Origin of the sequence: Vibrio sp. CAU 1672 (genome assembly GCF_029223195.1) — a bacterium.
In the GTDB taxonomy this organism is placed as follows: domain Bacteria; phylum Pseudomonadota; class Gammaproteobacteria; order Enterobacterales; family Vibrionaceae; genus Vibrio.
In genome coordinates, this window is sequence record NZ_JARHUF010000006.1 from 166,866 (window position 1) to 213,013 (window position 46,148).

Sequence of the window (46,148 nt, forward strand, 5' to 3'; positions counted from 1 at the left end):
GCAGCAAGTAGCGGGTCGTGACAAGAAAGTAGACATCAAACCGTTTGTTATCCAGGGCCTTCCAAGCCATGTGAAACCAACGGACATTCTGGTTGAAAGCGTATCAGCGACGCAGGCCCGGGTACGTCAAATCAACGAAGTGAAAGAGTCGATCGCTGAGTTTGAAGGCGTGCAGTTCAAAGCCTTCTCTTCGATCGTCGATTACCACGCGCAAATGTTCGAATTCGGTGTGATTCCGAAGAAACTGCGTAACTCCGGTGACCGTTCTAAATTCTACCGCCTGATCGAAGCATCACTTTACGGTGGTATCTCAAGTGCGATTACCCGCTCACTACGTGATTACCTTCTGCCACAAAACGGTGGGGTGAAGAAAGCCTTCCAGGATATGGAATCGGCACTGCGCGAAAACCGCATGACGCTAGAGGCGATCAAAACCACGCAAGCCGACCGTGACCTGTTTAAACACTTGATCACAGAGTCGACCAACTACGTGGCAGCGGACTACATGCGCCATGCCAACGATCGTCGTAACAAGCTGGATAAAACGTTGTCATTGCGTTCCGAGCTGTTCGGCTCTCGTGAAACCTTAGTTGAGCAAAACAAGCTGCTTAACCGCGTTCAAGAAGAGCTAGAACTGTTAGTCGAGTCGGAAGCGGCATTAGAGCAAGACTACCAAGCGGCATCTGACCACTTGCAACTGGTGCAAAACGCACTGCGTCAGCAAGAGAAGATCGAACGCTACCAAGAAGATCTTGAAGAGCTGAGCGAGCGCCTTGAAGAGCAGCTGATGGTAGTGGAAGAAGCGCAAGAACGCGTGATGATGGTTGAAGAGCAGGCAACCGTTGCGGAAGAGGAGGTGGATAGCCTTAAGACGCAGCTGGCGGACTACCAACAAGCTCTCGACGTTCAGCAGACCCGCGCACTTCAATACCAACAAGCGGTTCAAGCGCTTGAGAAAGCAAAACAGCTGCTTGGTGATGACAGCTTAACGGCAGAATCAGCACAAGCACTGGTTGCTGAACTTAAGAACAAAGAATCAGAAAGCACCAACGCGTTGCTATCGGTTAAGCATAAGCTGGACATGTCTTCTGCCGCGGCAGAGCAGTTCGAAACGGCGCTGAAACTGGTACAAAACATTGTTGGTCAAGTTGAGCGTAAAGACGCATCTGCACATGCGAAAACCGCAATTGCGAAAGCGCGTGAATCTCAGCAAGTGGCGCAAAACGAACAACAGTGGCGGGCCCAGCATCGTGACCTAGAGCGTGGCCTTAACCAGCAGCGTCAAGCGCGTGAGCTAGTCACTGAATACCAAAAGCAGTTCCATGTTGAACTGACGGACGAAATCGCGTTTGAACAAGAACGTGAACGTCACGCGATGCAAATCGACTCGCTGGAAATGACGCAGGAAGACGTGCGTGAACAACGCAGCGAACAGCGTCGTCTGGAGCAAGATGCAGCGGCGGAAATCAACAAGCTTGAAGCGATCGCGCCAACGTGGATTGCCGCCAACGATGCGCTGGAAAAACTGCGTGAGCAAAGTGGTGCTCCGCTGGAAGACAGCCAATCGGTCATGAGCCAAATGCAAGTGGTGCTTGAGCAAGAGAAAACCCTTTCTCTGGCAAAAGACAAACTGGCAGAGCGTCGTAGTCAGCTTGAAACTGAAATTGAGCGTCTGGCGTCTCCGGGCGGTTCAAACGACCCTCGCCTGAAGGGGCTGGCAGATACACTCGGCGGCGTATTGCTGTCAGAGATCTACGATGACATTACGATTGATGACGCGCCGTACTTCAGTGCGATGTACGGCCCGGCTCGTCACGCTATCGTGGTTTCTGACCTATCTGGTATCGAAGAGAAACTGGTAGAGCTAGACGACTGTCCAGAAGATTTGTACATCATTGAAGGTGACATCGATGCCTTTGATGACAGCTCATTTGATGCAGAAGAGCTAGAAGGCGCGGTGTGCGTTCGCATGAACGATCGCCAAATGCGTTACTCTCGCTTGCCTGAAATCCCACTATTTGGTCGTGCGGCACGTGAGCAGCGTTTAGAGCTACTGCGTAACGAACGTGAAGAAGTGGTCGAGCAGCACGCCAAAGCGGCGTTCGATTCGCAGAAAAAGCAGCGTCTGTACCAGGCCTTCAACCAGTTTGTCGCCAGCCACATTCAAGTGGCGTTTGAAGCAGATCCAGAGCAAGCGCTGGCCACCATTCGCGATAAGCGTAACCAAATTGCTCGCGTATTGGCTGATCTGGATGCAAAAGAGCAGCAGCAACGTTCTCAGCTGCAAACCAGCAAGCAGGCACTGGCGTCGCTGGATAAGCTGGCACCGAACATGGCGCTGATTGAAGATGACACACTGCAAGCTCGCTTTGATGAGCTGGAAGAGAAAATCGCCCAGCTTGCAGAAGCCAAAGCATTTCTCAACAACCACGCAAAAGCGGTGGCGGAACTGGAAAAAGTCGCGGTAGCCCTGGACTCTGACCCAGAGCAATTCGACGCGCTAGAAGCCGAATACACAGCGGCAGACGCACAGCTGCAAGATCTTAAGAAGCAAATCTTTGCGCTGGCCGATCTGGTTGAACGTCGTCACTACTTCGCTTACTCAGATTCAGTGGATCTACTGAATAAGAGCAGCGAACTGAGCGAGCAGTTAAAAGCGAAACTGGTTCAAGCGGAGCAGATGCGCAGCCGCTCTCGCGAAGAGTTGAAACAGTCGCAAGGTCAGATGAACCAATACAACCAGGTATTGGCGTCTCTGAAGAGCTCGCACCAGGCGAAACTGGAAACGGTTCAAGAGTTCAAACAAGAGCTGCAAGAGTTTGGCGTTAACGCGGACGAAGGTGCAGAAGAGCGTGCAATGCGTCGTCGTGATGAACTGCATGAGCGTCTGCACACCTCTCGCAGCCGCAAGAGTGAATACGAGCGTACCATCACCTCTACCGAACTAGAGATGAAAGGCTTGGCGAAACGTCTGAAGAAAGTTCAGAAAGAATACGTTGAGCTGCGTACGTTCGTGGTTGCCGCGAAAGCCGGCTGGTGTTCAGTACTTCGTCTGGCGCGCGAGAACGATGTTGAGCGTCGTCTACACAAGCGTGAACTGGCTTACCTGTCAGCGGATGAACTGCGTTCAATGTCGGATAAATCATTGGGTGCACTGCGTCTAGCGGTTGCGAACAACGATGATCTGCGTGATGCGCTGCGTCTGTCAGAAGACAACGCACGTCCAGAGCGTAAAGTGCTGTTCTACATCGCGGTTTACCAGCATCTTCGCGAGCGTATTCGTCAGGACATCATCCGTACGGATGATCCGGTTGAAGCCATCGAAGAGATGGAAGTGGAACTGGCGCGTCTGACTGAAGAGCTCACCCAACGTGAAAACCGTCTGGCGATCAGCTCTGAGTCAGTAGCCAGTATCATCAAGAAGACGATTCAGCGTGAGCAAAACCGCATTCGTATGCTCAACCAAGGCTTGTCGAACATCTCGTTCGGTCAGGTGAGAGGCGTGCGCCTGAACGTGAAGATCCGCGAAAGCCACGAAGTACTGCTGAACGGTCTGGCGACGCAGCAAGAGCAGCATAAAGACCTGTTTGAATCGACTCGCTTTACCTTCTCAGAAGCGATGGCGAAACTGTTCCAACGCGTGAACCCACACATCGATATGGGTCAACGTTCTCCTCAGGTTCTGGGTGAAGAGCTACTGGATTACCGTAACTACCTGGAGCTGAGCGTGGAAGTGAACCGTGGCTCTGACGGTTGGCTACAAGCTGAATCGGGCGCGCTGTCTACGGGTGAGGCGATCGGTACTGGTCAGTCAATCCTGCTGATGGTTGTTCAGAGCTGGGAAGAAGAATCACGCCGTCTGCGCAGTAAAGACATCGTGCCATGTCGTCTGTTGTTCCTTGATGAGGCCGCGCGTCTGGATGCGAAGTCTATCTCAACGCTATTCGAACTGTGTGACCGTCTGGACATGCAGCTGCTTATCGCGGCGCCGGAAAACATCAGCCCAGAGAAAGGCACGACCTACAAACTGGTGCGTAAGGTGTTTAAAGACCACGAGCACGTACACGTAGTGGGGCTGCGAGGTTTTGGCCAGAAAGAGAAGCCTGTGACTGAAGCGCAGGAACTGCTGGCAGAGCTTGAGTCTTAGCCTTGCTGATAAACACAAAAAGCCCGCTGAATCAGCGGGCTTTTTCATTGTGAAAAGCAAAACCAAGAAAGCAGGATAACAGTCTTGGCTGGTTTAGGTTTTACCTGTCTTCTGAAATATCTTGATAGTCATCAATCATTTCAGCAAGCTCTTCAAGTGCCTGGAGAGATAAATCTGACAAACGTTGCAGCTGTTGGTCTAACTCATCATTTTCCGGTCGGGGGTTATTATTGTTTTCGTTTGTTAGCATCGCTCAACCTCTCTGTCGAGTCGAGTTGGGGGAGCCAATATCATACGCAGAATGATGAGAGAGTTAGAAACAATAGCTGGTGGAAATGTTAGCTGGATCAATTTATTTTGATATGTAAAAGAAATCAGTAGGCAAATAAGGCCGGCAGGATGATCCGGCAACAGAGGTGAAAACACCAGCAATCTTTGGCTTAGGATTGCTGGTGGATGATTTAAAATTGTGGCTTCATACCAAATTGTTTTGCTGCATACGCCACGCGCTCTAGCGGCTTAGGATATTCAGCCGGGGTGCCCAGGTTTTCTATGTGGTGCAGACGCGGGAGCAGACCCGCACCATTCGCAATTTGAATGGCCAAACCGGGCCGGGCATTCAGCTCCAGCACCATTGGCCCTTCTTCCTTGTCCAGCACCATATCTGTGCCCATATAGCCCAGTCCGGTCATTTCCCAGGCGCTGGAGGCCAGTTCAAGCAGGCGTTCCCAGTGGGGGACCTGTAATGTGGACAGATCTTTACCGGTATCCGGATGGTGGGTGATCGGTTGGTCAAACTGCACCGCACGAATTGCTTTGCCGGTCGCAATATCGATGCCGACGCCAACGGCTCCCTGGTGAAGGTTGGCTTTACCATCGGATGCGGCCGTTGAGCAGCGCATCATCGCCATGACCGGGTAGCCTTTGAAGACGATAATTCGTACATCGGGCACCCCTTCATAACTGAAGCCATCAAAGCAGTCATCAAATTTGATCAGGTTTTCTACCACGGCGACGTCATTCTTGCCGCCAAGCGAGAACAAACCAGCCAGTGCATTACTGATATGGCGCTCAACATCTTGCTTGTTGATGGTGGCTCCGGACGGTTTGGTGTATACCCCGTCTTTGTGAGATATCACTACCAGAATCCCTTTACCACCACTGCCCTGGGCCGGTTTGATCACAAAGCCCGGCCAGTCCTTGACCATGTTGTGAATGGTCTTTACTTCTGCCTGGCTGTGAATGACGCCAATCAGTTTAGGCACGGTGGCCCCCGCAGCCTGGGCGATAATTTTGGTTTTTAGCTTGTCGTCCACCAGTGGATATTTAGAACGATCATTATAGCGACCAATATAACTGTGGTTGCGTTTGTTCATTCCCATAATGCCTTTATGGCGAAGCTTTGCTGGCGAAGTAAAACGTTCAAACATCGCTTAATCCTCCGCTAACGGTTTAAAGCGGCGTAATTCGGTCAGACGGTAACCAGTGTAAGTACCAAGCAGCAGGATTCCCGCTAATACAATTAATTGCAGCCCGATAAAGTTAAACGTGAGGTGCTGAATAAAGGTGCTGGTCATTGCCAGATAAACCAGTACCGCGGTAAGCAGTGAACCGCCCCCCTGGAGAACAACCTCTTTTGCCCCTTCTTCTTCCCATAAAATTGACATCCGCTCGATGGTCCATGACAGGATGATCATCGGGAAGAAGGTAATAGATAGCCCTTCAGTCAGGCCAATCTTGAATGCGACGACTGTAAACACCGAAATGATCATAATTACGGTGATGATCACGGCCGAGATCCGGGCCACCAAAAGTAAGTTCAAACGCGATAAATAGCTGCGGATGATCAGCCCGGTACCGACAATCAGCAGGAAGCCGACAATACCGGTGACTAATTGGGTCTGGACAAAAGCGACAGCAATCAGTACCGGCATGAAGGTCCCTGAGGTTTTCAGGCCGATGATCACGCGCAGGAAAACCACAATCAGTGCGCCGATAGGGATCAGCATGATGGTTTTGAACATGGCTTGTTCTTCAAGGGGCAAGCTATGAATTGAGAAGTTCAGCAGGCCATCGGCTTCGACTTTATTGTTGGTCGCTTGTTGTGGGGTCACTTCTTGCTTGATCATAGAGAAGTGGACTTTACTGTTCTGACCGCCGATAAGGTCAAGCAATGACACGTTGGACTCGTCCCAAACCAGCAGATTAGGCTGTTCGGCGGTTTGCAGTGAGTTCGGTGTAAACAGCACCCACTCATCGCCGGACCAGACTTGTACCATCGGCTGAATGGATTGGCGGCGGCGGCCGTCTTCCAGCTCGATTACACCAACGATTTTGCTGTTTACCTTCGCGGTAAGCAGCATGGTGTGCAAAGCATCGGTCCGGTTAAAATCGTTAAGCAGCAGGGCGGAGTTCTGGCTGTCCGGATCGTTCAGCGCCTTGATTAACTCTCGTGTAAAGGTGAGATTGTCAGCGGAGCGGCTCATGGCGCGTTCAATCAGAGCATTGGCTGCGGCTTGTTGTGGTGCCGACAGCGTTGGTGCGGTGATCTCGCCGCTTGGTGTTTGGGGTTGGACTTTGGCCTGCGGGTCGACCAAAAACTGTGCTTTATAATAGATGGTCTGTGGGCCACTTGCCTGGCGAATTGACCACTCGGCGCGACGGCCGGCATCTGTATTGATGTACGACACACCATAGCCGGATGAGGATGCGGACTCACCAACCAAGGTATAACCGTTTTGGGTGTGCGGGGCCGCTAAAGAGGCCTTCACTTCATTCCCGCTGGCGTTAAACTCAATGCGAGCCTCTACATCCCAGATTTGGCGTGTTTCACCAGGAGTCCAGGGAACGCCGTAAGTCTGATGTCTGAACACACTTAAGGCGATGCCAGCAATCACCAAAAAGATGATTGAAATATAAAACGGTATTTTGGAGGTCATACGCTACCTTATAAATTATTTTTTATCATTTTGCGTTTGGACATATTTTTTGCTGACATCGACCACTGCAATGTCGCGCATAAACTCTCTGCCCAATAAAACAGGATGGTTCATTTGAGAGCGATCTGCCAAAGTAAACTGCGCTTTTTCATGAATTTTTCCGACCTTAACCCACAATTCAACCACTGCACGACGTTCGAGTTCTTCATTGGTTGCCTGGCGAATTTTTACGTAACGCACAATCGGTGCTTCAACCCAGGTTTGGCGCTCTTGTTCTGATTTGGTGTTGTCATCTAAATGAAAGCGAACCCAGTTTTTGCCGTTGCGCTCGAACTCTTCAATATCGATGGCATTTAACGAGGAAGTGGCGGCACCGGTATCGATACGCGCATCAAAGGTTTGTTGGATAGAATCTAAGGTTACCTTTTCGATCGAACCAAGCACGATACTGTGGGTCGGGGTGGGTGCCGTGGGGGCCGGAGCCTGAACGATAACTGGCTCGTTATTTTTCTGTATCTCGGCCATGGCGTCGTCACGAAAATCGCCTAGCTCGGTTTGCATTGCGACGATTTGTTCTTCCAGGCTTTCGATATAGTCAGATTGGTTACTGACCTGAGATTCCAGATTGATAAGGCGCGTATTCAGGTTGGATTCGGAGGCCTGTATCGCGGCTAATGTTTCTTGGTGGTATTGTTCGCTTTTGGTTAGAGTACAACCCGAGAGTAACGCGATCGCAACAACCGGGATCAGACGTGTAAACATTAAGAACCTTAGAATTGGATTAAATTTTTTATTTTTAAGAGTTTAGCTCATTCCAACACAGTCTCACAAGGAGCAATCTGCGCAACTTATACATAGAGCGTGGAACGGCCAGATTTAAGCAGTTTGATGCCTCCTGCTTTGATAGGTGAAGAGTAATCTCTTCACGCTATCTGCAAGTTAAAATTATGTCAGGAAATGCGGTGGTTTATGGCTTTTGTGCGACGAGAATTGCACGACGAGGAGCCGGGTAGCCTTCCACAGTTTTGCTTGGGTCGTTTGGATCTAAGTAATCCGGTAGTGAGTTATGGGTCATCCACTCGGTGGTACGCTGCTCTCCGGTCGAGGTAATATTTTCATCAACAATACGCACCTGTTCAAAGCCAACCAGTTCCAACCACACTTTCAGCGCTTTGGCGGATGGGAAGAAATAGACATTGCGCATTTGCGCGTAGCGGGAGGTCGGAACGAGTACTGCGTTTTCATCACCTTCAATGACCAAGGTTTCCAATACCAACTCACCACCAGAAACCAACTGATCCTTTAGCTGAATTAAATGGTCAAGTGGAGAACGACGGTGGTATAGCACGCCCATGCTGAACACCGTATCGAACGCTTCCAGTTTTGGTAGTTGCTCAATGCCCAGTGGCAACAGGTGGGCGCGTTGGTCATCACCCATTAGTTTGCGGATCGCTTCAAACTGGATCAGGAACAGATGGGACGGATCAATACCGACACAAAGGCGAGCACCTTCACCCAACATGCGCCACATGTGGTAGCCGTTACCGCAGCCGACATCCAGCACGCTGCGGTTTTTGAGCGGGGAAATGTGCGGCAACACGCGATCCCACTTCCAGTCACTGCGCCATTCGGTATCAATGTGAATGCCATGCACCGTATAAGGCCCTTTACGCCATGGGTGGAAAGTACGCAGCAGGTTTTCCAGTTTTTTCAGCTCGCCCGGGAGGAAAGGGGTATCGTTAGCAATGGTGACCGAATGGGTGATATCCACCTGGTCAGGTGCGCCTTGGGGGATTTTGTTCAGGGCTTTCAACCAGCGACCAAAGTCCCCGTGCTCTGCATTTTGCCAGTCGGTCAGTTGCTGCGGTAACACATTGAGCCAGGGTTGAAGACGTGTGTCCTGGGCAATCAGTTGGTAAAAATTCGCAAAGTTAAACATAGTTCGTTAGTCGCTGAGTTGATGTTATTAAGTGAATAAGGTAGCGATTTCAAAAGATTAACCGCTGTGTAATGGCAAGCTGTGACCGAAGCGCGAACACTTATTTGATCGCAAACATGGAACCAAAGTTAAAACACTGGAACCACACATCGTAGCTAGAGAAGCCGATTTGGGCGAAACGCTCTTTATGGTCTTTTTTCGAGTCCGGGCGCATGACGTTTTCGATCGCACTGCGTTTCTGGCTGATCTCCAGTTCGCTGTATCCGTTGGCGCGTTTGAAGTCGTGATGCAGATCGATCAGCAGCTCGTTGGATACCTCATCTTCAAACACAAATTTTTCTGACAGGATCAGGATGCCACCAGGGCGCAGGCCCGCGTAGATTTTTTCCAGCAACACGTAGCGATCTTCCGGAGAAAGGAATTGAAGTGTGAAGTTCAAAACCACCACTGATGCGTTTTCGATTTCGATATTACGGATATCCGCTTCTACTACATTGACTGGTGTGTCACTGCGGTAGGCGTTGACGTGTAGCTTACAGCGCTCAACCATCGCTGGAGAGTTGTCGACCGCAATGATTTGGCAACCTTCCTGTCTGATATGGCGACGCATAGAAAGCGTAGCGGCACCCAAAGAACAACCCAGGTCGTAGATATTTGAGTGAGGCTTAACAAAACGCTCTGCCAGCATACCAATTGCAGAAATGATATTGCTGTAACCCGGCACCGAGCGCTGAATCATGTCAGGGAAAACTTCCGCTACGCGTTCATCGAAGGTGAAATCCCCAATTTTATCGATTGGAGCCGAAAAAATAGTATCTGGATTGCTCTTAGGGTTCATAACCAAATCTCTGCATACAAGCCGCCTGAAACGCCAGGCATCAAAAAAGGCGCGTATTTTACGGGAAATTCGCGCCTCTGTCATTTTCTTAATTATACGCTTACCTAAAACATCGGTATTTGCGAGTTGCCATCGTTGGCAGGAAACGCAGACAAATTCGGCAGCGAGAGCTTAAGTTGTAGCTGCTTATACAGCTTTTCAGCAAGTTCTGGTGCTAGCATGTTATCCGGCGTGTGGATCATCAAGTAAGGTTGAATGCCTTGTTCAATCCAAACGGGTAACTTCTTCAACCAAGGTTCAAAAAAGCGCAAGTTGTCATCCATGTCTGGATGACCGATAAAGCGAATTATTGGATGCTTAGCAGTTGCAATTGCATGAACCGGAACACGAGGTTTTTTCTGCTGTGCATCAATCACCGCTTCGGTCGTTGGCTCTGCGGCAAACACAGGGCGACTGTCCATGATGATGCGATCGATGCTAGTTTCTGCTAGCCACTGATTTAACATGCGTTCTTCCTCGCCTTTCGAGAAAAACGCCATATGCCGTACTTCAACCCCAAGTGGAAAGTTCGGCGGGAAGCTGGCACAGAACTTCTTCAGTCTATCGAGGTGTTCGGGACCAAAAGCGGCAGGGAGCTGAATCGTCCATTGACCCACACGTTCGTGCAGCGGTTCCATGGCTTTCATGAAGTGACGTAACGGCTCGTCGCAACCTCTGAGCATTTGCTCGTGGGTAATGGCTTTTGGCAGTTTGAAGGTGAATTTGAAATCGTTGTGGGTCGCAGCTTTCCAGTTTTGCACCGTATTGCGCGTCGGGGTGGCATAAAACGTGGTGTTGCCTTCTACGGTGTGGAACACCTGCGCGTACTTTTCCAGCCGCTCAGTGGGTTTGGTGCCACTGCCGTAAAAGCTCTGTTGCCACTGGTTGTGTGACCACATGGTCAGGCCAAGCCTAAGGGGGAATTTATCCATCATGAATCTTTGTTCCTGCTTGCTGTGAGCACTTTACGAGAGTTTTGCTGAAATAGGTAATTTCACGCTATAATCAGCAGCAATTTTTTCGCTTTGGTGCGGTTTTGAACATTTGTTGTACTAAAAAGCACCAATGAATGATAAAACACACTTAATTGTATGTTGAGTAGTCGATTTTCATAGGCTTTCAGCGTATAAATGGATCTTTACTCTGCTTGGCAATGAGGCTGACAGAGCGTAGTTAACAATATTTGAGAGATTGGGAATTTCATTATGCGTACCCATTACTGTGGTCACCTGAACAAGTCCCTTGCAGGACAAACTGTAGAACTTTGCGGCTGGGTTAACCGTCGCCGTGATTTAGGCGGTCTTATTTTTATCGATATGCGAGATCGCGAAGGTATCGTTCAGGTAGTAGTTGATCCAGATATGGCAGATGCGTATGAAGTGGCTAACTCCCTTCGTAATGAATTCTGTATCAAACTGACCGGTGAAGTTCGCGTTCGTCCGGAAAGCCAGGTCAACAAAGATATGGCAACGGGTGAAGTTGAGATCCTGGCGAAAGGCCTGGAGATTATCAACCGTGCAGACGTACTACCGCTGGACTTTAACCAGAAGAACACCGAAGAGCAGCGCCTGAAGTACCGTTACCTGGATCTTCGTCGTCCGGAAATGAGCGACCGCATCAAGCTACGTGCTAAAGCGTCTAGCTTTGTTCGTCGTTTCCTGGATGATAATGGCTTCCTGGACATCGAAACCCCAGTACTGACTAAAGCGACGCCAGAAGGTGCACGTGATTACCTGGTACCAAGCCGTGTTCACAAAGGCAGCTTTTACGCACTTCCTCAGTCTCCACAGCTATTCAAACAGCTGCTAATGATGTCTGGTTTTGATCGTTACTACCAAATCGTTAAGTGTTTCCGTGATGAAGACTTACGTGCTGACCGTCAGCCAGAATTCACTCAGATCGATATCGAAACGTCATTCATGAGCGCTGAGCAAGTACGTGAAGTGACTGAGAAAATGGTTCGCGACATGTGGCAAGAGCTACTGAACGTAGACCTGGGTGATTTCCCGGTAATGCCATTTAGCGAAGCAATTCGTCGCTTCGGCAGCGACAAACCAGACCTGCGTAACCCACTAGAGCTGGTGGACGTTGCTGACCTGGTTAAAGACGTGGATTTCAAAGTATTCTCTGGTCCTGCTAACGACGAGAAAGGCCGCGTTGCGGTTATCCGTGTACCAGGTGGTGCTTCTCTGACTCGTAAGCAAATTGACGGTTACGCAGAATTCGTTGGTATTTATGGCGCGAAAGGTCTGGCGTGGATGAAGGTGAACGACCGTGCAGCAGGCATGGAAGGTATCCAGTCTCCAGTGGCTAAGTTCCTGAATGAAGACGTGATCAACGCTATTCTGGATCGTACTCACGCGGAATCAGGTGACATCATCCTGTTCGGCGCAGACAAGGCGGGCATCGTTGCTGAAGCAATGGGCGCACTACGTCTGAAACTGGGTAAAGACCTGGAACTGACCGACGAATCTGCATGGGCACCGCTATGGGTAGTTGACTTCCCAATGTTCGAAGAAGACGACGAAGGCAACCTGCACGCGATGCACCACCCATTCACATCGCCTCTGGGTGTGACTGCGGAAGAGCTAAAAGCGAACCCGGCAGCGGCGAACTCAAACGCATACGATATGGTTCTGAACGGCTACGAAGTGGGCGGTGGTTCGGTACGTATCCACAACGCAGAAATGCAGGCAGCGGTATTCGATATCCTGGGTATCAATGCAGACGAGCAACAACTGAAGTTCGGCTTCCTATTAGACGCACTGAAATTCGGTACGCCTCCACATGCGGGTCTTGCTTTCGGTCTGGATCGTCTGGTTATGCTGCTATGTGGTACTGAGAACATCCGTGATGTTATCGCGTTCCCGAAAACAACCGCTGCGGCGTGTCTGCTGACAGACGCACCAAGCGTTGCCAACCCGGCGGCCCTGGAAGAGCTGGCGGTTGCAGTGACAGTCGCGAAAGAAAAAGACGCAGAGTAAGCGCACCATATGATTTAAACAAAACTCCCGTACCTGCGGGAGTTTTTGCTTTAATAGACCCTAGAAACTTACCAAATAGCGTTCCGGGTACTGAACGTCAAAATACATTAAAAGGTGAATCATGGCTGGTCATAGTAAGTGGGCGAATATTCGTCACCGTAAAGCCGCGCAGGATGCCAAGCGTGGCAAAATTTTTACCAAATTAATCCGTGAAATTGTCGTCGCCGCCAAAGAAGGGGGCGGTGAGCCTGAGAACAATCCCCGTCTGCGAGCGGCAATTGATAAAGCGCTGTCGAACAACATGACGCGGGATACCGTAAACCGCGCCGTCAGTCGCGGCGCGGGTGGCGAAGGCGACGACAATATGGAGACCGTTATCTACGAGGGTTACGGTCCGGGCGGTACCGCGGTGATGGTTGAGTGTATGACTGACAACCGCAACCGTACGGTCTCAGGTGTGCGTCATGCGTTTTCTAAAGCGGGCGGTAACTTAGGTACCGATGGCAGTGTCAGCTACCTGTTTGAGAAGAAAGGGGTGATTTCTTACGCGCCGGGTCTGGACGAAGATGCCGTGATGGAAGTGGCACTGGAAAGTGGTGCAGATGATATTGAAACTTCTGAAGATGGTTCTATCGATGTTTATACTGCGCCGGCAGAGTTTGGCACAGTGAAAGATGCCCTGGATGCGGCTGGCTTCGTTGCGGAAAATGCCGAGGTGTCATTGATTCCGTCGACCAAGGCGGAGCTGGATGCTGATACCGCACCAAAACTGCTGCGTTTGATCGATGCGTTGGAAGATCTGGACGATGTTCAGGAGGTGTATCACAACGGGGATATCTCGGACGAAGTGGCGGCGCAGCTATAATTTCTGAGGTGTGGGTGCTCGCCTTTACCCGCATCGCATAAAAGGGAATTTAACGCAGAAGTTGAAGTCACGAACTGGTTATCGATTGAGCAAGCAGCGCTGAATGCGCAACGCTGATAAGCGTAAGTCGCAGGGGGTTAACGCCTGCGACTTTGCTGACAAAATGATCAATTAATGCCTATTTGTGGTGATTGGGCGAGAAATGAGTGTCTTATCTCGTTTTAAGTCAATAGAATGGCAGTACAGAGAAAACGCACAGTTTAATTACTATTACATGTCTATTATTCTTGGTATCGATCCAGGTTCCCGCATTACCGGTTATGGTGTGATCCGCCAGCAGGGCCGTCATTTACAATATCTCGGCAGCGGGTGTATCCGCACGTCAGAAAAAGAGCTGCCCGGCCGACTCAAACAGATCTATGCCGGCGTGACAGAAATCATCACCCAGTTCCAACCCGATGTCTTCGCCATTGAACAGGTGTTCATGGCCAAAAATGCCGACTCGGCGCTTAAACTCGGCCAGGCGCGCGGTAGCGCGATTGTCGCTGCTGTGAACGCGGAGCTCCCGGTTTACGAGTATGCCGCACGGCTGATCAAACAAGCTGTGGTCGGTACCGGTGCGGCTGATAAAGTACAGGTACAGCACATGGTGCAACATATGCTGAAACTGCCGGCCAAGCCTCAGGCCGACGCGGCCGATGCACTTGGGGTGGCGATTTGTCATGCCAACACCAACAAAACCCTGATTGCCCTGGCGGGAAAAGCCAGTGGTGCCAAAAAAGGTCGCTATCGTTAACTGATACCCTTACACCCATCCATATTTCAGAAAACTGAGACATCTTAAGCAGATTTTGCAACCTGAATTGTTATCAGAATGTTGCAATACTAAAGTGGTCTGATGTCTTATAAGAATTCAATCCAAGGAATTGAACATGAACCCAGCGACGCTCTGGCGCAGCGCTTTTATGCCGCGTAACCCGGAATGGAACAAAACCCAGCAACGTCAGGCAGATACCTTATCGCTTTTCACTTTTATTGCCTTTCTCGTTGGACTCTATAGCCTGATCAAATGGGCCAAACATGATCATGATAGTTTAGTCCTGACATCGATATTACTGATTGGGCTGGAACTTACCGCTGCATTTTGCCTTAAGTGGCTGCATCAGCCTGGCGTGGCATTGAATGTCGGTTTTGTCGGCATGGCGACCCATGCGCTGAATATCATTTATCAAAGTGGTGGCGTGGTAGATTCTACCCAGACTTACTGGGTGCCGTTACTGGTCGTGGCCTTCTTTCTTTCGGGGACGCGGATCATGGCGGTGGCCTGGAGCGGGTTGGTCATTACCGTAGCGGCATGGATGACCCACCTGCATGTTTCCGGCTACACCTTTCCGCAACTGCAGTTACCTGAATCCGCGCATGTGATTGAAGTGTGGTCCGGCAGTGTACTGCCTCTGGTGGTGATCTGTATCGCCCAGGTGTTTACAGCGAAACAGCGAGATACGGCAATCGATGCCGCTGAACAGGCGAAAGCCGACAGCGAGCAGGCGGCCGGTACGGCGAGGCAAGGTGAGCGGCATCTGACCGAGGTACTTAACCAGGCCAATCAGAACTCCGGCCAGCTCAAAGCCGTGTCAGAAGTGTTAGATACGCAATCAACGCAACTAGACCAGCAGGTGATGCAGCTTAATATTAACTGCGAATCTCAGGCGAGTGCCGCCGAGCAGATGAGCCAACAAGTCCACCAGATGGCGAAGGGAATCGAAACATCGGCGCAGTTTGTTGATGAACTCAGAAAGCGTAGTGAAGATGTTCATCGCCAGGCGGAAAAAAGCTCTGAGTTGCTGGAGGCTTCTGAACAGGCGATTGGTCAGATCATCACCAGCCATGAGGAGATCATGAAGGTCGCGGATCTGATTACCTCGGTGGCTGAGCAGACGAACTTGCTGGCGCTCAATGCTGCGATTGAAGCGGCGAGAGCCGGTGAGTATGGGCGTGGCTTTGCGGTGGTGGCCGATCAGGTACGAGAGCTGTCAGCCAAAAGCAGCCAGTCAGCGATTGAGATCCGCCATTTGCTTGACCGCAGTGAGCAGGAAGTCCGGCATGGCCAGGATGTGGTCAGCTCCAGTACTGAGCGAATGAACAGCATCATTGAGCAGGTAACCACAATTTCGTATGACGTGAATAGCCTGGCCAGTATCATGGCGACTCAGATGAATGCGTTGCAAGAACTCGATCAGGCCAGCAGTGAAGTGGCGAATGGGGTCGTGCAGACCCAGACGGTTTCTCACACAGTCGCCGAGAGCGGAACGGCATTAAGCAGTCAGGTTGACGCAGTGAGAAGCTTAACCCGCGAGCTTGATCAAGTGGTCTCAAAAATCTGATCGCCGCGCATAAAGAACTGGATGTCTATCCAGTTCTTTATTATCCTGTCGCAAATTCATTTCCAAAGAGTATTTATCGTGATTGGACGTCTTCGCGGCATTCTGCTTGAAAAGCAACCACCTGAAGTATTAATTGAAGTTAATGGACTAGGCTATGAAGTTCAGATGCCGATGAGCTGTTTCTATGAGCTGCCAAATACCGGTGAAGAGGCCATCATTTATACTCATTTTGTGGTGCGTGAAGACGCCCAGTTGCTGTACGGCTTCAATACTGTCAAAGAGCGCGCTCTGTTTCGTGAGGTGATCAAGGCAAATGGTGTGGGTCCTAAACTGGGGTTAGGTATTCTTTCTGGTATGACCGCAAGCCAGTTTGTCGCGTGTGTTGAACGTGAAGACATCTCGACCCTGGTCAAGTTGCCAGGAGTAGGCAAGAAGACGGCTGAACGTCTGGTTGTCGAAATGAAAGACCGCCTGAAAGGCTGGGGCGCGGGCGATCTGTTTACTCCATTTACCGATGCAGCTCCGTTGGATGCGGCTGACCAGGCCAATGGAGATAACGCGCAAGATGAAGCCATTAGCGCCTTACTGGCACTAGGTTACAAATCCGTACAGGCAACTAAAGTCGTCTCGCAAGTAGCGAAGCCGGAGATGACCAGTGAGCAGCTGATCCGCGAAGCCCTGAAATCCATGGTGTAAGGTTAAGTTTAAGGTAACAGTATGATTGAAGCCGATCGTTTAATCGCCCCGGAAAGCCCGGCTTTTCGGGAAGAAGATGTTATTGACCGCGCAATTCGGCCGAAAAAGCTGGTGGATTATCAGGGCCAGGATCATGTCCGCGATCAGATGGAAATCTTCATCAAAGCGGCACAGTTGCGTAGTGAAGCGTTGGATCACTTACTAATCTTTGGCCCGCCGGGGCTGGGTAAAACGACTTTGGCCAATATTGTGGCGAATGAGATGGGGGTGAACATCCGCACCACTTCCGGGCCGGTACTGGAAAAAGCCGGTGATTTGGCGGCGCTGCTGACCAACCTGGAAGAAAACGATGTGCTATTCATCGATGAGATCCACCGCTTGAGTCCGATGGTCGAGGAAGTCCTGTATCCGGCGATGGAAGATTACCAGCTCGATATTATGATCGGAGAAGGGCCGGCGGCGCGCTCAATCAAAATTGATTTGCCTCCGTTTACCCTGATTGGTGCCACCACGCGTGCCGGATCACTGACATCGCCTTTGCGTGACCGTTTCGGTATCACCCAACGACTGGAATACTATCAGGTCAACGATTTGCAAGATATCGTTCAGCGTAGTGCGGGTTGCCTTAATTTATCCATGGCACCGGAAGGGGCGCTGGAAGTTGCCCGCCGCGCCCGTGGTACCCCACGGATCGCAAACCGGCTGCTGCGCCGGGTGCGTGATTATGCCGAAGTAAAAGGCAACGGCCATATTTGTGCGGATGTGGCGGATAAAGCGCTCAACATGCTGGATGTCGATGCCCGCGGTTTTGATTATATGGACCGTAAACTGCTGTTGGCGATTATGGAAAAGTTTGGTGGCGGGCCTGTTGGCCTGGATAATATGGCGGCTGCGATCGGTGAGGAAAAGGATACCATTGAGGATGTGCTTGAGCCGTATCTGATACAGCAAGGTTATATTCAACGTACTCCGCGCGGGCGAATTGCTACAGATCGCGCCTATCTTCATTTCGGAATTGAAAAATAAGATTCCATTGCTGAGCGCCGGGCGCTCAGCCTTTCACCAATGTTGACCTGCTTCTCATTTATTGGATTTCTTCTCTCAGCCGTAGGGTTAAAAATAAACACTATTTGTTACCCGGGTGTTTTACTAAGGCGGTTTGCATTCTCCCCTGATTACCTTGCATTAACATTCTGCTGTGTTCTTGCTTGATTTGGATCAATGTGACGATTTTCTATTCAACTTCAGTGCGCAAAGTTTGATGTATGTCAAAGCGCTTTCTCGCCATAAACCTTTTGAAACAAGTTGTTTTTACAAGTAATATTAGCCCTAGCTATATTAGCTGATGCTTAACAATTAACTAACCAATAAAGCACATTTTTGCAACAACAAGCTGTTGTTGGTCAACATTTTCTAATGATGGTTAACAGTTGTTCGTAGATTGCAATATGTAGAGAGTGTCATTCAGCCGACACATAGGAGTTATCATGATTGATGTTGTTGATCTATCGCGGTTGCAGTTTGCACTGACTGCGATGTATCACTTCCTATTCGTACCATTGACCCTTGGTATGGCTTTCTTACTGGCCATTATGGAGTCAATGTATGTAATGACGAATAAGCAGATCTATAAGGACATGACCAAGTTCTGGGGTAAGCTGTTCGGTATTAACTTTGCACTTGGTGTGGCCACCGGCCTTACCATGGAGTTCCAGTTTGGTACAAACTGGTCTTACTATTCCCACTATGTAGGTGACATTTTTGGTGCCCCTCTTGCTATTGAAGCACTGGTAGCCTTCTTCCTTGAGTCAACCTTTGTAGGCCTGTTCTTCTTTGGCTGGGATCGCCTGTCAAAACGTCAACACTTAGCCGTAACCTGGTTGGTCGCACTGGGGTCGAACTTTTCTGCGCTGTGGATCCTGGTCGCGAACGGCTGGATGCAAAACCCAGTTGGTGCGGAGTTTAATTTCGAAACCATGCGAATGGAAATGGTCAGCTTTGCGGAAGTGGTGCTCAACCCGGTCGCTCAGGTTAAATTTGTCCATACAGTCGCATCTGGCTATACCACCGGCGCGATGTTTATTTTAGGCATCAGTTCTTACTACCTGTTAAAAGGTCGTGACATCGCATTCGCTCGTCGTTCATTTGCTATCGCCGCCTCTTTCGGTATGGCTTCAATTTTGTCAGTTATCGTTTTGGGTGATGAATCCGGCTATGAGTTGGGTGAAGTGCAGAAAGTCAAGCTGGCAGCAGTAGAAGCAGAATGGCACACCGAGCCGGCACCTGCTGCGTTCACACTGTTTGGCCTGCCAAACCAGGAAACCATGCATACCGACTACGCGATCAAGATCCCTTATGTCATGGGTATCATCGCGACTCGTTCATTTGACGAGGAGGTGACAGGCCTGCGCGATCTGCGTGATGAGCATGTTGAACGTATCCGCACCGGTATGTATGCCTACGAGCTGCTTGAAAAGCTTCGCGCCGGTGATAAATCGGCAGAAAACATTGCCGCCTTTGATGAGGTAAAAGGCGATTTGGGTTACGGCCTGCTGCTTAAGCGTTACACCGACAATGTTGTTGATGCCAGCGAAGAGCAAATTCAAGCCGCGGCGGATGATTCAATCCCGACGGTATGGCCGCTGTTCTGGTCATTCCGCATTATGGTTGCCTGTGGCTTCGCAATGCTGTTTGTCTTTGGTGCGGCATTTATCCAAACCTGTCGTCAGAAGATTGAACAGAAGCCATGGATCTTGAAAGCCGCATTGTTCAGCATTCCATTACCATGGATCGCGGTAGAAGCGGGCTGGTTTGTTGCCGAGTACGGACGTCAGCCGTGGGCGGTTGGTGAAATCCTACCGGTAAACGTGGCAGCATCGGCACTCTCTGCCGCTGAAATCTGGACTTCGCTATTTGCAATCCTGGCGCTCTACACGGTATTCCTGATCGCTGAAGTTTACCTGATGGTGAAATTCGCGCGTAAAGGCCCGAGCAGCCTGAAAACTGGCCGCTACCACTTTGAGCAAAACGCTGACACTGTTGCAGACAAAGTTAGCCGCCAAGTAGAAGCGTAAGACAAGGAGATAACAAAATGTTTGATTACGAAATCTTGCGATTCATCTGGTGGGTACTGATCGGTGTACTACTAGTTGGTTTTGCAATCACTGATGGTTTCGATATGGGTGTGGGCGCGCTTGTACCTGTTATCGGCAAAAACGATACGCAACGCCGCGTTATGATCAACTCCATTGCGCCGCACTGGGATGGTAACCAGGTTTGGTTAATCACTGCGGGTGGTGCACTGTTCGCGGCCTGGCCTTTGGTTTATGCGACATCGTTCTCGGGTTTCTATCTGGCGATGATCGTGACGCTGGCGGCACTTTGGTTACGTCCGATTGGTCTGGATTACCGTTCAAAGATCGAAGACCCGAAATGGCGTAATACCTGGGATATCTGCATCTCAATCAGCGGCTTTGTTCCACCAGTTATCTTTGGTGTGGCGTTTGGCAACCTGCTGCAAGGGGTACCATTCCAGTTGAATGATTTCCTGATGCCGACCTACCACGGTTCATTCTTCGGTCTGCTTAATCCGTTTGCACTGCTGTGTGGTCTGGTAAGCCTGTTCATGATCCTGATGCAGGGCGCGACCTGGCTACAAATGAAAACCACCGGCGATGTTCATACCCGAGCGCGTAACGTTGCGCAGCTAACGGGGCTGCTGACGGTGGCAGCATTTGTCGCGGCGGGCTTCTGGGTGCAGAGCATTGAAGGCTATGTGATCGTCGGTAGCATCGACACCGCGGCGGCTTCCAACCCTCTGAACAAAGAGGTGATTCGTGAAGCGGGCGCGTGGATGCAGAACTTCGAAACCTATCCACTGCTTTGGGCCGCTCCGGTACTGGGTGTTGCGATGCCGCTTCTTGCGGTACTGGCTTCTCGTCTGGAGAAAGGTGCGGTTGCATTCCTGGCCTCAAGTTTGGGCAATGCGGGCGTGATCTTTACCGCTGGCTTTGCGATGTTCCCGTTCATCATGCCGTCCGATTTGATGCCAAATCACAGCCTGACCATGTGGGATGCGACGTCGTCAGAACTGACCCTGAACCTGATGACGGCGGTGGCCTTTGTTATGGTGCCAATCATCCTGGGTTACACAACGTGGACTTACTACAAGATGTTTGGCCGCCTTGACGAGCAGTTCATTGAAGACAACAAAAACTCACTTTACTAAGGAGCATTTACTATGTGGTATTTCGCATGGATTCTAGGTGTACTACTTGCTTGTGCATTCGGTATCATCAACGCTCTTTGGCTAGAGCATTCAGAAATGATGGATAAAGACAGTGAGTGATCTCGCTGACAAGGTAGCCCGGCTACACGCACCAATGGACAAGACTCTGCTCAGAGTCCTGTCCCTTATCCTTGGCTTTATGCATGTGGGATTGGTGATGTGGGATCCCGAAGCTTACCACCAGGCGATTGGTGGCTTTAACGCGGTGATCGCTCCGGCACTGATTTGGGCGGTATGCTCAAGCATGGTGTATGGGGTGGGTTTCAAACCGAGAAAATGGATCTGGCAGTTGCTGTTCAGTCCCTATTTCGCGCTGACTATCTTGCTTTATTTATCGGTGCTTTATTTCTGATTGACTGCGGTTAGAAATAAACTCGATTAGGAAATAATCAAATACAAGCCAGGCCATCAAGCCTGGCTTTATTTTTTCCACAAAAATCAAAAAATTCTGCTTACTTCGGTACCAATTACGGTGACATAAGTTATAGTAATCGCTTTAAAGAATTGAAAGTATTGGTACTCCCGTGCACGGAACTACAGATCCCTTCCGCTGGCCGATCACTGTGTATTATGAAGACACAGATGCAGGCGGCGTTGTCTATCACTCAAATTATCTCAAATTCTTTGAACGAGCACGTACGGAAATGCTGCGCAGCAAAGGCGTTTCCCAACAAACATTGCTGGAACAAAATATTGGCTTCGTTGTCCGACATATGGATATCAATTTTAATCAAGGTGCAAAACTGGACGAGCATTTGACCGTACTGAGTCATGTGTCAGAAATTAAACGTGCTTCCTTGCAATTCTGTCAAAAGTTAGTCAATGATGATGGCAAGATATTGTGTGAGGCAAGGGTTAAGGTAGCATGTATTGATAACCACAAAATGAAGCCAATCGCCATTCCATCTTTTATTCATTCGGAGCTAACAAGTAGTGACTGCTGATATTTCCATTCTTGATCTTTTTCTTCAGGCCAGTCTGTTGGTAAAACTCGTGATGTTGACCTTGCTCGGCATGTCAATCGCGTCATGGGCCATGATCATCAAGCGCAGTAAAGTGCTGTCGCTGGCATCTAAAGATGCAGAAGTATTTGAAGATAAGTTTTGGTCGGGGACCGACTTGTCTCAGCTATACCAAAAAGTAAAAGTACGCAAAGATGAGATCGCCGGTACAGAAGAGATTTTCTATGCCGGGTTTACAGAATTTGCTCGTCTGCGCAAAAGTAACGCCAACTCGCCCGCTTACATTATGGAAGGCACGGGTCGCGCCATGCGGGTTGCGGTAGCCCGCGAGGTGGACGAGCTGGAGACCAGCCTGCCTTTCCTTGCCACGGTGGGGTCTATCAGCCCATATATTGGTCTGTTTGGTACCGTGTGGGGGATTATGCATGCCTTTATCGCCCTGGGTGAAGTGAAGCAGGCCACACTTTCAATGGTTGCGCCAGGCATTGCCGAGGCGTTGATCGCGACAGCAATGGGCCTGTTTGCTGCGATTCCGGCTGTCATGGCGTACAACCGCCTGAGTAATAAGGTGAGTAAGCTTGAGCATGGCTACGCGACGTTCTCAGAAGAATTCCACAGCATTTTGCACCGTCAGGCAATGGCTGGCCGAGACAGCGCGGATAAGGAATAAACCATGGCGGGTTACCAACCTAAAAAGCGCAAGATGACCGCAGAGATCAACGTTGTGCCTTACATCGACGTTATGCTGGTTTTGCTGATCATCTTTATGGCAACCGCACCGTTTGTTACCCAAGGGGTAGACGTTGAGTTGCCGAAAACATCGACAGCCCAGTCTATGCAAGATCTGGCCGGTGATACGCAGAGCAGCTTTATCATTATCGAAATCGATCGCGACGGGAATTTAGGCCTGAGCGTTAACGATGAAGAGGTACAGCGTGGTATTGCGTTACAAGATCTGATCGTACGCGTGAAAGCAGAGCTATCGGTTAACCCTGATTCACCCGTCGCCGTTGGTGGCGATGCTGCCACACCATATGCAGATGTGGTCCTATTACTTGATGAATTGAGTCGAGCCGGTATCCCGAAAGTCGGGCTGCTGACCGACCTCATATAGACGTCCAGCGTTTATGAAAGACAGAAAAAACAAATCCGGACAATATGCCAAACCGATAGCGATATCGGTTGGTTTGCATGCCTTGTTGATCGCGGCGCTATTGTGGGGGACAGACTTTAACATGTCTAAACCTGAGCCGATCGGGCAAATGGTGCAAGCGGTAGTGATTGATCCTAAGTTGGTGCAGCAGCAGGCCCGGGAGATCCGCCAGCAGCGGGAAAAGGCCGCCAAGAAAGAACAGGCTCGTCTGGACAAACTGCGCCGTGAAGCCGAGCAGTTGGAGAAAAACCGCAAAGCGGAAGAAGAGCAGATTCGCAAACTGAAAGCGCAGCAGGCAAAAGACGCACAGGCGGCGCGCGAAGCGGAAATCGCCCGCAAGAAGAAAGAGCAGGAACGCAAAGCGGAAGAAGAGCGGGCCCGTAAAGAAAGGCAGCGCGCAGTTAAACTTGAGCAAGAGCGTAAAGCCAAAGAAGAGGCGGTACGTAAAGCCGAGCAACAGCGTTTAGCTAAAGAAGCAGCAATTGCCAAAGCCGAGCAGGAGCGGGTCGAGCGGGAAAAAGCCGCTAAAGAAGCGGAAGAAAAAGCCCGCCGTCAACGTGAAGCGGCCGCAAAAGCAGAGCAGGAGCGGATTGCCAAAGAGAAGGCTGCCAAAGAAGCGGCAGAGAAAGCACGCAAAGAACAACAGCGTTTGCAACGTTTAGAGCGTGAACGCAAAGAGCAGGAAGCGGCACTGGACAACATCTTTTCCGGGCTTGAAAGCGAAGCGAGTCAAAACAGTGCCGCCCGTAACCGGTTTATCGATGACGAACTGTCGCGTATGTCATCCATCTATACTCAGAAAATCCAGCAAAGGCTGATTAAGGATGACTACCTGTTGGGAAAGGAGTGCCGGGTTAAAATCAAGCTGATCCCAACCGGGACAGATATGATGGTTGCCGGTGTCAGTGTGTTAGCTGGTGACAAGAGAGTTTGTGCTGCAGCGAAAAGTGCGATTGCCCAAGTCGGGACGTTCCCGCAATCTTCAGAGGCTGCGGTCAATGAAAGACTGAAAGATATCAACTTAACAGTTGCTTTGGACTAAAAAGGATTAAGACGTGATTAAACGCCTGTTACTAGGAATGTTTGTACTGCTCGGCAGTATAAACAATGTGGCCCATGCTGCATTAGAGCTGGTCATTACCGATGGTATTGATTCAGCACGTCCCATTGCTGTCGTTCCCTTTCAATGGAAAGGCAGTCAGCCGCTGCCGACAGATGTCTCTGCGGTAATCGCTTCAGATTTACAGCGCAGCGGTAAGTTCAGCCCGGTGCCGACCAGTAAAATGCCGCAGACCCCGTTTAGCGAATCAGAGATCGACTTTGATGCGTGGACGAACTTGGGGGTAGATTCTCTGTTAACCGGGTCGATTGCACAAAATGAACAAGGCAATTATGTAATTAACTACCAGTTGGTTGACGTTGTTCGTGGTCAGTTAACGGGTGGGCAGAGTAAAGCGTTAGGCAGTGATGGCGAGCTGGTGCTGTCGAAAGACCATGTACTGTTTAACAAAGTGGCCACCGTTACCCAGCCGCGTATGCGTGAATATGCCCACCGCATTTCGGATCTGGTCTATGAACAGCTGACCGGCGAGCGCGGAGCATTCATGACCCGCATTGCTTATGTGGTCGTCAACGACAAAGACCGCTACCCATACCAGTTGCGTGTGGCCGATTATGATGGCTATAACGAAAAACTGGTATTACAGTCGAAACAACCATTGATGTCTCCGGCGTGGTCACCGGATGGTGAAAAGCTGGCGTATGTCAGCTTCCAGAATGGCCAGGCTGAAATCTACATTATGAATATCTACACCGGGGAGCGCGAAAAAGTCACGTCATACCCCCGTCATAATGGTGCGCCAAGATTTTCACCGGACGGTAATACGCTCGCGTTAGTGCTGTCGAAAACCGGTTCGTTACACGTTTACACACTAGATTTGAAAACCCGCAAACTGACGCAGATTACGCGTGGCAGATCAAATAATACAGAACCGTTCTGGCATCCTGATGGAAAATCAATGATTTTCACTTCGGATCGGGGTGGTAAACCACAGATTTATAGAGTAAATTTGGGCGACGGTTCGATTAACCGCCTTACATGGCAGGGCAGACAGAACTTGGGCGGGCAAATCACGCCGGATGGTCGATTCCTGGTGATGGTGAACCGTACAGGCTCGGGTTTTAATCTGGCCAAACAAGATCTGGAAACAGGGGCGTTGCAGGTGTTGACTAAGACACTGCTGGATGAATCCCCGAGTATTGCCCCAAATGGTGGCATGGTTATATATAGTTCGATTTACAACAAGAAAAACGTCCTGTCGATGGTGTCAATTGACGGTCGATTTAAAGCTAGATTACCGGCAACAAATGGGCGCGTTCGTGCTCCCGCATGGTCACCGTTTTTGTAGCAATAAGTTTGATAAACAAAGGAAAATAAAATGCAACTTAACAAGGTTCTAAAAGGGCTACTGATCGCGCTTCCTGTGATGGCTGTGACAGCATGTAGTTCAAGCGATGACGCCGCTTCAAACACTGGTAGCGAAACAACAAACCAAGCTGCTGAAACGACAGTTGTTACACCAATCGATCAAAGTGGTCAGCTAACAGAGCAAGAGCTTAAAGAACAAGCGCTGCGTGAAACGCAAACTATCTACTTTGCTTTCGATAACTCAACAATTGCGGGTGACTACGAAGACATGCTGGCAGCTCACGCGGCATACCTGAGTAAAAATCCGGCGCTGAAAGTAACGATCGAAGGCCACGCAGACGAGCGCGGTACGCCTGAGTACAACATCGCTCTGGGCGAGCGTCGTGCTGAAGCGGTTTCTAAATACCTGCAAGCGCTGGGTGTTCAGGCAGACCAAATTGCTATCGTGAGCTACGGTGAAGAGAAGCCTCTTCTGCTGGGTCAGTCAGAAGACGTTTACGCGAAGAACCGCCGTGCGGTTTTGGTATACTAATTCGAGGTAATCCTCATGTTCAGTAACACTAAGCGCGCTGTTACGCTTACGTTGCTGGCAAGTGCGGCGAACATTGCGTTCGCTGCACCAGCCCCAGTATCTGATCTCAACAGCAGTACTTCTTCTGTTTCGCAAACGCGAACCTCGCCAGAAACCGACATTGAGCGCCTGGAACGTATGTTGCAGAACCGCAATCGCGTTCAGCTGCAAATGCAGCAGCAGATCGATCAAATGTCGCTGGAAATCAATGAACTTCGTGGCCAGTTGGAGCGCAACAGCTACGAAATGCAGCAGATGTTAAAACGCCAGCGTGAACTGTTTGTCGAGCTGGATCGTGTACGCGGAGAAATCAAAGCGGCACCAGTTAAGGAAGCACAACCAGAGCAACCGGTCGGCAAATTCAGCACCAATGTTGATGAGCAGACAGCGTATCAAAACGCGGTCGATCTGATCCTTAAGCAGCGCGATTATACCGGCGCGATCGATGCGTTCCTGCAATTCCAGAAGGACTTCCCGGACTCTACTTACTCTGCGAACTCGCATTACTGGCTGGGCCAGTTGTATTTCGCTAAGAAGCAGGATAAAGAGGCGGTGAAGAGTTTTGCCGCGGTAGTGGCATACGAAAAGTCCAACAAGCGAGCCGATGCTTTGGTGAAGCTGGGCGATATTGCCGCACGTAATGACAACGCAGAGCAAGCGAAAAAGTACTATCAGCAAGTGGTAGATGAATACCCGGGTAGTGCCTCGGCCAAAGTGGCCAACTCTAAGCTTAAGTAAACGCTTGATTAAATAAGTCCGCGTTTTATAAAAAAGGAGCATTATGCTCCTTTTTTCTTTGCTGCCCGGAGTGGCGGTTATCAGCACATGGTTTGCAGCAAATCCGTACGGCCAGACTGCCAGAATTTCTCCAACTGGGTTGGTTTTTAAAATGTAACAAGGTTACAATACCCGGATTAAAGGAAGTTGCGTAGAGCAAGAGCAATGAGCCATATACTAGATAAAATCGATACTGTTTACCCATTCCCTCCCAAGCCAGTCCCGTTAACTCAGGAAGAGAAAGACACTTACACAGCAAGTATTAAAAAGTTGCTGAAAGAGAAAGATGCGGTACTGATCGCGCACTATTATACGGATCCGGAAATTCAGGCACTCGCTGAAGAAACCGGTGGCTTTGTGGGTGATTCGCTGGAGATGGCGAAATTCGGTAACCGTCACCCCGCCAGTACGCTGATCATTGCCGGTGTGCGTTTTATGGGCGAATCAGCCAAGATCCTTACACCGGAAAAGCATATTCTGATGCCGACGCTTGAAGCGGAGTGTTCGCTCGATCTGGGCTGCCCGGTTGATAAGTTCACCGAGTTTTGCGATGCGCACCCGGACCATACCGTGGTGGTGTATGCTAATACATCTGCGGCAGTGAAGGCGCGTGCCGACTGGGTGGTCACGTCCAGTATTGCACTTGAAATCGTCGAGCATCTGGATGCTGAAGGTAAGTCGATTATCTGGGGGCCGGATCGCCACCTGGGATCTTACATCGCCAAACAGACCGGAGCCGATATGCTGCTGTGGCAGGGTGAATGTGTGGTTCATGATGAGTTCTCTGCTGATGCATTGAGAAAAATGAAAGCGGTTTACCCGGATGCGGCAATTCTGGTGCACCCTGAGTCACCGGCCAGCGTGGTAGAACTGGCGGATGCGGTTGGTTCAACCAGTCAGTTGATTAAAGCAGCAAAAGCCCTGCCTCAGCAGAAAATGATTGTCGCGACTGATAAGGGCATCTTCTTCAAAATGCAGCAGTTGGTGCCGGAAAAAGAGTTGATTGAAGCGCCAACGGCCGGAGCGGGTGCGACGTGTCGTAGCTGTGCCCATTGCCCCTGGATGGCGATGAACGGTTTGAAAGCCATTGAGGCTGCGCTGCGTGAAGGCGGCGAAAAGCATGAGATCTTTGTGGATGAAGAAGTGCGAGTGAAGTCGCTGATCCCACTCAACCGCATGCTCGATTTTGCTGAACAACTCAATATGCAAGTGAAAGGCAACGCCTAACCAGCCTGCCGCGCTCAGACAAGGCCAAATGCCTCTCAAAAACCAGCCGAATAGGGCTGGTTTTTTTATTTCTTACAATCAGTGAGTTAGTATTATCGTCATGTTAACGATTTGAAATAGAGTAGGCGGGGAGTTATGGCGGTTTGGCTGATGGTCAAAAAGTGGCTAAGTGCACACCTGTTTAAGGTGAGCAGCCGAAGCTTGCTCATTATGAGCACTTGTTACCTGCTGCTCTCCTGGCTGTTGTTAAATGCCGCGGGAGAACAGGCGCTGACCGGGGATGTGTCTACCTTCATTTATTACTTAATGGTGACAGCAAGTACTGTGGGCTACGGCGATCTCTCTCCGGTGACCACAGTGGGAAAGTGGGTCGTGGTACTGTTTATCATTCCCGGCGGATTGAGTTTATTTGCCGCTTTATTAGGGCGCGTTGCCAGCAACGTGATTGAATATTGGCGTGCCGGCGTGTTAGGAAAACGGAGATTGAAAGTGGAAGATCACATTGTATTGCTAGGCTGGAATGGCGCGCGCACCATGCACCTGATCCGTATGTTGCAGCATGAAGAGGCAGGCAAGCGACCGATTGTACTTTGCAGCCGATCGGATATTGAAAATCCCTTGCCGGGTGAGATTGGTTTTATTCGTGTCACCAGTTATACCGACGCGCAGGAGATGAAAAATGCCAACGTCAGCCGGGCCAGCTGTATTATTGTCGATAATCTTTCCGATGACATTACGTTATCTGCCGCCTTGTATTGTGCCTCGCTGAATCCAGATGCTCATTTGCTGGCGTATTTTAAAGATGAAGCACTGGGACGTTTATTAAGCCAACATTGTCCGAAAGCCGAGTGCATTCCGGCCGTCGGGGCAGAAATGCTGGCTAAGGCGGCGGTGGATCCCGGCTCCAGTGCATTGCATCAGGAGCTGCTCGCATCAACACGGGGCATGACTCAATACTCGGTGGTTTATCCGCAGGACGCAGCTAAAACCAAGGTAGCGGTGATTTTTGGCTATATTAAAAAACAGCATCAGGCAACGCTGATAGCGTTTGATACCGGGAGTGGTATTGAGCTAAACCCTGAGCTCAGTGCCCAGGTCCCCCCGGGCACTAAGTTGTTTTATATTGCCGATGAACGCGTTGAGGACTTCGCCTGGTCGCGGATGCTGGATGAGATAAGTGGTGGTTAAGTAAGAGGGAGAGCGCTGCGAAAATCAACCTTGGCTTGAAGCCGGCAAATCGCTTAATCTATCAGTTTGAATTCACTCGTGGTGATAAACCGGGCAATAGTGCCGCCAGAAGGCGGCATTCGTGGATCACTCTTCCGCTGCCAGCTCCACACCCCGCTGGGTCAGGCCGCACAGCATCATTGGCATGGCGTTGAAGATCTCTTCGAACTGTTCCAGGCCTTCCATGCCCTGCTCGGCGAGGGTGGCGATGGTGGTTTCAGGATCATACAGCATAGTCAGAGACAGTAGCACACCGCCTAACAGTGCGTTATCTTCACTATGTTCAGGCATTAAAGTTTCCCAGTCATCGCGGGCCAGTTGCCAGCCCTGCAACAAACCTTCACAGAAGTCCCGGGTTGCCTCGGAGATAATTTCTTGTTCGTCCAAGGCGCAGCCTTGTGGCCACTGCCAGGTGCCATCAAGCAGTGCGGGGCGAGTCTGGTTCCATAACTGGACGATCTCGTCAATATACAGCTCTAACTGTTCACCGTCAGAAAATGGTGCGGTCTCTTCTCCTCCCCATAGGAAAGGCAGCCATTCCTGCGGCATCAGTACGTTTGGCGCAGAGGCCATTGCAGTCACGAAGCCCTGGGTTTTGGCAAGGTTTAGCAGCTTTCCATCAAGTTCTGGAAGAGAAAGGATGTCTTGTAGTTTCAAAATCGAATACCATTTGTTCATAGGCTGGTTGGTTGTGTTCATCTTAACAATCAATTAAACAGAAATCGATATTCGGGATTGATTCGTTAAACTATATGGAAATTCGTTCTTCGCTGAGAAGAAAAAGCATAATCGCATTGGCTCTTTACCTGTGCTTTTTCATCGCTACTGTTGGGTCAGTCGTTTATCTGGTGGTTGAGCCTCCGGTAAGACAAAACGTTCAGCAAAACCTGGATTTACGCACCCAGTTACTCGCCTCGCAAATTGAACAGCCTCTGACCAGCTCGGTCGGCCTGTTGCAGAGCCTGGCAGGGCTGGGGCAAATACGGGACTCTGATGTGGTGTTAGCTAAGGCCATTCCTGAGTTGCTTTTGACCAGCAGCGACATGATTGCCAGCGGCGGATTGTGGCCCAAACCCTACCTACACAACGGGCAATGGCAATATAACAGCCTGTTCTTTAATAAGAATGAGGAAGGCGGCCTCGATCAGATCCATTCTTATAATAATCCTGAGTCAGGCGGATACGATAAGCAACAGTGGTACAGTTCAGTCGTGTCTGAACCACCCGGTACGGTCAGGTGGACTGGCGTCTATATAGACATGTTCACGAAAGTGCAGATGATCACCGCATCCACTCCGTATTTCCGCGATGGAGAGTTTGCCGGGGTAGCCGCCGTTGACCTCTCCCTTGATGCGCTGTTTCAGTTCATCCGTGAAACAACCGAACAATATTCATTGGGGACAGTGATCCGCGACGCCGACGGTAAAGTGGTGGTGGAGCATAATTTTGACCTGATGAAGGACATCTACATCAGCCAGTTGCAGTTTGGTGATTTTGACTGGCAAATGGATGTGGTGAACTCTAAGGTCAAGGTGTCTGATCAGGTCTTCGTCCAGGTGACGAGTGTCGAAGGTGGTATTATTCCCTTGCTGCTTGTGTGTGTGCTGGCCGGCTACTATCTGCTTAATCAGTATTTGATCAAACCGATCGTGTATATCGCACAGGAAATAGATGACTCAAAAACCGGCGACATTATCGATATCAACTATCCGAGCCGGGATGAAATCGGCCATTTGATTGCCAAGTTTAATGAAAAAACCGTGTATCTCGAAAAAGAACGCGTCAAGGCGCAGGCTTCAACCAACGCGAAAACAGCCTTCCTCGCAACGTTGTCGCATGAAATTCGTACGCCGATGAACGGGGTATTGGGAACGGCGCAGATCCTACTTAAAAGTCAGTTAACCCAGGAGCAGCGCAAGCATTTGCTAACCCTGTACGAGTCTGGTGATCATATGATGACCTTGCTCAACGAGATCCTGGATTACTCCAAGATAGAGCAGGGCCACATTGAACTGGAAAATGCCCCATTTGCCTTTGATAGTATTCTTGGCAGTATTGATAGTGTCTATCGTACCTTGTGTGTGGAAAAAGGCCTGGAGTTCCTCATCATCTCAACCGTGCCACAAGCACGTTGGTACAACAACGATATTGCCCGATTAAGGCAGGTATTATTTAACCTGTTGAACAATGCGGTTAAGTTTACCGAGCAGGGGTATGTAGAGGTGGTGTTTAAAGAGCACCGGTATGAGGGCTCTACGCAGTTAACCATTGAAGTTAAAGATTCGGGTATCGGCATTCCGGAAGATGCATTGTCACGGATATTCCGGCCTTTTGAGCAGGCGGAATCTTCCACCACGCGGCGCTTTGGCGGCAGTGGCTTAGGGCTGGCTATCGTGAAACAGATCGCGGAGCACATGGGCGGAAGGGTAACCGTAGACAGTAAAGAGTCGATTGGGACGACATTCACGATTGAACTGGCAGTCACCCCTTGCGAGCCTGAGCTGGTTAACAGCACGTCCCAGCGAAAAAGTGATTTCTCCGGGCTGCGGGTGCTGATAGTCGAAGACAATCGTACTAATGCGATTATTATGGAAACCTTCATGCGCAATAAAGGTTTCACTTGCACGGTGGTCGAGAACGGCCAGCTGGCGGTGGAGTTAATGCAATACCGCCAGTTTGATCTGGTGTTAATGGACAACCACATGCCGGTATTAGATGGCATTGAAGCGATCAGTGCCATTCGTTCAATGCAAAACGCCAACCATTCAGTGCTGATTTTTGGCTGTACCGCCGATGTATTTAAGGAAACCCAGGAACGGATGTTAAATGCCGGGGCCAATCATATTGTTGCCAAACCCATTGTTGAGTCCGAGCTGGATGATGCGCTTCATCGATACGCTGAGGTACTCTATCAGTTTCAGCCCTACCTGACCCAAAACCGGCCAACTGAGATCACAATGGATACCTTGTTAATGACCTTCTGCATGGCGCTGGAAAGCGAGCGGCTCAGTGACGCGACCACCGCCCTGGCGGAGATCATTGCGATGCACCATCCTCGGGCAGAGGATGAATTTACTCAAGTGGCGGCGCGAATTCAGGACAGTCTGGATAAAGAACAGTCACCCATTCAACAAGACATTGATCAGCTCATAGTGCTGCTGGCCTAAGTGAATGGCGGGTTTTTCCAATACATTCCAGCCGTTATCTTTCTGATAATTTGCTTCATTCTGTTTATTTCTCTTAAATCAGCATAAGTCTACGAATTTGCCTCCTCATGCGTAGAGTTATGCTAATTTTTTTCAGAATTTCGGTATCTAAATCGTTTAAAGTAAGTAACTTACGTATTAAAGCTCCAAAATTGGGCAGTTTTCGCCACTTTTGCGCCAAAATGGTGAATTAATCTGCTTTACCTCTCAAATATGGTCATTAATTTACAACTTTACTTTAAAAATAAAACCATAAACTGCTTTTTGTGTGTTTTAATAGCGACATAATCTACCGTAATGGTTTTTGTCTGGTGGATGATGTTGTGGTTTTGCCTTTTTAGTAGTGATTGATGTTGGGAGTTTTGGGTAAATGAAGTCGCGTGGACCATTTTGTATTCGTAATGCCGCAGCGGATACTTTCGCCATGGTGGTTTTTTGTTTTATTACGGGCATGATTATCGAGATCTTGATCTCTGGTATGAGTTTTGAACAATCTCTGGCATCCCGTACCCTGTCGATCCCGGTGAATATCGCTATCGCTTGGCCTTATGGTATGTTCCGTGACTGGGTGCTGCGCCTGGGCAACAAACTGTCGACGTCTTCATTGATGAAAAATATTTCCGATCTGCTGGCTTATGTGTTGTTTCAGTCTCCGGTGTATGCCGGCATCCTGCTTGCCGTTGGTGCATCAAGCGAGCAAATCATCACCGCCGTGGCCAGTAATGCGGTAATTTCTTGCGGTATGGGGGTGTTGTACGGCTATTTTCTCGATACCTGCCGCCGCTGGTTCCGTGTGCCGGGTTACTACCAGGGCGTATAATCGCAGTTGTTTTGTTCAATTTAGTTAATTAGTGAGCAAACGAACACAAAAGGCGGTATTTTTTTATGTTTGCCCTTGACCATCAGCAACATAATCATTAAATTAGCGCCTCGTTAGCCAGTGATGCTAACCACAATCTGATTCGGTGAGTTGTCCGAGTGGCTGAAGGAGCACGCCTGGAAAGTGTGTATACGGCAACGTATCGAGAGTTCGAATCTCTCACTCACCGCCACATTCTAAAAGGTCTGATTTATCAGGCCTTTTTTCTTATCTGCGATATCTTGGAATTAGGCAAATTAATGTTTGTTCGAGTGGATATCCATATTCCCCAGCTTAACCTAAAACAAATAGCCCTCCTTTTTCCTAAGCTGTGTTAACTTCCTCATGCTTTGTAAGTCACCATATTGCTAATCAATAGCTACTGAGTAAGCTGTTTGTAGTTGCATATTAAACTCCGCTTTACAGTATAGTAAATTGTAATTTTTGAGCTGAACCTCACAAATTATGAAGGTTTGTTATTATTATGCTCAAATTAAGTCTAGAGACACAGTTATAAAAGAGAAAGCGTTTTGAACTTACAGTATGCCCTCAGCATTCTCTCTAAGTCTTCGCCCTATGCGGTCAGTACGGAAAGAGAATCAGATTTAGACGTTCTATCCCAGTATAAAGAACATATATACATTGAAACCGACATTGAAGCCGCGTTTTATCAAAAACTTACAGCTGCGCATGGCCAGCAGATCATTTTCTTATGCGGTAGTAGTGGCGATGGAAAATCAGAGATTTTGACTCGCTATAGTCAAAAGTTTAAAGCGACTCATGATTTTCATTTGGACGCAACACACAGCTTCAATCCAAGCCAGACTGCCATTGATGCGCTAGATGAACGATTCACACAGTTTAAAGGGAATGACAAGCCACTCGTGGTTGGCATTAATATTGGTATGTTGGGTAACTATGCTGAGGAAGGTGCTGACCAACATAACGATGTGAAAGTGTCGATAAAAGCTTTTCTGGAAAACAAAACGGATGACATTCCAGCAAATCACGTATTTCTAGACTTTGAGCAATACCCAAAGTTTATGTTGGGCCATGAGATGAGCACATCCGATTTTGCTGCCCAGTTTCTTGCTCGCTTAACTCAGCCGACTCTAAATAACCCTTTTTATGCACTTTACGACAGTGAAGTGAAGAAAACAGGTTTTAGCACGCTAACAGCAAACTACGCTTTACTTGGTTTAGAGTCTGTTCAAAAGAACATCATTGCTTTGTTATTAAAAGCGCGTTTGATTAAAGATCAGTTCTTAACAGCGCGAGCCCTATTGGACTTTGTTTTCCAGATCTTGGCAATGGATGGCTACCTATTTGACAACTTGTTCTCTGGGGCGGATAACGAGCTTCTTGAGCATATCCAAAGTTTTGACCCAAGCAACATTCACACTCGCAAGGTAGATGAGTTTGTATTGCAGTTCGGCTTGGGTATCGAAGATGAAGGTTTTACCCAACTTAAAGATCAAGTGAAGCCTTTAGGTGTGTTTGATGTATCTAATGCCGCTTCTTACCTGCGAATGGTTTACCTGCTAAAAGATGAAGAGCAGTTTGCTAATGACTATATCAATGAATTAAAAGCCGATTTCAATAATTCACTTGTTGATAAGTATGCAAGAACTTGGTTGCAACATCGCGAGTTTGATGGCTCAGGCAAGCAGAAAAAAGAGCTGAACAAGTTCTATAAAGATATCCTGATCTCCGCGATCCACCGTTACTGTAATCGTAACTCTCCATCACTCGATAAAGACCAGTTTTTTATCTCTGAATACAATGGATTTAAAACGGCTGCAGAGCTAGAAGTAAAAGCTGATTTTACTGCGATCAAAACCCAAGGAGTTAGCAAAATCGGCGTATTTAACGCTCATATTCGTGCAGATGACAATGTTCTATTGCCAATGCCAATCAGCATTAACTTGCTAGAGTTGCTCGAGAAAATTAATCAAGGCTACCGACCCAACAAGCACGATAAAAACGCAGTACTTTTATTAGATGAAGTGGTTGAGCAAATCATCGCTGTTGCAAAAGATAAGCATACCTTGTTTATTCTGAAAAATGACAAACGCTACAAGATCGTCAATGAAGATGATGAGTATTTCGAAGTGAGTGGTATCTAACATGACAATGGATAAATACATCAAACCATTTAATCCTAAGCTGCCACAAACAGCGGAAGAAGTGCCCAATAAAAACAGTCTAAACAGCTATTTGCCGATTCGTACCAAAGGTAATGATTTTGAACGGGCGGCTGTGATTGGTTTGGTGTTGAGTGGCTTGTTACGTAAGAAAATTGAAGATTACCAATACGAAGATTATGTTGCAGACTGCCAAGAAGCATTTGACGAAAAATTAGGCCAGGAAGAGTTTTGGGACGTGTTAAGAGAAATGTACTTTGATAACAAAGATATCTTCTCGGTTAGCCCTGAACTACTGCTATTTCGTGCACAGAAAAAACAGTTGGCAGCAGGTGACTTACGTGTTGCTTCTATGTTCATTAATTTGTTGCAAAATATGCGTGTAGAAGAGTTTGATGCAAAATTAAACTTTATCGAGCGTGAGATGCTTGCAACATTGCGTGGCAAGATGGAGGCTGATTCATTAATGCGCGCAAGTGAGCATCCATACTTGCCATATCTTTCAAAAGCATTCCGTGATGATTTGAAGTTTTTGGCAAACCGACCGAAATACCTGCTTAGCGAGATCGCGTCGTTTTTGTCGTTCTATGGTTTCACATACACTGCTCAGTTGAGTTTGGCGTTGACAGATTGGCGTTCAGGCGAAGAGCCAGTAGCGAAACCATTGTATTTTCTTATGGATCACGAACGTGCGAGTAACGAGCGCACCCACATTAAAAACCATGGCTATAAGCTGTTCAGTGAATCAGCGACTCGCTTATTCCCAATGTTAACCATGCTTGAACTCCTTCAACCTGGAATGGGTGAAAAGAACGCAACAAAAGTGCCTTTATGGGCAATTTCCAAAGGCATTCAAGAATCTAACTATGAGCATCTAAAGAGCGAGTTAGAAAATTTTGCGAGAGCATTTAAATCTCAGCGTAACTTGGACACTACGTTAGATGATTCTGAATCTGCACTTGATTGGCTGGGTAACATCATGAAACTAGCCATGGCTCAGTTTAGTATTGGTGAGCGATTCAACATCAATAAAAAGTATGTTTCTGAAGTAGAGAAGTATTTAGCGACTCACTTTATTCAAAACCGGCGCCGTGGTGGTCGGGTATTGGTGCTTAACCAAGACTACATTATTTTATTAACCAACCTTGTTGTTGGAGAAAAGGACAAACTCCGTTTCCACGAACTTATCACTGCATTTAAGCAGCGCGGTATTTTTGTAGATAAGCAAACCGAGCAAGAATTAATTAAATTTTATGAGCGCATTGGTAACGTAGAGCGCATGAGTGATAGTGGAGACGCAGTTTATGTCCGTAAAACAATTTGAGACCTTTCTAGTCGAACAGTTTCTGGCTGACGCAGAAACACACATCAAGGCAGGTTTCCGCTATCAGTTTAAGTCACCCGATAGTGAAAACAGCGTGCGCTTGTATCAGGCAATGATTGCGCACTCACAAAACAGCATTGAGGCAACCAATGACATTGACCTGCCATTTATCGAGCTGCCTAGCTGTAAAATTGTACCAGTGATTCATAGTGAAGACCCGGCACAGTACCAAGGCTTTACTGAGAACTATATTTCTCATTTGCGGGATGAAGTTGCAAGCCAATCAGGTTACCTAAAAGGTTGTGCCCTTGTTGTCATTCACAACAGCTTGTTGGATACCTTGATCAACTCAGCCGAAGATCTTGCTCAGCTGGGACAAGTATGGAGCCCAGCTAAGATCAAAGAGTCGATGAAAGGCTTAATTGACCAGCAAGATAAGGGAAAAGATGTTTCTAACTGTCTGCTTGATGATCAATTTGATGCGATTTTAGAAGACGGCGCGACCATGTTCGGTTTTGAGTCTCTTTACAAAGCCGTAGAAGATGGCGATTTGCGTTTCAATGAACTCGGAATGTTTGAAGATCCGCTTGTGGCTCAAATGAGTGGTAACCCAAAGCAAATCAAAAAGCGCTTAGAAGATAACCGAGCACTCTATGAAGAGCTTTCATTTGAAGTAGAACACTTTGGTGACCAACTACAAGATCGTTTGAAATCATTCGGAGAGAAGTTCATCAAGGAAAACTTCTCAGAAACGGATGCGTGGAAAGACATTGAGTTTGAAGCTTTTTTGCAAGAGAAAAAACGCAATGCACAGCAGCAGCTTGTCCTTGAGGAGGAGCAAGCGAGTGAAGGTATGACGATCACCGGTCGTAACCGTGCAGAAACCAAAGCGGGGTTGCGCGATCGTCACCTGATCATCGAGCTAGATGAAGGCATTAACGATTTTGAATTGAAGCTGGTATTCCAAGGGGCGAGCAATCTAGATAAAAGCCAATTCAAAATTCAGCCAGCAAAGGCACTCAATAATGAAGAAGTGATTTCTACACTTAACGGTCTAAAGACAACGAGAGCGAGCCTGAAGGGCAGTTACAAGCACGAGCCTCTGTTTTTCAATTTGGCACTCAAGCGCGAAAACAAATCAGAAGTGTACAACTTCCGCTGTCTTGTGATTCGTAAGGGTGAGTTCTACATCGAACCGTTCAAAAACATCTTTTTAGTTGAACATTCTAAACAGCGCTTAACCTTGAACATGGAAGAAAACAAGCTTCAAGTTCGTGCAGAAGAAGGCGCAGCGTGTTCACTGACAGACGCAAAGCAAGTCGTTGATCTTGCAGAGTATGCGCTGGTGGATTTTGAAGCTCTCGCCAATGAAGCCGATGAAATTGATTTTGCGGTAAAATCTGGTGACAACCAACTTAAATTCAACGTGGAAGGGGCAGTAGCAACGGATTCTCTGAGCCTACCATTGCTGCTAAACCGGGGTCGTTACCACAAGTTATTCAAAGATGAATACAATGGTGAGTTCTACTCACAAAAAGGTAAAGTTGGTATCGACAACAGTGAGTTTGTTGTACCGGGTGTTCGCCTCAAGCTACTGCGTTGGGAAGAAGAGTTCATCAACAACAAAGTGGTGTCTATCTCCGATGCAGGTTCGGTTAAACTGGATGACTTACAAGCGGTTGATGACGCGATATTTTCTTCATATGTCGAGCTATTTGACTATTTGGAGCAGCGCCGCAGTACGCCTTCACTGGCCTCTTGGGGCGATGATTTTACCACTCTAGTTCAAAATGTCGTCGATGCGTGTTTAGCGTACTTTGAAGCGATTCCAACCGGTAGTATGCTGACTAAAGAGCAAAAATCTGCACTGCAGATTGGTCTGGTTAAATCAGAAGAGGAAGAGTACTACTCGCCATTCCATCCACTGATTTTGGCTTATTACCTGAATTTGAGAAAAGCAATTCGTGAAGATGAAAGCTTCGCGACGTTGCCAGATGTAACGTTTGAGCGCTTATCACCCAAAGGGTTGTTGCCATATGTCTACCATCCGCAACGGGAGTTCGCTTATAACCAGCAAGTGAAAGAGAACGCTTTCTGGATTAAGAGTGTCCCGCAAGAGAAGAGCTCGCTGTCTTTTGTGCGTAAGTTGGTAAAAGAGAAGATCGACGAGTTCCAAACGGCGTTTAGTCAGCTATTCACGGGATCAGAGAAGAGCATCATCGTCAACGCGGTCAATCAAGACGCCTCTGATGAGCTGTTCATGGGGCTAGTGGATTACATTCGTAATAACTTGGAACAATCTGCTTCTATCCACGTAAACCTCTACGATGACAAGCTGATGTTTAACGCTTTTGACCGTTTTGCGGAAGCGGCAAGCTACGACGAGTTGAAGGAAAGTTTAGAGCTAAATAAAAATAAGAAAGTGCGTGAGCTCGCTGACACAATTATTGACATCCTGCGTACCCGTCTTACCTACAGTAAGTTCACCAATGAACAAGCGGAAAAGGATGGCCAGGCTTACGCGCACCTGTCCTTTTTCCGTAATAATGACAAAGTGGATTGCTCAGACATTGCAATTGAGGATATGGCGTCAGGTATTGCCTGTGATGGTCTATTAACCGGTGATGCGTCTGAGAGTAAATCAGGCTCTTACTTCACAGGTTTTGGCCTAAAAGGCACGGATTACCAAGATCACCCACATCTTATGATGGCGAAGTACGTTGGCGCTCTATTAAAGCCCGCACTAAAGCCGAATACGCCATACAACGGGACCAATGCGGTTGCTCTCGCAGTGAGTGAAGATTTCAAGGGGCTATTAGAGCGTTCTTACGCCAGTTCTATCTGGACAACTATCATCGACCCTAAAGTGACATTGGACTTCTTCCACAGTAATGAGGATGTGGTGCTGATTCACTACTCTGATCAATACACCAGCTCTTCAAGCTACGATGCGATTACCGTGACGGCACAGCGTGGTTTATTTGAGAAAGTCATCAAACAAGGTGACGGAGGCCAAATCAACGAGTTTAATGCTTTTAACGGCGATTGGTTGTTGAAGATGATGACCTGTGCGCCAAGCATTAACAAAGAGCGTAAAGGCGTGATTGGCGCGTACAAGTTTGTGACAAGCTTGGTACATAACTCAGACATCACTTGGGTACCCCTTTCTGTTGCTGAGATGATCCGTGTTTCTGGCAACATTGGCCTAAAAATGTCGGACAGCGAGTTCTCACGTAACGTTCAAGGTTACAAAAAAGGCGCGATTTCTGATGACGTACTGCTGGTGGGCTTTAAAGAGCAAGACATGTACTTGTTGCCTGTCGAGGTGAAAACGGGCTCAATCCCTGACTACAAAAAAGCAGTCAAACAGTCGAAAGAGCTATTACGTTATCTAAGTGAAGACCTGCTGGGTAACGACAACCTGGCCAGCAAGCTTTACCGTGGTTTGTTTATGCGCCAAGTGCTGATGCAAGTAGATAAATACCGTTTGTACAACGTGTTTACGCCAGACTACTTCGACACCCTGTTAGCCAACAAAGAAGAGTGGCTGAAAGGTGATTATGCGTTAGCAAAAGTAGCAGAATACCCAGAAGGTTTTGTGGTTAGCCACCTTGAAGGGGCAAGCTGTCTAGAGCCTGACTACCAAATGCTTGAAGGGGTATTGAAAGTCGATTTACCCATGGGCTTACTACCTCGTTTGGTCGAGACACCACTGCAAGAGGTGCTCAATCAGCTAGATGTTGTGAAGCTATGTCACGTACCGACTGAATACGTGCTTGACGGTAAGACTCAAGCTGAAGTGATTGAGACTGAGAGCATCAGTGTTGAACCAGCTGATTCAGATGAGAATGAGCAAACCGGTGATAGCTCTGAAAAGCAGACAACTATCGATACTGATGAGAGTTCAAGCGAAGTTGCTAAAGAGCAACCTAATGCTGAAATAACAGCAGATAATCAGCTCAACGCGACTAAGCCAAAGTTATCGGGTAGCAACCTTAACGTGCTTTTTGGTCACAATGCGGTGACACAAGCACCTTTAAACTGGGAGCCCACCAATACAGCCAAGTTCATGAATACTAACACCGGTATTATTGGCACCATGGGTACCGGCAAAACCCAGTTTACGAAATCGGTGATCACCCAGCTGCATCGCAATCAAAGCGATAACGTAAATGGCGCATCGATTGGCATGTTGATTTTCGACTACAAGTCAGACTATGTCGACGATAAGTTCCAACAAGCGACAGCAGGTAAAAAGTTTAACTTACACAAACTGCCATATAACCCGCTGAGTCTATTCGGTGACACGCCAATGCTGCCAGTGCATACTGCTCGCGGTTTCTCAGAGACTATGGGCAAAGCTTTCAACCTAGGTCAAAAACAGCAACTGCGTTTACGTAAGCTGGTGGGTGAAGCTTATGAGTTGGCTGGTATTCGCAAAGCGGACCCAAGCACCTGGACAAAAGCCGCACCAACCATTGCCGATGTTTGGGCGTTGTTCATTGAAACTGAGCCAGACGAAGACTCACTATACGCGGCACTGGAAAGCTTGTACGAGCTTGAGATCTTTGAGGACGACAATACCAAGTGTATGAGCCTATACGACTTGGTGGACGGTATCACAGTGGTTGAGCTGGCAGGTTATCCATCAGAGATCCAAAACCTTGTAGTAGCATTGACACTGGATCTTTTCTACTCGCAGATGCAAAAGAAAGGTAAACCAGAAGTGCAGGGTGACTTCCGCCAGATCACCAAGATGATTTTGGTGGATGAGGCAGATAACTTCATGTCTCAAAACTTCCCAAGCCTGCGCAAGATCTTGAAGGAAGGCCGTGAATACGGTGTTGGGGTAATTCTATCCACACAGGACATCACCCACTTCCAGACTGGTGAAAATGACTATTCAAGCTACGTGCTGACATGGGTCATCCACCGTGTCGCTAAGATCAAATCACAAGAGCTTAAAGCCATGTTCGGCGTTAACGAAAAAGCCGAGCAAGAGAAGCTAATGGAAACCATCAACAAGCTAGAGAAACACTATAGCTTATACATCGATGGTGCCAAGAAGATTGTCAAGATGCGAGATAGAGCATTTTGGGAGTTGCTTCAATAAACATATGACTTTAAACGCCCTTTTAGGGCGTTTTTTTGATATGCTCCTTCTATCATTATGATGATAAAAGCATATTGGATTGTAGTTGAGTAAGATGGCTGTTCACGTTGTTTATTTAGTTAGAGGTACACTAAGTTAAGCCCCCTAAAAACGTAAAGGGCATGTGATAAAACTAAGTAAGAAAGTTGAAATTCTCAATAATTTGTTAAGCATTGCATGTTGCAATGAAATGTTAAGCTGTCTTAAACGCTGATTGTTGGTTAAAAATATTTAGGTAGATAGGCAATAATAATGAATACAAAAAGAAGACCTCTAGAAGATGGTTATAAATATGAATTTAGCCGAAGTGGTGCATTCGGTATATTTGATACTGAATCGACAGTACCTATAGAATTTGTAATGACTTCTTTTACGATCAATGAGCTTCCACACCTCAGTTTGGCTAGAGATTTATACTCAGATTTAAACTTTGACTATTTAATTCAGAGAGATATTGATGAAGAGAGAGCTTTAAGCGAGATTAGTCAATATATATATACAGATGGAACAAAAAAACAAAAAGAAATTATATTTCTTCCGCCTTTACTGGTGGCAGTGGTTGAAACGGATAATCAGGATAATATTGTAGAAACATATCCTGACTCAGAGTACAACTTTATAGATGATGCATTTGGTGGAACGCATACAAGAGAATGGCCGGGAGTATTTAAGGTAGAAAACTACCCAGCAAAGAAAGGGTTTGATTTAAATATCCTAGATAGTAGCCTTGTTGATAAATCGATACAAATTACATCTACGCAGGCAGAAATTTCACTAAATTTAAGTCCCAAGCAAATGAAGGGGGCTAAGTTAGTCGTGATTGATGGGCAGCATCGTCTGTATGCTCTGAATTATTTAAGAAGAGAGCATCACGAAAGCGTTAAGAATATCGTTTTACCTGTTTGCATCGTGTACTCACCAAAATCGATAAAATCATTATCCTCTGATGGACAAGGTATTCCAAATATTCAGAGTGTTATGAGAAGTTTGTTTGTCGATGTTAACTCAACAGTTGAACGGGTTAGCGGCCACTTTCTTACCCTATTGAAAGATGATTCTCTTGGTTCAGTTATTTGTAGAGACTTCTGTAATGAAGTGCTAAACTCCCCTAATTTATCTAATGAAGGCCTTGGCTTAATTGAGTGGAATACAAAAAACCACAAAGAATCATTGAATATAAGTAGGGAGCACACCACAACGAGTATTGGTGTTTTGAACTCGGCATTTGAAGAAATGTTTAACAACAAATCTGGTATTCAATTAATTAATGAAATACTCAAGATTGATGAAAATATCTCTGACTTTGATTTTGGAGTTGATGAGTACGACAATAATAAGCCAAAACCAGAAAAATTTCCATTAGAGTCTATATCTATAAAACATAAATCCAGGTTAACTGAATTGGTTAACGATAATATAACTAAGTATCTAGTGTCGATATTTTTTGAATCTAAATCCTATAAGGTTTTGTTTGATACATTTAAAGATTCATTATATGAGGTAATTGAGAAAGCAATATCGGAAAGAAAATCAATTTCTGATTCGGCGTCTCTGGTAAAGAATAATCTCTTATTTAATGATCCTATAGATAGTTCTCAAAAGAAAGCAAGGGAGCTTCGTTCAGAGTTCTATAATGTGTTATTGACTAATAGAAAAGGAAAGGCTCCTGAAATTATAAGAAGATCTATATTTCAGAAAGCTATAATTGAGGCTTGGTTCAAAATATTGGGAATTGTGGTCGCGTCTGGTTCTACAGTAAAAGAAGCTACCGAAATATTGGTTTTATTATTGGATTATAGTTTGGTGGATTGTGGAAGAAACTATGATTTCAGACAGCCTTATGTCCAAAATACTATATATAACGCTAATAAACTAAAAGTTACTAAGGAAACGAGAAGGCAACTATCTAGATTGATTGTTTGCTCATTGAGTTCACCTTCTATTTTAGAAAAAGTTAAGGGGATCGTTAGTGAATCTTGCTCTCAAAGGTTGTTTGATTTAGCTTCTAAAGATTTTAGCTCTTATGTAAATCGAATGACAATGGATAAGAAAAAGTACTTTGAGAAAAATTATAAGGTAAACTTTTCGGTATCTTCATTTGATAGAGAAAAGTTATTGCAATTGGAGTCTGAACGAGATGAAAAACTGATTTCTGCATCAACAGCATCTGAAAGAAGAAACGCTAGTGAACCATTCGATAAGGCTATTACGGAGGCTATTTCTACAGAATTAGATACAGCTTTGGAATCTTTACGTTCAAATTTTAGCATTGAAGGTAGTGCATTGGTTTTTACTTCTGATGATGGTGAAGATGAATAGCAAGTATCTAGTTGACCTTAGGGAAGATGATGACGACAATGCAAAGGTGAGTATGTGTCTATACTCACCTGTTATTATTGTGTCTTCTAGAGATTTATATGCAGATGAGTTACAATCTTTGGGTGAATTAGAAATAGATTTTGACTTAAGGATTACTAGCAAGAAATATAGCGATGTGTTGTTTCTTGAATCATTAAAAACTCAAAGACTAACCCCTATTTGCGTAAACACCGGAAGGCTATTAGACTTAGAGATTAATATATATGACTTTCTAGGTGATAGTTTTGGCTCTCAAACTAGGGATAAACTGTTGAGATTAAAGTCTCTAATAGCTTCAAGTTCACTATCCTCTACATTGAAGTTTAATTTAAATAATTATATTAATTTTTTGGAAAATATATCTACGTACAACGAAAGATTTATATCTAAAGATGGTTTTTTTTTAGACTCTGAAGTTTGGAATCGAAAGGATGAAACTTATCTTGAGATGCTTAATTTGAACGAATTAGATAAAGTGATAGGTTTTTATCAAACTTCTGTTTTTTCGTATTATTTGTGTACTAGCAGCTTAAGACAAAGAAAGATATCATGCTTGAATGATTTCTTTAATCTTAGAAATAATAATAACCTAAATCTATTGCAAGTAGATGGGTATCCAATATCTATCAAATTATTATCCTCGTTGTTCATCAAGGCTGCTGAGTTTAAGTTGTCCTCTAATGTAATATCTAGTTCATTTATGTACGCCTTTAGAGCATTAGAGGCATATTGTGATGGCTTACTGGTATTCTTTGGAAGGGCTCGTATTGGTGACGCTTTAAATCGTCAAGGGCAGATATTTAAGCCTAATACCTTGCTAGTTAACAACCGTTTTGTTTCAGGATTTGGTGGTAAGTGGTCCGAGATAAAAAATCAAGCTGAGTTCAATGCTATAGATCCTGTTTTAATTAATAAACTTGATGAAATCAAAGAGTTAAGGAACAATTTTGTGTTAACGCATGGGAGTGTGAAAATTACTAAGCGTATATCCAGGGATGCAATTGATGTAATATCTGGTTTCATTTTGGCTTTTGAGGATGAAATTAACCAGCAAGCATCGAGGTGGTTTAGTATTTCTCACCGACTTGATGAGTTTTTGTCTATTGATATATATAACGAAATTTCATGCTTTTGCGATGAACAAAACTTCTAATGTGTGTGATTCATAGAGATGGTTTCAATTTTCTTAGCCGAAGATCGAGCCTGTAATTTTGCTCTTGAAACCGCTCTTTCTTGATCTGGTAGTTCTGAGATACCTCTTCAGATAAAGGAGTTTGATCAGATATCTCAGTAATCCTGTCTATCGGGGTTAGCCCATTTAACGAGCTGTGGGGCCGTTCCCAGTTGTAGTAGTGTTGCCATTCCGCTAATAGCAGATCCAGTTCTTGCAGCCCAACAGAGACATCTATGGTCGGATAGAACTCACTTTTATCTGTTTTCTGCGAGCGTTCCACTTTGCCATTCAAGTGAGGTGAGCCAGGCTTATTTGGACGAAACTTGATCCCATAAATCATGAGTTGCGTATTCCGGAGCAATCCAGCCACCGATTCCGGGATTGTCCGGACACCCATTCCGTTTTAATCCGGACACCATTTCCGGGATAAACCAGTCCATTTTTCCACTAACTCCGGAATCACTGTC

General features: G+C 47.4%; 35 protein-coding genes, 1 tRNA gene and 1 pseudogene (1 of these 37 only partly in view). 28 read left to right on the top strand and 9 right to left on the bottom strand.

What is annotated here, in order from left to right; genetic code table 11:
- Positions 1-4,147, top strand: partial view of a chromosome partition protein MukB gene (mukB, locus tag P2G85_RS08210; protein WP_275863647.1) — the 3' portion only. It extends 317 nt beyond the left edge of the window; the window shows 4,147 of its 4,464 coding nt (coding positions 318-4,464); the start codon falls outside the window, past its left edge; its stop codon occupies positions 4,145-4,147.
- 100 nt (positions 4,148-4,247) lie between these two features.
- On the opposite strand, the gene P2G85_RS08215 is transcribed toward mukB, so the two are convergent.
- The 7 genes from P2G85_RS08215 to P2G85_RS08245 form a co-directional block, all read right to left on the bottom strand.
- Complete coding sequence (locus P2G85_RS08215; RefSeq protein WP_275863609.1) at positions 4,248-4,397, bottom strand: hypothetical protein; 150 nt, start codon at positions 4,395-4,397, stop codon at positions 4,248-4,250.
- A gap of 211 nt (positions 4,398-4,608) precedes the next feature.
- On the bottom strand, positions 4,609-5,577 hold the full coding sequence (locus tag P2G85_RS08220; protein ID WP_275863610.1) for an alpha-L-glutamate ligase-like protein: 969 nt from the start codon (positions 5,575-5,577) through the stop codon (positions 4,609-4,611).
- A gap of 3 nt (positions 5,578-5,580) precedes the next feature.
- Positions 5,581-7,086 (bottom strand): inactive transglutaminase family protein, encoded by a 1,506-nt coding sequence (locus P2G85_RS08225; protein ID WP_275863611.1) that lies wholly within the window; start codon positions 7,084-7,086, stop codon positions 5,581-5,583.
- Between the two features lie 15 nt (positions 7,087-7,101).
- The gene (locus tag P2G85_RS08230; RefSeq protein WP_275863612.1) at positions 7,102-7,848 is read right to left on the bottom strand and encodes an ATP-dependent zinc protease; all 747 of its coding nucleotides are present in this window, start codon (positions 7,846-7,848) and stop codon (positions 7,102-7,104) included.
- Between the two features lie 205 nt (positions 7,849-8,053).
- Positions 8,054-9,025: a tRNA 5-methoxyuridine(34)/uridine 5-oxyacetic acid(34) synthase CmoB gene (cmoB, locus tag P2G85_RS08235; protein ID WP_275863613.1), complete on the bottom strand. Its 972-nt coding sequence runs from the start codon at positions 9,023-9,025 to the stop codon at positions 8,054-8,056.
- Positions 9,026-9,125: 100 nt separating this feature from the next.
- Positions 9,126-9,863, bottom strand: a complete 738-nt coding sequence (cmoA, locus tag P2G85_RS08240) for a carboxy-S-adenosyl-L-methionine synthase CmoA (RefSeq protein ID WP_275863614.1) — start codon at positions 9,861-9,863, stop codon at positions 9,126-9,128.
- Between the two features lie 104 nt (positions 9,864-9,967).
- Complete coding sequence (locus tag P2G85_RS08245) at positions 9,968-10,834, bottom strand: DUF72 domain-containing protein (protein WP_275863648.1); 867 nt, start codon at positions 10,832-10,834, stop codon at positions 9,968-9,970.
- Between the two features lie 273 nt (positions 10,835-11,107).
- On the opposite strand from P2G85_RS08245, the gene aspS reads away from it, so the two are divergent.
- From aspS to P2G85_RS08340, 19 genes are all read left to right on the top strand, one after another.
- Entirely contained in the window at positions 11,108-12,886 is a 1,779-nt protein-coding gene (gene aspS, locus P2G85_RS08250) for an aspartate--tRNA ligase (protein ID WP_275863615.1), read from the top strand.
- A 121-nt stretch (positions 12,887-13,007) separates the two neighbouring features.
- The gene (locus P2G85_RS08255) at positions 13,008-13,751 is read left to right on the top strand and encodes a YebC/PmpR family DNA-binding transcriptional regulator (protein ID WP_275863616.1); all 744 of its coding nucleotides are present in this window, start codon (positions 13,008-13,010) and stop codon (positions 13,749-13,751) included.
- 274 nt (positions 13,752-14,025) lie between these two features.
- Positions 14,026-14,547, top strand: coding sequence for a crossover junction endodeoxyribonuclease RuvC (gene ruvC, locus P2G85_RS08260; RefSeq protein WP_275863649.1), 522 nt, complete (start codon positions 14,026-14,028; stop codon positions 14,545-14,547).
- Positions 14,548-14,683: 136 nt separating this feature from the next.
- Positions 14,684-16,135 (top strand): methyl-accepting chemotaxis protein, encoded by a 1,452-nt coding sequence (locus P2G85_RS08265; protein ID WP_275863617.1) that lies wholly within the window; start codon positions 14,684-14,686, stop codon positions 16,133-16,135.
- A gap of 78 nt (positions 16,136-16,213) precedes the next feature.
- Positions 16,214-16,831, top strand: coding sequence for a Holliday junction branch migration protein RuvA (gene ruvA / locus P2G85_RS08270; protein WP_275863618.1), 618 nt, complete (start codon positions 16,214-16,216; stop codon positions 16,829-16,831).
- Between the two features lie 21 nt (positions 16,832-16,852).
- Positions 16,853-17,857 carry a Holliday junction branch migration DNA helicase RuvB gene (ruvB, locus tag P2G85_RS08275; RefSeq protein ID WP_275863619.1) on the top strand — a complete coding sequence of 335 codons (1,005 nt, stop codon included), beginning with the start codon at positions 16,853-16,855 and terminating at the stop codon, positions 17,855-17,857.
- A gap of 461 nt (positions 17,858-18,318) precedes the next feature.
- Positions 18,319-19,905, top strand: a complete 1,587-nt coding sequence (gene cydA, locus P2G85_RS08280) for a cytochrome ubiquinol oxidase subunit I (protein WP_275863620.1) — start codon at positions 18,319-18,321, stop codon at positions 19,903-19,905.
- Positions 19,906-19,922: 17 nt separating this feature from the next.
- The gene (gene cydB / locus P2G85_RS08285) at positions 19,923-21,059 is read left to right on the top strand and encodes a cytochrome d ubiquinol oxidase subunit II (RefSeq protein ID WP_275863621.1); all 1,137 of its coding nucleotides are present in this window, start codon (positions 19,923-19,925) and stop codon (positions 21,057-21,059) included.
- Positions 21,060-21,071: 12 nt separating this feature from the next.
- Complete coding sequence (cydX, locus tag P2G85_RS08290; RefSeq protein WP_000270284.1) at positions 21,072-21,179, top strand: cytochrome bd-I oxidase subunit CydX; 108 nt, start codon at positions 21,072-21,074, stop codon at positions 21,177-21,179.
- Positions 21,172-21,471 carry a cyd operon protein YbgE gene (ybgE, locus tag P2G85_RS08295; protein ID WP_275863622.1) on the top strand — a complete coding sequence of 100 codons (300 nt, stop codon included), beginning with the start codon at positions 21,172-21,174 and terminating at the stop codon, positions 21,469-21,471. Before cydX ends, ybgE begins: the two co-directional genes overlap by 8 nt.
- Positions 21,472-21,643: 172 nt before the next feature.
- Positions 21,644-22,063 (top strand): tol-pal system-associated acyl-CoA thioesterase, encoded by a 420-nt coding sequence (gene ybgC, locus P2G85_RS08300; RefSeq protein ID WP_275863623.1) that lies wholly within the window; start codon positions 21,644-21,646, stop codon positions 22,061-22,063.
- Positions 22,053-22,751, top strand: coding sequence for a protein TolQ (gene tolQ / locus P2G85_RS08305; protein ID WP_275863624.1), 699 nt, complete (start codon positions 22,053-22,055; stop codon positions 22,749-22,751). Before ybgC ends, tolQ begins: the two co-directional genes overlap by 11 nt.
- A gap of 3 nt (positions 22,752-22,754) precedes the next feature.
- Positions 22,755-23,195 (top strand): ExbD/TolR family protein, encoded by a 441-nt coding sequence (locus P2G85_RS08310; RefSeq protein ID WP_275863625.1) that lies wholly within the window; start codon positions 22,755-22,757, stop codon positions 23,193-23,195.
- A 13-nt stretch (positions 23,196-23,208) separates the two neighbouring features.
- Complete coding sequence (gene tolA, locus P2G85_RS08315) at positions 23,209-24,276, top strand: cell envelope integrity protein TolA (protein ID WP_275863626.1); 1,068 nt, start codon at positions 23,209-23,211, stop codon at positions 24,274-24,276.
- A gap of 13 nt (positions 24,277-24,289) precedes the next feature.
- Positions 24,290-25,642: a Tol-Pal system beta propeller repeat protein TolB gene (gene tolB, locus P2G85_RS08320; RefSeq protein WP_275863627.1), complete on the top strand. Its 1,353-nt coding sequence runs from the start codon at positions 24,290-24,292 to the stop codon at positions 25,640-25,642.
- A gap of 30 nt (positions 25,643-25,672) precedes the next feature.
- Positions 25,673-26,194 carry a peptidoglycan-associated lipoprotein Pal gene (pal, locus tag P2G85_RS08325; RefSeq protein WP_275863628.1) on the top strand — a complete coding sequence of 174 codons (522 nt, stop codon included), beginning with the start codon at positions 25,673-25,675 and terminating at the stop codon, positions 26,192-26,194.
- A 15-nt stretch (positions 26,195-26,209) separates the two neighbouring features.
- Positions 26,210-26,971, top strand: coding sequence for a tol-pal system protein YbgF (ybgF, locus tag P2G85_RS08330; RefSeq protein ID WP_275863629.1), 762 nt, complete (start codon positions 26,210-26,212; stop codon positions 26,969-26,971).
- 204 nt (positions 26,972-27,175) lie between these two features.
- Positions 27,176-28,237 (top strand): quinolinate synthase NadA, encoded by a 1,062-nt coding sequence (nadA, locus tag P2G85_RS08335; protein ID WP_275863630.1) that lies wholly within the window; start codon positions 27,176-27,178, stop codon positions 28,235-28,237.
- A 135-nt stretch (positions 28,238-28,372) separates the two neighbouring features.
- The gene (locus P2G85_RS08340; protein WP_275863631.1) at positions 28,373-29,425 is read left to right on the top strand and encodes an ion channel; all 1,053 of its coding nucleotides are present in this window, start codon (positions 28,373-28,375) and stop codon (positions 29,423-29,425) included.
- Between the two features lie 126 nt (positions 29,426-29,551).
- Here the strand turns inward: P2G85_RS08340 and P2G85_RS08345 are convergent, their stop codons facing one another.
- Complete coding sequence (locus P2G85_RS08345; RefSeq protein ID WP_275863632.1) at positions 29,552-30,163, bottom strand: YecA family protein; 612 nt, start codon at positions 30,161-30,163, stop codon at positions 29,552-29,554.
- 53 nt (positions 30,164-30,216) lie between these two features.
- Here P2G85_RS08345 and P2G85_RS08350 point away from each other — a divergent pair, with 53 nt between their 5' ends.
- The 8 genes from P2G85_RS08350 to P2G85_RS08385 all read left to right on the top strand — a co-directional run bounded on the left by P2G85_RS08350 (position 30,217) and on the right by P2G85_RS08385 (position 45,660).
- Positions 30,217-32,631 carry a hybrid sensor histidine kinase/response regulator gene (locus P2G85_RS08350; RefSeq protein ID WP_275863633.1) on the top strand — a complete coding sequence of 805 codons (2,415 nt, stop codon included), beginning with the start codon at positions 30,217-30,219 and terminating at the stop codon, positions 32,629-32,631.
- A 409-nt stretch (positions 32,632-33,040) separates the two neighbouring features.
- Positions 33,041-33,490, top strand: a complete 450-nt coding sequence (locus P2G85_RS08355) for an L-alanine exporter AlaE (RefSeq protein WP_275863634.1) — start codon at positions 33,041-33,043, stop codon at positions 33,488-33,490.
- Between the two features lie 144 nt (positions 33,491-33,634).
- Positions 33,635-33,722: transfer RNA gene (locus P2G85_RS08360), tRNA-Ser, on the top strand.
- Positions 33,723-34,059: 337 nt separating this feature from the next.
- Positions 34,060-35,655, top strand: a complete 1,596-nt coding sequence (gene dptF / locus P2G85_RS08365; RefSeq protein ID WP_275863635.1) for a DNA phosphorothioation-dependent restriction protein DptF — start codon at positions 34,060-34,062, stop codon at positions 35,653-35,655.
- A 1-nt stretch (position 35,656) separates the two neighbouring features.
- The gene (gene dptG / locus P2G85_RS08370; protein ID WP_275863636.1) at positions 35,657-36,997 is read left to right on the top strand and encodes a DNA phosphorothioation-dependent restriction protein DptG; all 1,341 of its coding nucleotides are present in this window, start codon (positions 35,657-35,659) and stop codon (positions 36,995-36,997) included.
- Positions 36,978-42,110: a DNA phosphorothioation-dependent restriction protein DptH gene (gene dptH / locus P2G85_RS08375; RefSeq protein ID WP_275863637.1), complete on the top strand. Its 5,133-nt coding sequence runs from the start codon at positions 36,978-36,980 to the stop codon at positions 42,108-42,110. The genes dptG and dptH overlap by 20 nt, the downstream gene beginning before the upstream one ends.
- Before the next feature lie 291 nt (positions 42,111-42,401).
- Positions 42,402-44,468, top strand: a complete 2,067-nt coding sequence (locus tag P2G85_RS08380; protein ID WP_275863638.1) for a hypothetical protein — start codon at positions 42,402-42,404, stop codon at positions 44,466-44,468.
- Positions 44,461-45,660 carry a hypothetical protein gene (locus P2G85_RS08385; RefSeq protein WP_275863639.1) on the top strand — a complete coding sequence of 400 codons (1,200 nt, stop codon included), beginning with the start codon at positions 44,461-44,463 and terminating at the stop codon, positions 45,658-45,660. The genes P2G85_RS08380 and P2G85_RS08385 overlap by 8 nt, the downstream gene beginning before the upstream one ends.
- 10 nt (positions 45,661-45,670) lie before the next feature.
- Here P2G85_RS08385 and P2G85_RS08390 read toward each other — a convergent pair.
- Positions 45,671-46,027 (bottom strand): annotated as a pseudogene (locus P2G85_RS08390) (integrase core domain-containing protein); the annotation flags it as partial.
- Positions 46,028-46,148 lie beyond the last annotated feature (121 nt).

Excerpts from the sequence above, each read along its gene's own strand:
- cmoB (WP_275863613.1), bottom strand. The coding sequence starts at position 9,025 with ATGTTTAACTTTGCGAATTTTTACCAACTGATTGCCCAGGACACACGT.
- P2G85_RS08215 (WP_275863609.1), bottom strand. The coding sequence starts at position 4,397 with ATGCTAACAAACGAAAACAATAATAACCCCCGACCGGAAAATGATGAG.
- dptH (WP_275863637.1), top strand. The coding sequence starts at position 36,978 with ATGTCCGTAAAACAATTTGAGACCTTTCTAGTCGAACAGTTTCTGGCT.
- cydX (WP_000270284.1), top strand. The coding sequence starts at position 21,072 with ATGTGGTATTTCGCATGGATTCTAGGTGTACTACTTGCTTGTGCATTC.
- ruvC (WP_275863649.1), top strand. The coding sequence starts at position 14,026 with ATGTCTATTATTCTTGGTATCGATCCAGGTTCCCGCATTACCGGTTAT.
- P2G85_RS08345 (WP_275863632.1), bottom strand. The coding sequence starts at position 30,163 with ATGAACACAACCAACCAGCCTATGAACAAATGGTATTCGATTTTGAAA.
- cydB (WP_275863621.1), top strand. The coding sequence starts at position 19,923 with ATGTTTGATTACGAAATCTTGCGATTCATCTGGTGGGTACTGATCGGT.
- nadA (WP_275863630.1), top strand. The coding sequence starts at position 27,176 with ATGAGCCATATACTAGATAAAATCGATACTGTTTACCCATTCCCTCCC.
- P2G85_RS08355 (WP_275863634.1), top strand. The coding sequence starts at position 33,041 with ATGAAGTCGCGTGGACCATTTTGTATTCGTAATGCCGCAGCGGATACT.
- P2G85_RS08265 (WP_275863617.1), top strand. The coding sequence starts at position 14,684 with ATGAACCCAGCGACGCTCTGGCGCAGCGCTTTTATGCCGCGTAACCCG.
- P2G85_RS08350 (WP_275863633.1), top strand. The coding sequence starts at position 30,217 with ATGGAAATTCGTTCTTCGCTGAGAAGAAAAAGCATAATCGCATTGGCT.
- P2G85_RS08225 (WP_275863611.1), bottom strand. The coding sequence starts at position 7,086 with ATGACCTCCAAAATACCGTTTTATATTTCAATCATCTTTTTGGTGATT.
- P2G85_RS08340 (WP_275863631.1), top strand. The coding sequence starts at position 28,373 with ATGGCGGTTTGGCTGATGGTCAAAAAGTGGCTAAGTGCACACCTGTTT.
- P2G85_RS08230 (WP_275863612.1), bottom strand. The coding sequence starts at position 7,848 with ATGTTTACACGTCTGATCCCGGTTGTTGCGATCGCGTTACTCTCGGGT.
- P2G85_RS08245 (WP_275863648.1), bottom strand. The coding sequence starts at position 10,834 with ATGGATAAATTCCCCCTTAGGCTTGGCCTGACCATGTGGTCACACAAC.
- ybgF (WP_275863629.1), top strand. The coding sequence starts at position 26,210 with ATGTTCAGTAACACTAAGCGCGCTGTTACGCTTACGTTGCTGGCAAGT.
- tolA (WP_275863626.1), top strand. The coding sequence starts at position 23,209 with ATGAAAGACAGAAAAAACAAATCCGGACAATATGCCAAACCGATAGCG.
- P2G85_RS08385 (WP_275863639.1), top strand. The coding sequence starts at position 44,461 with ATGAATAGCAAGTATCTAGTTGACCTTAGGGAAGATGATGACGACAAT.
- dptG (WP_275863636.1), top strand. The coding sequence starts at position 35,657 with ATGACAATGGATAAATACATCAAACCATTTAATCCTAAGCTGCCACAA.
- aspS (WP_275863615.1), top strand. The coding sequence starts at position 11,108 with ATGCGTACCCATTACTGTGGTCACCTGAACAAGTCCCTTGCAGGACAA.
- pal (WP_275863628.1), top strand. The coding sequence starts at position 25,673 with ATGCAACTTAACAAGGTTCTAAAAGGGCTACTGATCGCGCTTCCTGTG.
- cmoA (WP_275863614.1), bottom strand. The coding sequence starts at position 9,863 with ATGAACCCTAAGAGCAATCCAGATACTATTTTTTCGGCTCCAATCGAT.
- P2G85_RS08310 (WP_275863625.1), top strand. The coding sequence starts at position 22,755 with ATGGCGGGTTACCAACCTAAAAAGCGCAAGATGACCGCAGAGATCAAC.
- P2G85_RS08380 (WP_275863638.1), top strand. The coding sequence starts at position 42,402 with ATGAATACAAAAAGAAGACCTCTAGAAGATGGTTATAAATATGAATTT.
- cydA (WP_275863620.1), top strand. The coding sequence starts at position 18,319 with ATGATTGATGTTGTTGATCTATCGCGGTTGCAGTTTGCACTGACTGCG.
- P2G85_RS08220 (WP_275863610.1), bottom strand. The coding sequence starts at position 5,577 with ATGTTTGAACGTTTTACTTCGCCAGCAAAGCTTCGCCATAAAGGCATT.
- P2G85_RS08255 (WP_275863616.1), top strand. The coding sequence starts at position 13,008 with ATGGCTGGTCATAGTAAGTGGGCGAATATTCGTCACCGTAAAGCCGCG.
- ruvB (WP_275863619.1), top strand. The coding sequence starts at position 16,853 with ATGATTGAAGCCGATCGTTTAATCGCCCCGGAAAGCCCGGCTTTTCGG.